Genomic DNA, 42,527 nt, shown 5'->3' on the forward strand with positions numbered 1-42,527 from the left:
AGGGGACAGTCCTGGACGCCTATGAGACGGACAGCAGCACCTATGATACAGAAGCCTATGTGCTCAGGGAGAGTGCTGCGGAGGATGAGGAGCAGATGGACACCCTGTCTGATATCCTTGCCGGTCCGATGATGCTGACAGCGGGCTTTGAGTCCGGCAGCGACATGACAAAACAGATCGAAGCACAGCTGAAAGAAAATATCCCGGCACAGATGGCAACGGACGATATGACCGTGTTTGATATCCTGAAAATGATGCCGGCAGAACAGAGAGACGCTCTGATTGAAGAGATGGAGAAACAGATGGACGATCTCCCGGACACCATACTGGAGCAGGCGGCAGTCAGCTATGTGGGGACAGCTTATGAAGCCCTGGGCATGGACATGGATGAGATCCAGATCCATTATCTCCTCGTTACCGGGGGAAAGATGGTGGCGCTTGCATTCCTCGGGATGGCGGCGAGCGTTCTGGTGGGCTTCCTGGCTTCCCGCGTCGGGGCTGCGACGGGCCGTGACCTGAGAGGAAATGTCTTCCGCAAAGTCGTAGGATTTTCCAACAATGAGTTCGACCATTTCTCAACGGCTTCCCTGATCACAAGGAGCACAAATGATATCCAGCAGATCCAGCTCATCGTTGTCATGCTGCTGCGCATCGTGCTCTATGCGCCGATCCTGGCGATCGGAGGGATCATACAGGTCTTCCAGACGAATGTATCCATGTCCTGGATCATCGGGCTGGCTGTCGTGCTGATCGGGCTGGTCATCCTTGTCCTGTTCCTGGTGGCAATGCCGAAATTCAGGATCCTCCAGACACTGGTCGACAAGGTGAACCTGGTCATGAGGGAGATCCTCACCGGGCTCCCGGTCATCCGCGCGTTCAGTACGCAGAAGCACGAGGAAGAGCGGTTTGACGATGCCAACAGGATGCTGACAAAGACGAACCTGTTCGTGAACCGCGCCATGACCTTCATGATGCCTGTCATGATGCTGATCATGAACGGAGTGTCCGTGCTGATCATGTGGAACGGCGCCCACGGCATCGACGAGGGGCAGATGCAGGTCGGGGATATGATGGCGTTCATCCAGTATACGATGCAGATCATCATGGGATTCCTGATGCTGTGCATGCTGTCGATCATGCTGCCCAGGGCTGCTGTCGCAGCGGACCGTGTGGAGGAAGTGCTCTCCAGCAGGACGGTCATCCACGACCCGGAGCAGCCGAAAGAATGCTCAGATACAAAGAGAGGGCTGCTCGTGTTTGACCACGTATCCTTTAAATATCCGGGCGCGGACGAAAACGTGCTCCATGACATTACCTTTACCGCAAAGCCTGGGGAGACGACGGCAATCATCGGAAGTACGGGAAGCGGGAAGTCTACCCTGGTCAACCTGATCCCGAGATTTTATGATGTGTCAGAGGGAAGCATTACCCTGGACGGCGTAGATATCCGCGAAGTGACCCAGCATGAGCTGAGGGAGAAGCTCGGGTATGTTCCCCAGAAGGGGCTTCTCTTCTCAGGAGATATCGCTTCCAACATCATGTTCGGAAACCCGGACGGGAGCGAGAGCGAGATGATCGAGGCGGCGGAGATCGCGCAGGCAGTGGAATTCATCGACGCGAAGCCGGATGGCTACCACAGCCATATCGCCCAGGGCGGATCCAACGTTTCCGGCGGGCAGAAACAGAGACTGTCCATCGCCAGAGCGATCGCAAAGCGCCCGGAAGTATTTATCTTTGACGACAGTTTTTCTGCCCTTGATTTTAAGACAGATGTAACTTTGAGAAAAGCGCTGAAGAAGAGGACAAAAGACAGTACAGTCCTGATCGTGGCACAGAGGATCAGCACGATCCTCAATGCGGAGCAGATCATTGTCCTGGACGACGGAAAAGTAGCAGGCATCGGAACCCATCAGGAATTACTGAAGAGCTGCGAGGTATATCAGCAGATCGCGGCATCCCAGCTATCTGGATCAGAGCTGGCGGCGGGGACGGCTGAGAAGATGCCGGGCGGAGAGGACCGCACGGAGAGTCAGGATCCTGCGCCGGGCGCTGCATATACAGGAGAGGAGGTGCCCAGTCATGCCTAGAGGTATGGGAGGTCCCCATGGAAAAAACATGGCGGGCGAAAAAGCAAAAGATTTTAAAGGAACCATAAAAAAACTGATCCGCTATATGAGCGCCTTCAAGGTGCATATGTTTTTTGTCGCAGTCTTTGCGGTCTGCGGTACGGTCTTTAATATCGTGGGTCCCAAGATACTCGGAAAAGCGACGACAGAGATCTTCAACGGGCTGGTGAGCAAAGTGTCAGGCGGCAGCGGGATGGATTTCGGGAAGATCGGAAGGATCCTTCTGATCACCCTCGGTCTGTACCTGATCAGCGCCCTCTGTACTTTCATCCAGGGCATCATCATGACCGGCGTCTCCCAGAAGACGACTTACCGGCTGAGGAAAGAAATCTCGGAGAAGGTCAACCGGATGCCCATGAACTATTTTGACACAAAGCCCGTAGGAGAAGTGCTCTCCCGCGTGACCAACGATGTGGATACCCTGGGGCAGAGCCTGAACCAGAGCGCCACCCAGATGATCACCTCAGTGACCACCCTGATCGGTGTGCTGATCATGATGCTTTCCATCAGCCCTCTGATGACGCTGGTAGCGCTCCTGATCCTTCCGGTATCCGTGATCCTGATCTCGTTTGTCATGAAGCATTCCCAGAAATATTTCCGGGGACAGCAGGCATATCTGGGAAATGTAAACGGACAGGTGGAAGAGATCTACAGCGGACACAATATCATCAAGGCATTTAATAAAGAAGATGATGTGATCCGGGAATTTAATGATACGAACGCAAAGCTCTATGACTCTGCATGGAAATCCCAGTTTTTCTCCGGGATGATGATGCCGGTCATGCAGTTCATCGGCAACCTGGGGTATGTGGGCGTGGCCATCCTGGGCGGTTTCCTCGCCATCAGGAACGCCATCGAGGTCGGAGACATCCAGTCCTTCATCCAGTATGTAAGGAACTTCACCCAGCCGATCCAGCAGGTGGCTCAGGTCACCAACATGCTCCAGCTTACAGCGGCTGCGTCTGAGAGGGTGTTCGAGTTCCTCGACGAGGAAGAGGAAGACCAGACAGTGCCGGACCCGGTATCCATCGAAGGGCTTCAGGGCAATGTGGAGTTCGACCATGTACACTTCGGGTACAGTCCGGATAAGATCATCATCAATGACTTCTCTGCGAAAGTAAAGGAAGGCCAGAAGATCGCGATCGTAGGTCCTACCGGAGCGGGCAAGACAACAATGATCAAACTGCTCATGCGCTTCTATGATGTAAACAGCGGCGCGATCAAGATCGATGGGCATGATGTCCGCAGCTTTAACCGCAGCGAGCTCCGCGAGATGTTCGGGATGGTGCTCCAGGATACCTGGCTGTTCCATGGAACGATCATGGAGAATATCCGATACGGAAAGCTGGACGCCACGGACGAAGAAGTCATCCGCGCAGCAAAGGCAGCGCATGTGCACCGTTTCGTGCAGACACTTCCGGGCGGCTATAACATGGAGCTGAACGAAGAGGCAACTAACGTCTCCCAGGGACAGAAGCAGCTCCTCACCATCGCCAGGGCGATCCTGGCGGATCCGAAGATCCTGATCCTGGACGAGGCGACCAGCTCGGTAGATACCAGGACAGAAGTCCTGATCCAGAAGGCAATGGATAACCTGATGAAGGGCAGGACCAGCTTTGTGATCGCCCACAGGCTGTCAACGATCCGCGACGCAGACCTGATCCTCGTCATGAAAGACGGAGATATCGTCGAGCAGGGGACGCATGAGGAACTGCTCGCCCGGAATGGATTTTATGCAGACCTGTACAATTCACAGTTCGAGTCAACAGACCAGACGTGTGCGTGAAATCTGGATTTGAGGGGGAGCCTTCCTTGTGAATATGACGTCCGAAAACCGTTGATGTGATGCGGGACGTTTTCGCGGCGGACGGGGATATGGCTCAGGTTCCGGTTTTCTGGGTTCATCCGATCGGAAGGTCCCCGCAGGCAAATGCAGGATTTCGAAAGTTGGATGAAAGGGGAACTTCTGTGGCGAAACAGGAATTTTTTATCGGACGGAAGGTGACGCGGACTTCCGGGAGAGGGTTAGCCGTTCGATTTGGCCCAGCAAGCTGTGCCTCTCTTGTGATAAGTTTCTGCCGGCAAGAGTGGTTTTATCTTTTGGCGGGAAAGTTCGTCTATTGTTGTATGTTTTTGCTGGCTGGGGAGCGGTTGTCTTTTGCCGGAAAAGCTCCCTTCTCGCAACATTTTTAAACGCTGCATTTGCTGGGGACGTTTCGCCAACAAGGTCGGCTCCCCACAAATACAGAATTTACCGTGTATATTTTTCCAGTGTTTCCCGCACTGCTCCTTTTCCTTTGACCATCTCTGCGAAGTACTGGCACACAAGGTCTGCGAGCCCTGCCTCGTTCAGATCTACTCCGAAGATTTCTTTATCTGTGAGCAGCGGCTGAAGGAGTTCTTTTGCTTTCGCTGCGTCTGTGCCGTCTCCGAGGCGGACAGAAGCTACATAAGGGCATACAGTTTCCAGGAGCGGATCCGGGCTTAATTCAAAATGCTCTCCATTGTCGTCTACTGCCATGAGATAGCGGACCCATCCGGCATAGACGAGGGGGATGCATTTCAGGTCGGATACATCCAGGTTGTCTGAGCGCAGATATGCTTTGACAGTCTCTCCGAATCGGATCGGCAGTTTCTGGGAGGTGTCCGTGGCGATGCGCTGCGGGGTATCCGGCATGAATGGGTTCGGGATACGTACGTTTAATACGGTATCAATGAATTCTTTCGGGTCCAGGATGCCCGGGTCTACGACCACAGGAAGCCCTTCTTTGTAGCCAATCGTCTCCACCAGTTTTTTCAGGACCGGATCTTTCATTTCTTTTGAGATCAGGTCGTATCCGAGCAGGCAGCCGAAGACAGCGAGCGCGGTGTGGAGCGGGTTCAGGCAGGTGCAGACTTTCATTTTTTCTGCCTTGTCCACGGTCTCCCGGTCTGTGAAGATGAAGCCGCCTTTCTCCAGGGCGGGCCTTCCGTTGGGGAAGCTGTCCTCGATCACAAGGTACTGGCTTTCCTCCGCGTTTACAAAAGGAGCCACATAGGTGTTTTTCGATGTGATCACAGGGTCAAGGTTTTCCAGGCCGTCTTTTTTCAGCATCTCTTCCACAGAAGGATCCGGACGCGGCGTGATCTTGTCGATCATCGTCCACGGGAATGACACTTTGGAAGGATCTTCCACATAGGCAAGGAATCCTTTTTCTGCTGTCCCGTTCTCTTCCCAGGCCTTTGCAAAAGCAGTGACCGCGGAGCGGAGTTTGTCTCCGTTGTGGGAGCAGTTGTCCATGCTGATCATGGCGATCGGAGTCCCGCCTGACGCATATCTCGTATGGAGGAGAGAGGCAACCTTTCCGATATAGCTGCACGGTTTCTCAGGACCATTTTCCATGTCTGCGGTCACATCAGCGAGGGGGAGCCCCCTGCCGTCTGTCAGGCTGTAGCCCTTCTCTGTGATCGTGAATGTAGCCATCTGGAGACCAGCATTTGCAAAGATCTCTTTGAGGCGGCTGAACTGAGCTGCGTTCTCGGAGTCGAGGATGAGAGATTCCACTACGCTCCCGACAACAGTCTTTTCGATGTTCCCGTCAGCTTTGAGGGTGACAAGGATGCTTAAGTCGTCGTGGGGATGGTTCATTTTTTCAATGATCTCGTAGTCATATCCCTCCGCTGCGATCAGCCCCCGGTCCAGGTCTCTGCTGTCCAGGAGTTCCTGGACAACATTTGCCTGAAATGCCCGGAAGATGTTCCCGGCACCGAAGTGGATCCAAAATGGATCCTTTTTTGTTTCTTCTGCAACTTTTATACGGTCGAATCCGGGGAGACGGTACCCTGCGGATTCCCATTTTTCACGGTCTTTCAGACCATTTTCATTTAACTGCATCATGTTTTCCTGCCTTTCTTATTTACTTCTGGCTTTTTTCAATGGCTTCCCAGAGTCCGTTGAGGTAAGCAGCGCCGAGCGCGCGGTCATAGAGCCCGTATCCCGGCATGGCGACCTCTCCCCAGATCATGCGTCCGTGATCCGGGCGGATCGGTCCGTCAAACCCGATGTCATACAGCGCCTTCATGATCTCGTACATATCAAAGGAGCCGTCGGATGACAGGTGGGCTGCTTCCTCAAAGTCTGTAGGTGAGTTGAATTTCAGGTTGCGCACGTGTGCGAAATGGATCCTTCCCTTCAGGGAGCGGATCATATCGGGCAGGTCGTTTTCCAGGTTTGTGCCGTAGGAACCGGAGCAGAAGGTGACTCCGTTGTGCGGGTCATCGACCATTTTCATCATCCGCAGGATGTTTTCTTTATTGATGATGATGCGCGGGAGCCCGAATACGCTCCAAGCCGGATCGTCCGGATGGATCGCCATATAAATGTCGTATTCATTGCAGACGGGCATGATCCGTTCCAGGAAATATTTCAGGTTGGCAAAGAGTTTTTCATCGTCGATATCTTTGTACATCTCGAAGAGCTCTTTCACATGTGCCATGCGCTCCGGCTCCCAGCCCGGCATCACAGTGCCGTTCATCTCGCCGGAGATAGAGTCAAACATCTTTTCCGGGTCAAGGGCATCCACTGCCTCCTGTGTGTAGGCGAGGACCGTGGAGCCGTCGGGGCGCTTCCTCGCCAGCTCAGTCCTTGTCCAGTCAAAGACCGGCATGAAATTGTAGCAGACAAGGTGGATGTCTTCTTCGCCCAGGTTTCGGAGCGTCTCGATGTAATTGTCAATATACCGGTCACGGTCAGCGGAGCCTGTTTTTATGGCGTCATGTACGTTTACGCTCTCGATCCCGGCTATATGGAGCCCTGCCGCTGCCACTTCATCCTTCATGGCACGGATGCGCTCCCTGCTCCACACCTCGCCGGGAGCTGTGTCATACAGCGTGGTGATCACGCCGGTGACGCCGGGGATCTGCCTGATCTGCTGTAAGGTAACTGTGTCAAATTTTGAACCGTACCATCTGAGTGTCATTTCCATTTTTGTGTATCTCCTTTCAGGAACTTGGATTTGTGAGATGTCCGTCTGTATGTCAGTGTGATCCGCAGGCGGAAGCTCTTTTTCTGAGATATATTTTATAAAAAAGAGGCTGCGGGAAACAATTGCACAGATTGTTGTATATATTGTAAAAATTGCTCATGACACAGTTGCGCGGGGCGAAAGAAAAGGTTATATTGTACTTTAGAAAAGGAAGGGATGACCAATGAAGAAAAACCTTCAGACAAGATTCAGTACAAGGCAATACATGCTCTCCCGTGATTTTGAGATTTACTATTATAAGGACAGCGCCCTGTCAGGGGTGGACAGCCACACCCATGACTATTATGAGTTTTATTTTTTCCTGGAAGGGGATGTGTCCATCGAGATCGCGGGCAGGGCGTTCCCGCTCCGGTACGGGGATGTCGTCCTGATACCGCCGGGTACGCCGCACAGGCCCTATATCCGCGACAGTAAGACTCCTTACCGCCGCTTTGTATTCTGGGTCACCGGAGAGTATTTGAACCAGATGATGGAGACCTCCGTGGCTTACGGATACCTGATGCAGTATGTCCGGACAAAAGGAGAATATATCTTTCACAATGACCGGGTCGGGTTTAATGAGATACAGACAAAGGTATTCCGTCTGATCGAAGAGACAAGGGGGAACCGATTTGGGAAGGACGCAAGGATCCCACTGTGTGTCAGCGACCTGATCCTGCACCTGAACCGCATCGTCTATGAGCAGAAACACGAGAAGCATCCCCAGGCAGAGCAGGCGCTCTATGAGAGCCTGACAGACTATATCGGGGAACATCTGGACGAAGAATTGTCGCTTGACAGCCTGGCCGGGGAATTCTATGTGAGCAAGTACCACATTGCTCATGTATTTAAAGATCATATCGGCATCTCCATCCACCAGTATATCATGAAAAAGCGGCTGTCCGCATGCCGCGATGCGATCCGGAACGGGACGAAGATCACAGAGGCATATCTGATGTATGGGTTTAAAGATTATTCGGGATTTTACCGGGCATTTAAAAAAGAGTATGGCATGTCGCCGAGGGAGTGGCAGGAGATCAACAGAAAACAGTTTTTGGAGATGTAGAGTGCAGGGAAGGTAAGCGTGAAAGAACAAGTAACCACATTTCGTTGTATTTTTAAAAAGTAATTGCTATAATGACTCCATGCGGGGAGCGCGGCTGGAAATCAGATCGTATAATATACAGTCAGTAGAAAGCAGGTATTCATATATGGGATTTACACATTTTGATGAAAACGGAAAGGCTGTCATGGTGGATGTGACGGACAAGGCGGACACAGTCCGCCAGGCCTGCGCTTCGGGGAAGATCACCGTGAGCCGCGAGGTGTTCAGGGCGATCTGCGAAGGCTCGGTAAGTAAAGGAGATGTGCTGGGAGTGGCTGCCACTGCCGGGATCATGGGCGCGAAGAGGACCTCTGAGCTGATCCCCATGTGCCATATCCTGCCCATCACAAAGTGCAGGGTGGGTTTTGATCTGGATGAGGAAGAATCTGCGGTCTACTGTACGTGTACCGTGAAAGTGACCGGGAAGACCGGAGTAGAGATGGAGGCCCTGACAGGGGTGAGTGTGGCCCTGCTCACGATCTATGATATGTGCAAGGCGATGGACAAGTCGATGGAGATCGGGGAGATCTATCTTGTGAAAAAGACCGGGGGCAAGAGCGGGGAAGTGCACAATGACCTGCATCCCCGCAGCGCCCGGACAGAAGGAGCGGAATAAAATGGAAGGATACAGATGGAAGGCAGCGGTGGTAACGCTGAGCGATAAAGGATATGCCGGTGAGCGGGAAGATAAGAGCGGTCCTCTGATCTGCGAAATGCTCACAGAAGCCGGGTATGATATTCAGAAAACGGTTCTGCTTCCGGATGAAAGAGAAGAAATAAAAAAATGTCTGTGTTCATTATCTGATGTCGACAAGATGGATGTCATTTTCACTACAGGCGGGACCGGATTCGCGCCGAGAGACTGTACGCCTGAGGCGACGCTGGAGGCGGCGGACCGGATCGCGCCGGGGATCGCTGAGGCGATGCGTCTCGCTTCTCTTAAGGTAACGCCAAGAGCAATGTTAAGCCGCGGCGTTTCCGTGATACGCGGGCAGACGCTGATCATCAATCTCCCGGGGAGCCCGAAGGCTGTCAGAGAAAATCTGGAAGCCGTGCTCCCGTCTCTGGACCACGGGCTGGCGATCCTGACAGGAAGAGCAGGAGAATGTGCGCGATGAGAGACCGATTCGGAAGGACAATTGATTATATGCGGGTGTCTGTGACAGACCGCTGCAATCTCCGGTGCGTGTACTGTATGCCGGCGGAGGGTGTCGCGTCTGTGCCCCATGAGCAGATCCTGACTTTTGACGAGATCGCGCGCGTATGCAGGGTCGGCGCGGAGCTGGGGATACGGAGGATAAAACTGACGGGCGGCGAGCCGCTGGTGCGCAGAGGTCTCCCGGAGCTTGTTGGTATGCTGAAGGGGATCACAGGTATTGAACAGGTGACTCTGACAACGAACGGGACACTTTTAAAAGAACAAATAAACGGATTAGTTTCGAATGGGCTTGATGCTGTCAATATCAGTATTGATACCCTGGATCCGGAGAGATACCGGGAGATCACCCGGGGAGGCAGTGTGGAAAAGGCGCTGGAAGGGCTGGATGCAGCTGCGGCAGTCCCCGGCCTTTCGGTCAAAGTAAACTGCGTTCCTTTAAAGGCAACAGGATCAAATTTAAAGGGAACAGGATCAAATGGGACAGAAGATGAAGAGTATATCCGCCTTGCGCTGTTGGCGAAAGAGGGAAAGGCGGATGTGAGGTTTATAGAGATGATGCCCATCGGACTGGGGAAGCACTTCGCGGGACGGGGCGGGGATGAGATCCTTGGTATCCTGGAAAAGGCTTACGGAAAAGCAGAACCCTGTACCGGGCGGCTCGGGAACGGACCGGCGGAATATGTGCAGTTCCCCGGGTTCGGGAAACGCATTGGCTTTATCAGCGCGGTATCCCATCAGTTCTGCGGAGGATGCAACCGCGTCCGCCTTACGTCAGAAGGATATCTGAAGCCTTGCCTTCAGTATGAGAGCGGGACGGACCTGAAAACCCTGCTCCGGGGCGGCGCCGGTGACCCGGAGATAAGGGCTGCGATGGAGAAGGCTTTTTATGAAAAACCGGCGCATCATCAGTTTGGAGTAAACGGGCAGTTTTGGGAAAACAGTCAGGGGAAAAGCTGCGCAGAAGAGACGCTGGAGACGAAAGAAATGTCCAGGATCGGAGGTTAGGACATCGATGGGAAGAGTAATGGCAGTCTGTACGAGCCCGGCAAAGGGCACACAGAAACAAAATGCAGGCGAAGGTATTTTTATCGAAGACTATGGGATTCAGGGGGATGCCCATGCAGGGAAGTGGCACCGCCAGGTCAGCCTTCTCTCCTATGAGAAGATCCAGGGATTCCGGGAGAGAGGGGCGGAAGTGGAGGACGGAGCGTTCGGCGAGAACCTGGTGGTGAAGGAGATTGATTTCCGCTCGCTGCCGGTGGGCACGCGGCTGTCCTGCGGTGATGTTGTGCTGGAGATCACCCAGATCGGCAAAGAATGCCATCACGGATGCCAGATCTTTCAGAAGATGGGAGAATGTATCATGCCGAGGGAAGGCGTCTTCGCGCGGGTGATCCGGGGCGGGACGATCCGTACAGGCGATGACATGAAGGTGGAGCAAAATGATGAAAAGCAGAGTTTTTCGTAAAGCAGGACTTCTTCTGGCGGCAGTGCCGTGCGCAGCCTTTCTGCTCACCGCGTGCTCCGGGCAGGCGGAAGAGACAGGGGCTGAGCTGGCGGAAGAGGAAGCGCGCAATGACCCTGAGGACGGAGAATATATCTTTCAGGATGTAGAGGGAAATGAATATGAGGCGCCGCTGCTCCCGGATGTGCCGAAGTGCACGTATGACCTCACGAAGATCCGGACAGACGAAGAGACCGGGCGCAAGAGCTTCCATGATGAGGAAAATGGAGTGACCGCCCGGTTCGGGATCGATGTGTCCGAGTTCCAGGGCGAGGAGATCGACTGGGAACAGGTGAAGGAAAGCGGAGTGGAGTTTGTGATCATCCGGCTCGGCTACCGGGCGTACGGGGATACGGGTGCGCTTGTCATGGACGCGATGTACGAGCAGAATATGAAAGGCGCTCTGGATGCCGGCCTGGATGTGGGGGTGTACTTTTTCTCCCAGGCAGTGAGCGGCGCTGAGGCAGTGGAAGAGGCGGAATTTGTCCTTGAGAATATAAAGCCTTATGAGATCACCGGGCCGGTCGTCTATGATACAGAGGAGATCAAATGGGACACCGCCCGGACGGACAGCAACACGTATAAAGAGTTTACCAATTTCTGTAAGGTCTTCTGCGATACCGTGGAGCAGAAAGGGTATGACGCCATGATCTATTCCAATATGAAGTGGATGGCATTTACCCTTGATATGGAAGAGCTTACGGAGTATGATTTCTGGTATGCGGATTATCATGAGATTCCCCAGTGCCCGTATGATTACAAGATCTGGCAGTACAGCGAGACAGGGGCAGTGCCGGGGATCAATGCAAATGTAGACCTGAACCTTTGGTTCGAAAAGGAAAACGCACAGGAGGAAGCGCATGAAGTGGAATAAATACCGATTAAAAACGACAACCGAAGCGGAGGATATCGTGAGCAGCATGCTCATGGATCTGGGCATACAGGGAGTGGAGATCGAGGACAAGGTCCCCCTCACCCAGTCGGACAAGGAGCAGATGTTCGTGGATATCCTGCCTGAGATCGAGGCAGATGACGGAGTGGCTTATCTGAGCTTTTATCTGGAACCTGAGGAGGACCAGGAAAAGATCCTGGCGGACGTCCGCCGGGAACTGGAAGCGATGTCCGCCTATGTGGATGTGGGAGAGTGCCTGATCGAAGAGTCCGAGACAGAGGACGTGGACTGGGTGAACAACTGGAAGCAGTATTTCCACCAGTTTTACGTAGATGATATCCTGATCATCCCGTCATGGGAGGATGTAAAGCCGGAGGATGAGGATAAGATGGTCATCCATATCGATCCGGGCACTGCGTTCGGCACCGGGATGCATGAGACGACCCAGCTCTGTATCCGCCAGATCAGGAAGTACACAACACCGGAAACAAGGATCCTAGACGTGGGATGCGGGAGCGGGATCCTGGGCATGCTGGCGCTGAAGTTCGGGGCGGCGTATTCTGTCGGGACGGACCTGGATCCGTGCGCCATCGACGCTACCCATGAGAACATGGAAGTGAACGGCATCCCGAAAGAGAAGTATGAGGTAATGATCGGGAACCTCATTGACGACAAGGCAGTGCAGGATAAAGTGGGATACGGATGCTATGATATCGTGGCGGCGAATATCCTGGCGGATGTCCTTGTGGAGCTGACGCCGGTCATTGTGGATCAGTTAAAGCCGGGCGGGATCTATATCACCAGCGGGATCATCGATGACAAAGAGCAGACGGTCGTGGACGCGGTAAAGGCGGCAGGATTGGAAGTGCTGGATGTGACATACCAGGGCGAATGGGTCTGCGTGACTGCGCGCAAGCCGGACGCCGGGAAGCAGGCGTGACAGAGGCACCCGGAAAGGAAATCCGGGCAGCGCTTTTGTGACAGAAAAAGAGAAGGAGAAGGAACAGAAGGATGCAGCAGTTCTTTGCAGAACCATCATGGATCAGAGAAAATAAAATCTACATGCAGGGCGCGGATGTGAATCATATCAAAAATGTGCTCCGCATGAAGCCCGGAGAGGACGTGCGGGTGGGCGACGGCAGGGGAAAGACCTATCTCTGCTGTATCCATTCGTATGAGGAGCAGACAGCGGTGCTCGATATCCTCAAAGAGCTGGCTTCCGATACAGAGCTTCCCTCCAGGATCGTCCTGTTCCAGGGGCTGCCCAAAGGGGACAAGATGGAGTGGATCGTGCAGAAGGCGGTGGAGCTGGGGGCGTACCGCATTGTCCCCTTTGCGGCGAAACGCTCCGTGGTGAGGCTGGATGAGAAAAAAGCGGAAAAGAAGCAGGCACGGTGGCAGCTGATCGCAAAAGGGGCGGCAGAGCAGTCCGGGCGCGGTATCATTCCTGAGGTCGGCGTGGTCTGCAGTTTTGCGGAAGCACTCAGGATGGCAGGGGAGCTGGATGTGGTACTCATCCCCTATGAGCTGGAAGAAGGGATGAAGGAGACAGCGCGCATCCTGGAAGGGATCACTCCCGGGCAGTCTGTGGGGATCTTCATCGGGCCGGAGGGCGGATTCGAGGAAGAGGAAGTAGAGCAGGCGAAAAGGGCAGGAGCCCATGCCGTCACTCTCGGGAAGCGGATCCTGCGGACAGAGACCGCAGGGCTTACCGCGCTGTCCATACTGATGTATCATCTGGAAAGCCGGGCTGCCGGAGCGCCGGAGAGCTGAACAGGCCGGCGGCACATGCGCGGAGCCTGTGCATAATTTATATAGTAAGAAAAGAGTAAAGGAAAGGGAAAATGGAAGTTTATCTGGACAATTCCGCCACGACCATGTGTTATCCGGAAGTGGGGGAACTGGTATATAAAGTCATGTGCCGGGATTACGGCAACCCGTCCTCCCTGTACAGGAAAGGCGTGGAGGCGGAACACTATATCCGGGAAGCGAAGGAGACGATCGCAAAGCTTTTGAAAGTGAATGCGAAAGAGCTCTTCTTTACCTCGGGCGGCACGGAGAGCGACAACCTGGCTCTCATCGGATGCGTCCGGGCGAACCGGCGAAGGGGGAACCATCTGATCACCTCGTCCATCGAGCATCCCGCGATCCTCAATACCATGCGCTATCTGGAGGAAGAAGAGGGATTCCGCGTGACCTATCTCCCGGTGGACGGGGAGGGGCGCATCCGTCTCGATGCTTTAAAGGAAGCGCTGTGCCCGGAGACGATCCTTGTATCTGTGATGTATGTGAACAATGAGGTCGGGACCGTGCAGCCCATCCAGGAGGCAGTGCAGATCACGAAGCGGTACAATTCTTCCATCCTGTTCCACACAGATGCGGTACAGGGATTTGGGAAATACCGCATCTATCCGAAGCGGATGGGCATTGACCTGCTCTCTGCCAGCGGGCATAAGATCCACGGGCCAAAAGGCGTGGGCTTCCTCTATGTCGACAGCCGGGTGAAGATCCATCCGATCCTGTTCGGGGGCGGGCAGCAGAAGGACCTGCGCTCCGGCACGGAGAATGTGCCCGGGATCGCGGGGCTGGGCCTTGCGTCGAAGATGATCTATCAGGACCTTGAGATGAAGACAGCCCTTATGAGAGAACTGAAAGCGCACTTTATCAGAGGACTCGGAGAGATCGGGGATACAACGGTCCACGGCGCGGCTAACGGGGACAGCTCGCCCCATATCATCAGCGTGGGGATCGCAGGTGTGCGCAGCGAAGTCCTGCTGCACACGCTGGAAGACAAAGGGATCTACGTGTCTTCCGGCTCTGCATGCTCCTCCAACCACCCGGCGGTCAGCGGCGTCCTGAAAGCCATCGGGACTCCGAGAGAATACCTGGATGCCACGCTGAGGTTCAGCATGTCGGAGTTCACCACAAAAGAAGAAATTGACTACACGCTGGAAACACTATATAATTGTATACCGATGCTTCGGAAATTTACACGGCGCTGACGCGCTGAGAAAAGCCGCAGCCGGGCGGAGCGCGGGTATCTGCGCGGGAAATGTCCCGGACCGGCCGGAAAAAGGAGAATACCATGACGTTTCATTCATTTTTGATCAAATATGGGGAGATCGGGATAAAGGGGAAAAACCGGTATATGTTCGAGGACGCTCTTGTGCGCCAGATCCGGTACGCCCTTAAGGATGTGGAAGGAGAGTTCCTTGTCCACAAATGCCACGGAAGGGTCTATGTAGACTGCGAAGGCGAGTACGACTACGAAGAGACAATAGAAAGCCTGAAAAAAGTGTTCGGTATCGTGGGGATCTGCCCGGTCGTGAGAAAGCCGGTCAAAGAGCTGGAAGAGCTGAAAAAAGACGTGGTCGTCTACATGGGGGAGATGTATCCCGAGGGCGATAAGACATTTAAAGTGGAGGCCCGGCGCGCGAACAAGCGGTATCCGGTAAACTCCATGGAGATCAACTGTGCGCTCGGCGAGGCAGTGCTGGACGCTTACCCGGAGATGAAGGTGGATGTGCATCACCCGGACGTCCGGCTGAATGTGGAGATCCGCGAGGAGGTCTACCTGTATTCCGAGATCATCCCCGGGCCGGGAGGCATGCCTGTAGGGACAAACGGCAGTGCGATGCTGCTCCTCTCCGGCGGGATCGACAGCCCGGTGGCAGGATATATGATCGCAAAGAGAGGCGTGGAGATCGAGGCGACTTATTTCCATGCGCCGCCGTACACGAGCGAGCGGGCGAAGGAGAAGGTCATCGACCTGGCAAGGCTTGTCTCCGCGTACGCGGGACCGATCAAACTCCACATCGTCAACTTTACGGATATCCAGCTTGCAATCTATGAGAAGTGCCCGCACGATGAGCTGACGATCATCATGCGCCGTTATATGATGCGGATCGCAGAGCAGTTCGCGAAAAAGGACGGCTGCCTGGGGCTGATCACAGGAGAGAGTATCGGACAGGTGGCGAGCCAGACGATGCAGAGCCTGGCAGCGACCAACGCGGTGTGCACGCTTCCTGTCTACCGTCCGCTCATCGGTTTTGACAAGAGGGAGATCGTGGAAATCTCAGAGAAGATCGACACGTACGAGACGTCGATCCAGCCGTTTGAGGACTGCTGTACGATTTTTGTGGCAAAGCATCCTGTGACAAAGCCGAATGTGGAAAGGATCGAGAAGTCAGAACTGAACCTGTCGGAGAATATCGAAGAGCTTGTGAAGACAGCGGTTGAGACAGCGGAAGTGATCACAGTAGGAAAATAGCCGCCGTACAGCCGGAATGACAGAAACAAAAAGAGCTGCCTCGGATCGAGACAGCTCTTTCATAAGTAAATGATATGTCTGATTATTTGATGATGTACGGATCAAGTGCGGCAAGAATGTCATCGATGTTCCCGTCTGCATGGATGTTGAGATCGATCGGCTTGGAAAGATCCAGGCTGAAGATTCCCATGATGGATTTGGCATCTATAACATATCTTCCGGATACTAAATCGAAGTCATTGTCATACTTTGTAATTTCGTTTACAAAAGATTTTACTTTGTCGATTGAATTTAATGAAATCTGTACTGTTTTCATTGGAATAGCCCTCCTTGAATCATAAATTATAAGGTATCAAACCTCATGTATATTCTAGGGGATGCCAGTGGAAAAGTCAAGTGACACATAGGAAAAAAGAGGTAAATTCAGAATGAAAAAAGCAGCGCTCCACAACCTGGGATGTAAAGTAAACGCATATGAGACAGAAGCAATGCAGGAAATGCTCGAACAGGCGGGCTATGAGATCGTTCCTTTTAAAGAAGGGGCGGATGTCTATGTCATCAATACCTGTACGGTGACGAATATCGCAGACCGCAAATCCCGCCAGATGCTCCACCGCGCCCGGAAAATGAACCCGGAGGCAGTGGTCGTGGCAGCAGGGTGTTATGTGCAGGCAAAGGGCGGGCAGGAGGCGGATCCCTGCATTGACATTGTGATCGGCAATAACCACAAAAAAGACCTGGTCAGGATCCTTAAGGAGTATGAAGAAAACAGAGAAAAGGACCGCGCCGGCGGGAACGGGAGAGAGCGTGCGGGCGCCCGTGCGGCCGGCGAGATCGGGGATATCAACCGGACAAAAGAATACGAATCCCTTCATCTCACCCGTACAGGCGAACACACCCGGGCTTATATCAAGGTACAGGACGGCTGCAACCAGTTCTGCACCTACTGCATCATCCCCTATGCGAGAGGCCGTGTGCGCAGCAGGGAGATGCAGGATGTGGTGCAGGAGGTGAGGACCCTGGCTGACAATGGCTATCAGGAAGTCGTGCTCACAGGCATCCATCTGAGCTCCTACGGCATTGATTTCGACGGGCAGAGGCATCTGTCTGACCTGATCCGCGCGGTCCATGAGATCGAAGGGATCCGGCGGATCCGGCTGGGATCCCTGGAACCGGGGATCGTGACAGAAGAATTCGCCGGGACGCTCGCCGCTATGCCAAAGATCTGCCCCCACTTCCACCTCTCTCTCCAGAGCGGGTGCGATGCGACCCTGAAGCGGATGAACCGGCGGTATACGAGTGAGGAGTACTATGAGAAATGCAGGATCCTCAGAAAGTATTTTGATGACCCTGCCTTTACGACAGATGTGATCGTGGGCTTCCCGGGAGAGACGGAAGAGGACTTCCAGGCGTCCTTTGACTTTGTGGACAAGGTGGATTTCTACGAGACACATATATTCAAATACTCAAAAAGAGAGGGCACTAAAGCGGCTTCCATGCCGGACCAGGTGGATGAGCAGGTCAAGGCGGAGAGGAGCGCGCGCCTGATCGCGCTGGGCGAAAAGAAGAGGAAAGCTTATGAGGAACGCTTCATCGGAAAGACCGTGGAAGTGCTCGTGGAAGAGGACGCGGTCATTGACGGAAAGAAGGTCCAGACAGGGCATACAAAGGAGTATATTAAAATTGCACTAGACGCACAGGAAAATCTCCGCAATTGTATCGTAAACGTTCAAATTGATAATGGCTCACAAATTATACATTGAATTTTAAAAGGGATTATATTAGAATTGTAAATAGGGATTCTGGGTCTTCCCAGAGGATACAGGCGGCGTCAGGCAGCGCCTGCAGAAGCCTGTGATAAAAGGAACATACAGAAAAGGAGGAGCATCAGGATGAGTGATTTAGGCAACACACAGTTCTTTCAGGTAGAGCCCGGACCGCAGATCTCGGCAAAGGATATCCTTGAGATCGTGTTCAAGGCGCTGAAAGAAAAAGGATACAATCCGGTCAATCAGATCGTTGGATATATTATGTCAGGGGATCCCACATACATCACCAGCTATAACGGGGCAAGGAGCCTTGTGATGAAGGTGGAGAGGGATGAGCTCGTAGAAGAGATGTTAAAAGCGTATATTGAGCATAATTCCTGGGAATAATCAGCTATGAGGATCATGGGACTTGATTACGGGACTAAGACGGTCGGTGTCGCTGTCAGCGACCCCCTCGGCCTTACAGCCCAGGCGATAGAGACGATCGGACGGAAAGAAGAGAACAAGCTCAGGCGGACCTGCGCGCGCATCGAGGAGCTGATCGGACAGTATGGCGTGGACAGGATCGTGCTCGGATTTCCGAAACATATGAACAATGATATCGGGGAGCGCGCTGAGAAGTCGCTGGAATTCCGGGACATGCTCCACCGCAGGACCGGGCTTGAAGTCATCATGTGGGATGAGCGCCTGACGACTGTGGAGGCGGAGCGGACCCTGATCGAGAGCGGAGTGCGGCGGGAGAACCGCAAGAAGCACATCGATCAGATCGCGGCGGTATTCATCCTTCAGGGCTATCTGGACTACCTTCACCTGAAGAAAGCGGAAGAGCGGGCGGCGGAGTAGGCGCAGGACAAGAATAAGGGGCGTTTTTTATGGGAAAAATAAGATTTGCATTCGCGGACGGGAGCGGGGAAGACGAGTTTTTTGTGCTGGAAGAAACGATGATAAACGGAAGTACATATCTGCTCGTCACGGACTCCGAGGAGGATGATGCGGAGTGTCTGATCCTGAAGGAGACAGAAGGACCTGTGCCCGGGGACAGTGTCTATGAGATAGTGGAAGACGAAACAGAACTTCTGGCAGTGTCAAAAGTGTTCGAAGAGCTGCTGGAGGATGTAAGTATAGAAATGTAACATATTGAGGGGACACGGATGGAACAGAAAAAGACAGAGGATCTGCTCAGGCGGAAACTCAGGGAGAAAGGGCTAAAGGTCACGCACCAGAGGCTCCTGATCCTCTCTGTACTGGAGCAGAACAGCGGCAGGCATATGGCGGCGGAGGATATCTATGGGCTTGTGACGGAAGAACATCCCGAGATCGGGCTGGCGACAGTGTACCGGACACTCCAGCTTCTCTGGGATATGCAGCTCGTAGACCGGATCAACCTGGATGACGGCTGTGTGCGCTATGAGATCGGCCATCTGCTGACGGACGAGACAAAACACAACCATCACCATCTCATATGCAGGAAATGCGGCAGAGTGATCCCTTTCGATGCGGATCTCCTGGATGAGCTCGAGGACCATATCGAAGAAGCTGCAGGATTCCATGTACAGGACCATGAAGTGAAGTTTTACGGCCTGTGCAGTGACTGTATGAAAAGTGAGAAGAGCGGCTGCTGATCCTGCTGTTCTTTTTGTGCCCGGAAGTAAAGAAATACATAAAAATAATATGGAGGTGTTTATTTTTTGAAGAAAGAGAAAAAAGGAAAACTGCGTATCATACCGCTGGGCGGCCTTGAGCAGATCGGTATGAACATCACTGCCTTTGAGTACGAAGACAGTATTGTTGTCGTGGACTGCGGACTTGCCTTCCCGGAGGATGATATGCTGGGGATCGATCTTGTGATCCCGGATGTCACATATTTAAGGGACAATGCTTCCAAGGTCAAGGGCTTTGTCATCACCCACGGACATGAGGACCACATTGGCGCCCTGCCGTATGTGCTCAAAGAGATCAATCTTCCGATCTATACGACAAAGCTGACGATGGGGATCATTGAGAATAAATTAAAGGAACACAATCTCCTGCGCAGTACAAAGCGCAAGGTCGTGCAGCACGGACAGTCCATCAACCTGGGGAAATTCAGGATCGAGTTTATCAAGACAAACCACAGTATCCAGGACGCTTCCGCGCTTGCGATCTATTCTCCCGCGGGGGTGGTCGTGCACACCGGGGACTTTAAGGTGGATTACACGCCGGTATTCGGGGATGCCATTGACCTTCAGAGATTTGCCGAGATCGGGAAGAGGGGCGTGCTGGCGCTCATGTCTGACAGTACGAACGCGGAGAGGCGCGGGTTCACCCAGTCTGAGAGGACAGTGGGGATCACATTTGACCACATTTTCGCGGAGCACCAGAATACTCGTCTGATCATCGCCACATTTGCATCAAACGTGGACCGTGTGCAGCAGATCATCAACTCTGCTTACAAATACAGGAGAAAAGTCGTGGTGGAAGGCAGGAGCATGGTAAATATCATCTCCATTGCCTCTGAGCTGGGGTATCTCCATCTGCCGGAGAACACGCTGATCGAGATCGACGAGATGAAGAATTATCCGCCGGAGAAGATGGTGCTCATCACCACGGGAAGCCAGGGAGAGTCCATGGCAGCCCTCTCCAGGATGGCGGCGGACGTGCACCGCAAGGTTACGATCCAGCCGAACGACACGATCATTTTCAGCTCCAACCCGATCCCGGGCAATGAGAAATCCGTTTCCCGCGTGATCAATGAGCTGTCCGCAAAAGGCGCGGAAGTCATCTTCCAGGACACCCATGTATCAGGGCATGCCTGCCAGGAAGAGCTGAAGCTGATCTACTCCCTTGTGAAACCGAAGTACGCGATCCCCGTGCATGGCGAGTACCGCCACTTAAAGGCAAACGCGGAAGTGGCGAAATCCCTGGGGATCCCGAAGGAAAACGTATTTATCATCCAGTCAGGGGATGTGCTGGAGCTGGACGATAATTCCGCTAAGATCGTGGATAAGGTGCACACAGGGGCAGTCCTCGTGGACGGTCTCGGCGTCGGCGATGTGGGAAATATCGTGCTCCGCGACAGACAGCATCTCGCGGAAGACGGCATCATTATCGTCGTATTGACGCTGGAGCGCAGGACCAACAGGCTTCTTGCGGGCCCGGATATCGTATCCCGCGGCTTTGTGTATGTGAGAGAGTCCGAACAGCTCATGGAGGACGCGCGGAGAGCAGTGTCCGATGCCCTTGACAAGTGCCTTGGCGGACGCCATACAGACTGGAACAGGATCAAGCTTGTGATCCGCGATGCAATGAATGACTATATCTGGAAAAAGACGAAGAGGAAACCAATGGTGATCCCGATCATCATGGATGTAGATGTGTAAGATATGATAGTAGATGAACGTATCGTTACATTCATCAATTCGCTTGACACAAAGAACAGTGAAATACTGGAGACAGTCGAACGGGAAGCTCTCGCAACCTCCGTGCCCATCATCAGGCGGGAGATGCAGAGCTTCCTCAAGACGCTCCTTCTGATCAAAAAACCTATGCGCATTCTGGAAGTCGGAACTGCCGTAGGTTTCTCTGCGTTATTGATGAGTGAATACGCGCCGGAAGGGTGCAGGATAACAACGATTGAAAATTATGAAAAAAGGATCCCCATTGCCCGGGAAAATTTCCGCCGGGCGGGGAAAGAGGAACAGATCGCCCTCATAGAAGGGGATGCCGCGGAAGTGATGAAGCAGCTGGAAGGTCCCTTTGATTTTATTTTCATGGACGCGGCAAAGGGGCAGTATATCCACTATCTGCCCGAGGCTCTGCGCCTGCTGCCTGAGGGCGGCGTCCTTGTGTCTGACAATGTGATGCAGGACGGGGAGGTGATCGAATCCCGGTTCGCGGTGGAGCGCCGCAACCGGACGATCCACGCCCGCATGAGGGAGTACCTGTACGAGCTGAAGCACAATGACGCTCTGGTGACATCCATCATCCCTCTTGGGGACGGAGTGGCAGTGAGCGTGAAGCAGGTTCCAGAGGCGGGACGAGGCGCCAGGCAGTCTAAGCGGTCTGAGCCGGCTGAGTGCGGAGCAGCGGCAGAGAAAAGAAAAGGACAGGAGGCAGAAAATGGGAAGACATCCTGAATTACTGATCCCGGCGAGCAGCCTGGAAGTTTTAAAAACAGCGGTCATCTTCGGAGCTGACGCTGTCTATATCGGCGGCGAGGCGTTCGGACTGCGGGCAAAGGCGAAGAATTTTTCCATGGAAGAGATGAAGGAAGGGATCGGGTTTGCACATGAGCATGGCGTGAAGGTCTATGTCACGGCAAATATACTGGCCCACAATGACGACCTGCCCGGAGTGCGCGAATACTTTGAAGAGCTGAGAGAAATCAGGCCGGACGCCCTGATCATCGCGGATCCGGGTGTATTTGACATTGCAAAAGAGGTGTGCCCGGAGATCGAGCGCCATATCAGCACCCAGGCGAACAATACCAATTACGGGACCTATAATTTCTGGTACCGTCAGGGCGCCAGCCGGGTCGTGTCCGCAAGGGAGCTGTCCATGAAGGAGATCAAAGAGCTGAGGGCGAACATCCCCGCGGACCTGGAGATCGAAACCTTTGTCCACGGCGCGATGTGCATCTCCTATTCCGGAAGATGCCTTCTGAGCAATTATTTCACCGGGCGCGACGCCAACCGTGGCGCGTGCACCCATCCCTGCCGCTGGAAATACGCGGTGGTGGAAGAGACAAGGCCGGGCGAATATATGCCTGTATACGAAAACGAGCGGGGCACCTATATCTTCAATTCCAAGGACCTGTGCATGATCGAACATATCCCGGAGCTGATCGACGCAGGGATCGACAGCCTGAAGATCGAGGGGCGCATGAAGACAGCGCTCTATGTGGCGACCGTGGCGCGCACATACCGAAAGGCGATCGATGATTACCAGAAAGACCCGGAGCTGTACCGGAAGAATATGCCCTGGTACCTGGATCAGATATCAAACTGTACTTACCGGCAGTTCACCACGGGATTTTTCTTCGGGAAGCCGGACGAGACCACACAGATCTATGACAGCAACACATACAATAAAGAGTACACCTATCTCGGCATTGCCGGAGAGATAAAAGACGGACTCTGCCGGATCGAGCAGCGCAACAAGTTCTCCGTGGGAGAGACGATCGAGATCATGAAGCCCTGCGGGGAGAATGTGGAAGTGGAAGTAAAGCGCATCCTCAATGAAGACGGGGAAGAGCAGGAGAGCGCGCCCCACTCAAAACAGGTGCTGTGGGTAGAACTGAGCAAAACGCCGGAAAAGTACGATATCCTGCGGCGCCGGGAAGGATAGATCAGTATTTGCGGGGGAGCCAGCTGATTGAGTAAATCGGACGAAAACAGTGAAGCGCAGGTGTCGAGGACGTATTCAGCGCGGGGATATGGCTGGCATCGGCTCCGCTCCATGAGGCAGGAAAAACTACGAAATCAGGGAACACGCTAAAACCAGGGATCAGAAGAGAGGAACTCGGCTTCGCCTCAGACAACCCCTCTTCTGATCCCAACGCGTGTCCCCTGATTTCTACTTTTTCCAAGCCTCATTCCGAAGTCGTCTCAACCACCCATATCCCCGCGCTGAAAGGAGTTCGAAAAAGGCGCTCCGCTGTTTTCTGGTTTGTTCAAGCCGGAAGGTCCCCCGGCAAATGCTGCGTTTAAAAACGCAGCGAGAGAGGGGAACTTCTTCGAAAAAAGATACTCCTTCCCCCGACCGGCAGAATTCTATTACAAGAGCGGCGCAGCTTGCCGGGCCAAATCGAACGGCTAACCCTCTCCCGGAAGTCCGCGGCACCTTACGTTCTGGATGAATTTCTGTTCCGCCGATGAAGCTCCCCTTTCACCCACCTTTCGAAATCCTGCATTTGCCTGCGGGGGCCTAGCGATCGGATGCGCGCAGAAAACCGACCCTTTGATGCACCTTTCGCGGCGGACGGGGATATGGCGACGGTGACTTGGAGTAATCTGATGGAAAGACTTAAAAGAATGGGATGCGGCGTTAATTTCAAAGCGGATGCCTGAGCCGCAGGCGAATCTTCCGCTTTGGAATTGTCCTTAGCCGTATCCCATTCTTTTTATGTCTTTCCCAGATTACGGAACCGGAACCTGAGCCATATCCCCGTCCGCCGCGAAAACGTCCTGCATCATATCAGCGGTTTTCGGACGTTTAGCCAACAATTCGGCTCCCCCACAAATACAGATTGACCTCTTAAAAGAAGAACTCTGCCTTTTTATCGGAGCTGCACACTTTTGTGAGCTTTTTCCCCAGGATCCCGAGCTTGATCGAGTTTACCGCGCGGGCTTTCTGGCGGCAGGTGCGCACGCATTTCATGCAGCCGATACACTTTTTGTGGTCGGTCTTTTTCGGGTCGTCAGCCGGGATGGCAGCGGCGGGACAGACTTTGGCACACGCGCCGCACAGGGTGCAGAGGCTTGGGTCTGCTTTGGGAAAGAGGGCTGTCTTTCCGTATTTGCGGTAAGGTGTATTGCCGGGCACATGCAGGTCAAAGCCTTCGAAGGACTCTTCTTTTCTCATCCTGCGGTTCACTTCGAACCCGAATTCTGCCGCCTGTTTCAGGTCGGCTTTGTTCGGACGCCTTGCGCCGATCGATGGCACGATCGAGTGCTCGGTCGGGAAAGCTGCCGCTGCGATCGCTTGAAAGCCTCTTCCTTCCAGCTCTGTTTTCAGCTCCAGGAGCGCGTCTTCGTATTCCCTGCACCCGTATGTGGCGATCAGGACTGCCGGGGTGCCATTTCCTGAAATATTCTGCAGATATTCCATAAAAAGGGCAGGCACGCGTCCGTAGTAGACGGGGATGCCGAATACGGCGAGGTCATTTGCGCCGAATTTCAGGGCGGGCTTTTTTGCTTTGTATACGGAAAGGTCAAAGGATACGGATTTTGCGTCAATACTGCGCGCTGTCTCCATCATGATCTTTCGTGTTGAGCCTGTAGGGCTGAAATAGACAAGCTTCAGTTCGTTGATCTTCATAGATATACTCTCCTTTGTAAGTGATGGATTCATGATAACACATTCTGAAAAGAAATGCACGGATCATGAAAAAGGGATTGTATTATTTGTATTATAGAGTATAATACAAAATGAAGCGGCATAGTTGGTTTTTGTGCAGGAGGATGGATATGATAATCAGGATCGATGTTTCAGGGGATATTCCCATCTATATGCAGCTGCGCAATGAGATCGTCAAAGGGATCGGAAGGGGAGAATTCGCTGACGGGGAGGCGCTTCCCACGGTCCGCCAGCTGGCGGCCGACCTGGGGGTCAATTCTATGACAGTGAGCAAAGCTTATCAGTGCCTGAGGTCAGAGGGGTATATCGAGACTGACAGAAGGCGGGGAGCTGTGGTGCGCCTGCCGGAACGGGACAGCGCGTGTGCGGATCCGGCGTTCTGCGAAAGGCTGGAGAGCGGGCTGGAGCTCCTGAGCGCGGAGGCTAAGATAAAGGGATTTCGAAAAGAAGAATTTATCCGGATGTGCAGCGCAGCATTCGAGGGCGGCCGCGGACTGACGGCGGATGCAGGCTGACGGAGAAGATGGTTCCCTTGGAGGGGGATCTGGAATGAGCGGACAAAGAAGATAACCTGGGAGGAATGGCTTATGATGATGTTCTGGATCTTTTTTATCGTGGATCTTTTTACTATCGGTATTTTTTATGCGGTATACGGTGGAAAGAGGGAGTATTCGGAAGGAATGCTCATGGGAGTGCATATGCCCCGGAGCGCGGCGGAGAGCAGTGAGGTTTCCGGGATCATGAGGCAGTACAGGAAGCGCACAGTGAGGTTCTATCTGTGGAATGGGATCATCAGTGCGGTGATCTGCCTGCTGAATTTCTGGTATATGTCTGTATTTATTGTCGTATGGATACTCTGGCTCATCGAAATATGTGCCGGAGCGATGATCCTGCTTTTTGCGACCCATCGGAAACTGTACGACCTGAAAGTGGAGCGGGACTGGGTCGGGAGCGGGGGAAGCCGCATCATGGCGGCTGACACAAAGATGAGCGCCGGGGCGGGAAAGATGGGCCTGTCCCCCTGGTGGCATGTCCTGTTTGCGGCGATGATCCTGATGCCGTGTCTTATCCCTGATATCAGGACGTTTATCCGGACCTCCGCCGAGGGAGAGATCCTTCTGATGACCTCTCTGGCAGTCTGCCTTGTGTTTGCCGCCCTGCACGCTGTGCTCCGGCGCACAAGGAACAAGGTTTACAGTGAAGACTCCGGACGGAATACCGAGATCAACCGGATGCAGAAAAACGCGTGGTCATGGTCGCTGGCAGGGTGCGGAGCCTTCAATGCCCTGGGATATCTCTATCTGGCAGGCTGTGTGGAAAACGGGAACTGGATCGGCTCATGGGCGTATACGGTCTACTTTATGATCGAGAGTGTTCCGGCGCTCCTCCTGATAGGCGGGATGGTGTACATCCGCTCAAAAAGGGCGAAGCTGCTGGCGGCGGATCCGTCTCCTCTGTATATCGATGATGACGTGTACTGGAAAAACGGCTGGTACAGCAACCCAAATGATAAACGCCTGCTCGTCCAGGACTGGATATGTCCGTGGAATTATACCTCCAATATGGCAAGGCCCGCGGCAAAAGTTTTTCTGGTGCTGACAGTGGTGCTTGTGGCGGGGATCCTTGTCGTGACAGGCACCATGCTCGCCAGATTTGAACTTACGCCCATCGGACTGGAGCTGACGCAGGACGGCGTGGAGATCACATCCGGGTACTCGGACCTGACAGTGGGGTATGAGGATATCCGGGATGTGGGCCTGCGGGAGAAACTGCCGGATGATGATTATAAAAAGGTGAATGGCGGAGATACAGATCAGATGCTGGTAGGGAGATTTAAAGGAAAGGAGACCGGAAACTGCCGGCTGTATCTTTATACGGAATATTCTCCCATACTTGAGATCACGACTGCTGACGGACCGGTCTATGTGAACAGCAGGACAGACGGGGAAGCGGAAAAATGGTATGAAGAGATCCGGGAGATGATTGGAAAAAAGAATCAGTTGTAAAAAACAGACAACCGGAGTATAATACTTGTAGAGTAAATAAGAAAGTCAACCTGGGATGTGCGACAACCCTGTAATTTTGAACCTACATTTGTTTAAACGGGATTCCTATATTTCTGTAATATGTCAGGCCTCCATATGCAGTGGACGACAGAAAAGCAGATGCGGTTGCCCACCTGGCTGCGGCTAGGACTCAAAATACAGGACCGGCATTTTGGGTTACTGCAAAAGATAAAGGCGGTCGTCCTGTACGGCCGCTTTTTTACAATGGCAGAGAGCCACATAAAGCTGCGGAAGTTTTCCGATACGGATACCGTCAGAGCTTCAGAGGGGGTTAGTATGGAAAAGAAGAAACAGGTCAAAGAGCAGGTCATAAAGATTTTAGAGACAGTCAATTCCCACCATACAGGTGCCTATGCGGCTCAGGCTGCCTATTTTTTTGTGCTGTCACTGATCCCTATTTTTCTTCTTTTGATCACAATGGTCCAATATACGGATGTGACTATGTATGACGTGCTCAATGCGATCCTCCCGGTGTTCCCGGACTCAGTCTCCTGGCTGATCAGGAGTATTGTGATCCAGGTTTACAATATATCGGACGGGTTCATTCCGCTTACCGTGATCGTGGCACTCTGGTCTGCAGGAAAAGGCGTACTTTCGGTCACATCAGGGCTGAATTGTATCTACTCAAATACCGAGACAAGGAATTACTTTTACCTGAGGATCAGGGCATCGATCTACACAGTCCTGTTCCTGCTGGCGATCATACTCTCGCTGATCATCTCTGTCTTTGGAAACAGTATCAGCGTGATGGTATATGAGTACATCCCGTTCCTCAGCAAAGTGGTGGATTTTATCATGCGGATCCGCACTTTTGTCACGCTTGTGGTGCTGACGATCTTCTGGGACCTGGTGTACAAATTCCTGCCGAACAGAGGGCACGGAGCGAAGACGACTATGCGCAGGCAGCTGCCGGGAGCGGTGTTTACAGCGTGCGGATGGCTGCTGATCTCGTTTTTCTTCTCTGTGTATCTGGATATTTTTACCGGATTTTCCAATATGTACGGGGGCATGACGACTTTGATCCTGATCCTGCTGTGGCTGTATGTGTGTATGTATATCATCCTGCTGGGAGGGGAGATCAACGCGATCCTGGAAGGATATGGGTACATCGGGAAACGCAGGGTTGACAAACTGAAAACATATGATAAAATGAAAAAGTAATTTTTGAGAAAAGCTATGATCGTGTAAAGTAGAGACCCATTTTCTATCAGAGAGAGAAAATCACCGGCTGCAAGTTTTCTTTAGTTCAGATGGCGATCGAATTTCCCACGTTAGCTGCGCTTTTGAACGGTCCGCAGGGCGGATCAGTAGACTGCGCCGTAGATCGTACGTTACACATACCGAGTGCCCGCGCGTTTTTTGCGTGGGAAACAGGGTGGTACCGCGGGTGATACAGCCTCGTCCCTATTTTCAGGGACGGGGCTTTTTCTATGTCGGGAAAGCTGCGCAGGCAGCCGTGCCGAGGAGCGCAAGTGCCCGGCGGCGGAAGTGCTCAGCAGTGGAAATACCCGGCGGCGGAAGTGCTTAGCAGCGGAAATGCCCGCAGCGCCTGTTCGGTCCGGAAGCGTGCAGAGAGTGTGCAGAGTAGCAGATGTGTATGTACAGACAGATGGGAGTTATACGGGAAAGGAGTAAAAGGTAAGATGAAAGAAAAACTGGAACAGATCAAGGCGGAGGCAGTCGCCCGGATACAGGCGGCAGACGCTCCGGAGAAGCTCAATGACGTCCGCGTCAGATACCTTGGGAAAAAGGGTGAGCTGACGGCAGTGTTAAAAGGGATGAAGGATGTGGCTCCGGAAGACAGGCCGAAAGTAGGCCAGATGGTCAATGACACGAGGGCTGCTATCGAGGCGCTCCTGGAAGAGTCAAAGACAAAGATGGAACGGGCGATCCGGGAGCAGAAGATGAAGGAGGAAGTCATTGACGTGACTCTCCCGTCAAAGAAGAATATCATGGGGCACAGGCACCCGAACACCATCGCTCTTGAAGAGGTGGAGCGGATCTTCGTGGGCATGGGCTACGAGGTGGTTGAAGGGCCGGAAGTGGAATACGATGAGTACAACTTCGAGAAGCTGAACATCCCGGCGGACCACCCGGCAAAGGATGAGCAGGATACATTCTATATTAACAAAGATATCGTGCTGCGCACCCAGACTTCTCCGGTGCAGGCCCGTGTGATGGAGCAGGGCAAACTGCCGATCCGTATGATCGCTCCGGGGCGTGTGTTCCGTTCGGACGAAGTGGATGCCACACACTCCCCGTCCTTCCACCAGATCGAGGGGCTCGTCATTGACAAGAATATTTCCTTCGCTGACCTGAAGGGGACACTGGAGGTATTCGCAAAAGAGCTGTTCGGGCCAGAGACAAAGACCAAGTTCCGCCCCCATCATTTCCCGTTCACAGAGCCAAGCGCAGAGGTGGACGTAAGCTGCTTCAAGTGCGGCGGCAAGGGATGCCGGTTCTGCAAAGGTTCCGGCTGGATCGAGATCCTGGGCTGCGGCATGGTCCACCCGCATGTGCTGGAGATGTGCGGCATCGATCCCGAGGAATACGGCGGATTCGCATTCGGCGTGGGGCTGGAGCGTATCGCACTGCTGAAATATGAGATCGATGATATGAGACTCCTGTATGAGAATGATATACGGTTCCTGAAACAGTTTTAAGCGGAAGACTCGGGAAACGATTTTGGAAATAGAAGGAAGGATAGGTTAGAGAGATGAATACTTCATTATCATGGATAAAGGCATATGTTCCGGACCTTGATGTGACTGCGCAGGAATATACAGACGCGATGACACTGTCCGGTACAAAGGTTGAGGGATATGAGAGGCTGGATGCGGATCTGGACAAGATCGTGATCGGACAGATCGACAAGATCGAGAAGCATCCGGATGCGGACAAGCTGATCATCTGCCAGGTGAATATCGGGACAGAGACGATCCAGATCGTGACCGGCGCCCCGAATGTGAAAGAGGGGGACAAAGTCCCGGTCGTTCTGGACGGAGGACGCGTGGCCGGCGGACATGAGCCGGGCCAGAAGGTCGAAGGCGGCATTAAGATCAAAAAGGGCAAACTCCGCGGAGTGGAGAGCGCAGGCATGATGTGCTCCATCGAAGAGCTGGGCTCCAGCCGTGAGATGTACCCGGAAGCGCCGGAGTACGGCATCTATATTTTCCCGGAAGACGCGGTCGTGGGAGAGAGCGCGGTAAAGGCTCTGGGCCTGGACGATGCGATCTTTGAGTATGAGATCACATCCAACCGCGTGGACTGCTTCAGCGTGGTCGGCATTGCCAGAGAGGCGGCGGCTACATTCCGCAAGGAGTTCCATCCGCCGGTGGCGACCCCGACAGGGAACGATGAGGATGTCAATGACTACATTAAGGTGTCAGTGGAAAATACAGACCTCTGCCCGCGCTACTGTGCGAGAGTGGTGAAAAATATCAAGATCGGTCCATCCCCGAAATGGATGCAGAGAAGGCTTGCGTCCGTGGGCATCCGCCCGATCAACAACCTGGTGGATATCACAAACTATGTGATGGAAGAGTACGGACAGCCGATGCATGCCTATGACCTGGATACCATTGCCGGCAGGCAGATCGTTGTAAAGACGGCGAAGAACGGAGACAGATTCACTACACTCGACGGCCAGGAGAGGACCATGGATGAGGATGTGCTGATGATCTGCGACGGCGAGAAAGAGATCGGCATCGCGGGGATCATGGGCGGAGAGAACTCCATGATCACAGATGACGTAAAGACCATGCTGTTCGAGGCGGCATGTTTTGACGGAGTGAACATCCGCAAGTCCAGCAAGAGGATCGGCCTGAGGACAGACGCCTCCGCAAAGTTTGAGAAAGGGCTTGACCCGAACAATGCGCAGGCAGCCATCGACCGCGCGTGCCAGCTCGTGGAAGAGATGGGCGCCGGAGAAGTGGTCGGCGGCATGGTGGATGTGTACGGGAAGAAGAAAGAGCCTGTCAGGGTGCCGTTCGACGCGGATAAGGTCAATGAGCTGCTGGGCACGGATATCTCTGAGGAGGAAATGCTCGGATACTTTAAGATGCTTGACCTGGAGTATGACGCAGAGACAAAGGAAGTGATCGCGCCGACTTTCCGCCACGATCTGTTCCGTCTGGCGGACCTTGCGGAAGAGGTGGCGAGATTCTACGGATATGACAATATCCCGACCACGCTTCCCGCAGGAGAATCCACTACAGGAAAGCTCTCCTTCAAACTCAGGATCGAGCAGGTGGCGAGAGATATCGCGGAGTTCTGTGGGTTCAGCCAGGGAATGACTTACTCCTTCGAGAGCCCGAAAGTATTTGACAAGCTGCTCATCCCGGCAGAATCCCCGCTTCGCAGCGTGGTGGAGATCATGAACCCGCTGGGAGAGGATTACAGCATCATGAGGACCACATCCTTAAACGGGATGCTCACATCCCTTGCTACGAATTATAACCGGAGAAACAAAGATGTGCGCCTGTATGAGCTGGGGAATATCTATCTTCCGAAAGCGCTGCCGCTGACAGAACTGCCGGAGGAGAGGATGCAGTTTACACTCGGAATGTACGGCGACGGAGATTTCTTCACCATGAAAGGCGTGGTGGAAGAATTCTTCGAGAAGATCGGTATGAAAGACAGGGAGAAATATGACCCCAATGCAGGCAAGCCGTATCTCCATCCGGGACGCCAGGCAAATATCATCTACGACGGAAAAGTTGTCGGATATCTGGGCGAAGTTCACCCGGAAGTTGCTGACACTTACGGCATCGGAGAGCGCGCTTACATCGCGGTGATCGATATGCCGGAAATCCTGCCGTATGCGACATTTGACAGGAAATATACAGGCATCGCGAAATACCCGTCTGTTACAAGAGATATCAGCATGGTTGTTCCAAAAGATATCCTTGTGGGACAGATCGAGGAAGTGATCGAGCGGAAAGGCGGCGCCCATCTGGAAAGCTTCCGCCTGTTCGACCTGTACGAGGGAGCTCAGATCAAAGAAGGATATAAGTCCGTGGCTTACTCCATCGTATTCCGCGCGAAAGACAGAACGCTGGAAGAGGCGGATGTGGCTTCAGCGATGAAGAAGATCCTTGGCGGCCTGGAAGAGCTGGGGATTGAGCTGAGACAGTAAAATGTGAAAAATGTGTGAACGGGGTCAGACCCCTTTTCAAAGGGGTCTGACCCCGTTTGGCAGAATTGTCAGACAGAAAGGGTAATTTGTGTGAAAACAAGTGATTTTTATTATGATCTGCCGGAAGAACTGATCGCCCAGGATCCTCTTGAGGACCGTTCTTCTTCCAGGCTTCTTGTCCTGGACAAAAAGACGGGGGAGACGGAGCACCATGTATTCCGGGAGATCGTGGACTATCTGGATCCCGGGGACTGTCTTGTCATCAATGACACGAAGGTGATCCCGGCGCGCCTGATCGGGGCGAAGGAGGAGACCGGTGCTAAGATCGAAGTGCTTCTCTTAAAGCGGGGCGCGGACGATGTGTGGGAGACTCTGGTGAAACCGGGGCGCAAGGCAAAGCCGGGAACAAGGATCAGCTTTGGGGACGGACTCCTCACGGGCGAGGTCGTGGATATCGTGGATGAGGGGAACCGTCTGATCCGTTTTGAGTATGAGGGGATCTTCGAGGAGATCCTTGACCGGCTCGGGCAGATGCCTCTCCCGCCTTATATCACACACCAGTTGAAAGACAAGGACAGGTACAACACAGTGTACGCGGAGCATCCGGGATCCGCGGCGGCCCCCACGGCGGGGCTTCACTTTACGCCGGAGCTTCTGGAGAAGATCAAAAATAAAGGCGTGGATATCGCCCATGTGACGCTCCATGTAGGGCTGGGCACATTCCGCCCGGTCAAGGTGGATGATGTGGAGAACCATCACATGCATTCGGAGTTTTATATGATCGATGAGACAGCGGCAGAGAAGATCAACCGCGCGAAAGAGAATGGGAAGCGCGTGATCTGCGTGGGCACGACGAGCTGCCGGACCATCGAATCCGCAGCTGACAAAAACGGAAGGCTTAAGGCGTGCAGCGGGTGGACGGATATCTTTATCTATCCGGGGTATCAGTTTAAGATCCTGGACGCCCTGATCACGAATTTCCACCTGCCGGAGTCTACCCTGGTCATGCTCGTGTCCGCGCTGGCAGGCAGGGAGCATGTGCTTGCGGCGTATGAGGAAGCAGTAAAAGAGAGATACCGGTTCTTCAGCTTCGGGGACGCGATGTTTATCAGATAGCTTATCCGAGACGTGCTCATCCGTCCGGTATGACGCACTTTTCTGCAGGAGTCAGGATCACCTGTGAGGGTGTCATATTCTTCTGTGCCCGTGCATATGCTTTCTGCACGGGGGTGACTTTTTTGATCTATGTGGTAAAGAATGGCGATACACTGGAAGGGATCTCGCGGCAGACGGGTATCCCCGTGTGGAAGATCGTATATGATAACCAGCTTTCCGACAGAAATGTCCTTGTGCCGGGGCAGGCGCTCCTTCTCCTTGGGCAGGGAGAGACGGGAGAAGTTTCCGGGGGCCGGGCTGCGGGCGGGTATGCGTACCCGTTTATAGAGCCTGAGATCCTCGGGCAGGCGTTCCCGCCGCTGAGGGAGCTGCTTGTATTTTCTTACGGCTTTACTTTTGAAGGAAATCTCATCCCGCCGCCGCAGGATGACCTGTGGATGGTGGAGACAGCCTGGAATAACGGAGCCGAGCCTTTCATGGTCCTGACTCCGTTTTCCGGCGGCGCGTTTAACAACCAGCTCGTAAAAGTGCTGGTGGGACATGAAGAGATCCAGGAAAACCTGATCAGGCAGATGCTGGCGGCAGTGCAGGACAGGGGATATGCGGGAGTGGACATTGATTTTGAATATGTCCTTCCCCAGGACCGGGCCGGATACGCGGGATTTGTGGGGAAAGTCCGGCGCGCGATGAATGAGCACGGATACCGTGTCTCTGTGGCTGTGGCGCCGAAGGTATCGGATTCCCAGAGGGGACTCCTCGTCGAGGGGATCGATTATGCCGCCCTGGGAGAAAATGCGGATACCGTGTTCCTGATGACCTATGAATGGGGGTACACCTATGGCCCGCCCATGGCTGTCGCGCCGCTGGACAAAGTCCGGCAGGTCGTGGAATACGCGGTGGCCAGGATCCCGCCGGAAAAACTGGTCCTGGGCATCCCCAACTACGGGTATGACTGGGCGCTTCCCTATGAGAGAGGGATCACCCGGGCGAGAACGGTCGGAAATGTGGAGGCAGTGGAGATTGCGGCGCAGTATGGTGCTGTCATCGAATATGCCCCCATCGCGCAGAGCCCCTGGTATACTTACCGGCAGAATGGCATGGAGCATGTAGTATGGTTTGAGGATGTGAGGAGTATTGAGGCAAAATGGGGGCTGGTAAAAGAGTTTCGCCTTTCCGGGGCATGGTACTGGAACCTGATGCGCCCGTTCCGGGCTAACTGGCTGCTGCTTTCGTAAATTTGCCCGCACAGGAGCACTTTTATAAAATCATAAGACTTTATTTACAGAGCGGAAACATTTCCGTGATATACTGAATGATCAGCGGGATAACTGCCGGGGGACGGAGAGAGCATCAGCTCCGGGATCCGGTATCCGGCCGGAAGACGAAAGACAGCGGGGCGTTAAGATGAATTCGTACAGTGGGAACAAAAGAAAAAAGCAGAGGCAGAGGCCGGCGCAGACGAAAAAGAAAAGCAGGCGGAAGAACAGGAGTAAGAGCCCTCAGCGGAGAAAAATGTACGCGGCAGCAGGCATCATGCTCCTTGTGATCCTGACCGCAGCGGCTGGCATATATTCCTGTGTATCGCGAAATGGCCGCTATGTGGATGTGGATGCCTCTGAGCCTGATCTGGACGTACAGCTTTTGGATGTGAATCCGTATTCCAGGCCGGGGATCCAGAGCGACGGCATTAACGGGATCGTTATCCACTACACGGCGAATCCGGGAAGTACAGCCCAGGAGAACAGAGATTATTTTAACGGGCTTCAGTATTCGCAGGAGACGGAGGCGAGCAGCAATTTTATCGTAGGACTGGAAGGCGAGATCATCCAGTGCGTCCCGACATGGGAGGTGGCGTATGCTTCTAATGAGAGAAACTCGGATACTGTGTCTATCGAGGTGTGCCACCCGGATGAAACCGGGAAATTTACGGATGAGACTTACCGGTCTCTTGTACAGCTGACAGCATGGCTCTGTGTGAAATTTGACCTGACCACGGATGACGTGATCCGCCATTATGATGTTACAGGGAAGATCTGTCCGAAATATTTTGTGGAGCATGAGGACGCGTGGGAGGCTTTTAAAGAAAACGTAGGGGATGCGGTCGGAAAATCGCGCAGAGAACAGGGATAATCTGCCGTTCTCCTTGCTATCAGGATGGAAAATTGTTATAATGTGACCGCTAAGCCCGTATCTGCGCGGAAATCAGATACCTGTGCTGAGAGGGAAACCGGTTTTGGAGGAGAGAAATGAACGATTTGGAAATGTACCGCGAGCAGCTCGCGCTGTGTGATGATAAGATCATTGACGCGCTCGTGGAGAGGAACGCCATCATCGAGAAGATCATGGCATATAAAGAAAAGTACGGGATGCCGATCCTGCAGCCTGCGCAGGAGGCGAAGCAGCAGAGGCGGCTGGATGAAAAACTGAAGGATAATAAGTATCAGGAAGAGATCCAGGATGTGTTTAAGCGGATCTTAAGGAACAGCAAACGGATCCAGGCGAGGAAGCTTTTTTCTTATAATATCGTGCTGATCGGTTTTATGGGATCCGGGAAGTCCACGGTGTCAGATTATCTGAGCACCATGTTTGACATGCGTCTGGTAGAGATGGACCAGGAGATCTCCGAGAGAGAGGAGATGAGTATCCCGGATATTTTTGCTACATACGGAGAAGAATATTTCAGGAATCTTGAGACAAGCCTGTTAAAAGAGCTCCAGACCGGGAACAACTGTATCATTTCCTGCGGGGGCGGGGTGGCCCTCAGGGAAGAAAATGTCAGGGAAATGAAGAAAAACGGAAGGGTGGTCCTGCTGACTGCGAGCCCGGAGACGATCTATGAGAGAGTCAAAGACAGCAACGACAGGCCGCTCCTCAATGGAAACAATAATGTGGAATATATTGCGGAACTGATGGAAAAACGCAGGGAGAAATATGAGGCTGCCGCGGACATCGTTATACAGACAGACGGGAAGACGGTCTTACAGATCTCCGAGGAACTGCTTACAAAACTTGCGGAGTTGGATAAGAAATAATGTTTGAAAAATTTTTTCCGGATGAGTATGTGGCTTCCACATATGTCATCCCATTTGAAAAACTGTATGAAGAAGGTTACAGAGGGGTCATATTTGACATTGACAATACACTGGTGCCCCATGGAGCGCCCGCGGATGACAGGGCGGTGAAACTGTTTCAAAGGCTTTCGGATATTGGCTTTGCATCCTGTCTTATCTCGAATAACCAGGAGGCAAGAGTGAAAATGTTTAATAAAGATATCGGGACACATTATATCTATAATGCCCACAAGCCTTCCACGAAAAATTATATCCGTGCGATGGAGATCATGGGTACGGACAGGACAAATACTCTTTTTGTAGGGGACCAGCTCTTTACTGACGTATGGGGGGCAAAAAGGGCGGGGATACACAATATCCTCGTAAAGCCCATCCATCCGAAAGAGGAGATCCAGATCGTCCTGAAAAGGCGCCTGGAGAAGATTGTCCTCTATTTCTATAAAAAAAGATTGAAAAATAGCAGAAATTAGTATAAAATCTTAAGATAGAGCGTCTGCTCAGATGCACGATTGAAGGAGGAAGACAAATGGTCGCAGCAGGAGATTTTAAGAACGGCATTACCGTAGAGATTGACGGAAATATTTATCAGATTTTGGAATTCCAGCATGTAAAACCGGGAAAAGGTGCAGCTTTCGTAAGGACTAAATTAAAAAACATCATCAGTGGCGGTGTGGTTGAGAAGACATTCCGCCCGACTGAGAAATTTGAGAACGCGCATATCGACAGGAAAGAGATGCAGTATCTCTATCAGGACGGCGATCTTTACAATTTCATGGACGTAGAGACATACGACCAGATCGCATTAAATTCAGATGTGGTAGGAGATGCGCTGAAATTTGTGAAAGAGAACGAGACAGTGAAGATCTGCTCCCACAAGGGAAATGTATTCTCTGTTGAGCCGCCGCTGTTCGTTGAACTGGCGATCACGGAGACAGAGCCGGGATTCAAGGGAGATACAGCTCAGGGAGCTACAAAGCCGGCAACTGTCGAGACAGGGGCAACGGTTATGGTGCCGCTGTTCTGCGAGACAGGCGATGTGCTGAAGATCGATACGCGTACAGGAGAGTACCTGTCCAGAGTATAATGATCTGATGCGGGCAAAAAAGCCTGAAAAAAGTATACAAAAATTTGCAATAAAAGGATGTGCTGTTTTGTGCGGTACATCCTTTTTTCAGTATGCAAGTAAAAATGAGAGGAAAAACTGTAAGAAATTGCAGAGGGATATTTCGTGAATTCTGCCTCATTGTTTTTTGCCGTAAGCTCGTCTATAATCAGACTCACATAATATAGTTCAGATCAAATTGTTAGTATCCAGATCAATGCATCTAATCAAAAGGTATATTTCATACCGAATCTCTCATTTAATCTGTGATGGTTCCCGTTAAGGAAGGAGAAGAATGGATTACAGGGAATTTACAGGAGCAGTAGAGGATCAGATGAACCGCAGGCTGAAAGGAGGTGTGCAGGCGAGCCTTTATACGGCAGTAAAAAATAATGGAAAAGAACGTACCGGAGTTTTGATCGAGTCTCCGGGGATCAATATTTCTCCTACGATCTACCTGGAAGAATATTTTGAAGATTACCAGAAGGGAAAATGTCTCGGGATGATCGTGGATGAGATCCTGGGCTTTTACGACAGCATAAAAAGGGAAGGTCCATGGGACTGTGAAATGCTGAAAAACTATGATGGAGTGAAAGACAGGATCGTCTTCAAACTGGTAAATACACTGAAAAACCGGAAGTTTCTGAGTACGGTCCCCCACCGCTCTTATCTCGATCTTTCAGTCGTGTTTTATGTGCTGCTCGAGGTGACGGCGGATGGCACGGCGGCTATGACAGTTTCTGAAAGCCATATGGAACAGTGGAAGGTCACCACGGATATCCTCTGGTCAGACGCGCTGAGAAATGTGAAGAGGCTTCTCCCGGCAGAATTTGTCACAATGAACCATGCGCTGAAGGAAATGCTGAGGGGAAGGGAAGAAAGCGAGGTCAGCGGGAATGACAGTGAAAATGACAGCGGAAACCTGCTTCTCGGGAAAGGCACGGAAAGGGACGGTATGTATATCCTTTCGAACAGCCTCCGGAGTTACGGGGCGGCATGCATTGCCTATCCGCATATCCTGGAGATGATCGGGGAGATCCTGCGGCGGGATTATTATGTCCTCCCGAGCAGTGTCCATGAAGTGATCATCGTCCCCTGGTCTCCCGGGCTGGATATCCGGGAACTGGACGAGATGGTCAGGGAGATCAATGTGACTCAGGTCGCTGAAGAGGAAGTGCTGAGCAGCCATGCCTACCTGTACCGGAGAAGTACGGGCACGCTATGCGGCGGAAATGCACGGCAGAATGGGAGGGCGGCAGGATGAAAAAGATGAGAAAATGGAAACTGTCTGCTGCGGCCATCCTGTTTCTTATATCTTCCATGTGCATGCAGTGGGGAAACCGGACAGAGACTGCCGCGGCAGGAGAGACTGTGGCTCTTACTGTGGGGCGGGAGATCTATTACGGGACATACAGTACCAATTATTTCGACGCAGACGGAAAAACAGCATACTGTCTGGAACCCCTGAAAGACACGCCGGATCCCGGACAGTATGCCGTGGTACCGCTGGATGGCGGAGCGGTGAGAAAGGGACTTTACTATGTGTATGGCGGTCCGGGCTATGCAGTTTATCAGGAAAGATTCGGCAGTATCGGGATAGGGGGCAGGTACAGCGAGGATGACCAGTATTGTATGAGCCATTGTATCCTGTCATATCTTTACTCGGGAAATGAGACTGCATTTACCGGGCTGGACAGCAGCGCGGTAGCAGAACTCAGGACAGCGGCGGAACGCATTGCGGGGCTGCCGGACCCGCCGGAGGCATTTTACGCATTTCTCTTTAATACAGGCGGCAGCGGGCAGGTCATGGGCGGCAGCGGCAGCGACCGGACTGGCGGGATAGAGATCCGTAAGAGATCGGATCATCCGGAGTGGACAGAAGGAAATCCTTCCTATTCTCTGGGAGGAGCAGTGTTCGGGATATACCGGCCGGGAGAGGAACTGCCTTCCTGGGAGGTGACGACCGATGAAAACGGATATGCCAGTCTGTCAGATATCCCCATCGGTTCCTATGAGATCGCGGAGATCAAAAGCCCGCCCGGCTTTTCAGGGGAAGGCGGCAGAAGAGAGATCCACGTGGATGAGAACTCTGTATATACTTATGAGTGTGTTAACACAGCCGCATATTATCCGGCAGGCATCCTTCTGAAAAAGACAGATGCAGAAACAGGAGAAAATACTCCGCAGGGCGCCGGCTCTCTGGAGGGGGCTGAGTTTGAAGTGAAATACTATCACGGGTATTACGATTCCGATCCGGGGGAGATGTCTCTGCTCCCGGAACGGACCTGGATCTTCCGGACGAATGCGGACGGGGAGCTTTGCTTTACTGAAGAGAGCAAAACAGGAGGAGACGGATTTTATATAAACGGCGCGGGAGAAAATGTGCTTCCCCTGGGCACTGTTACGATCCGGGAAGTGAAAGCGCCGGAAGGATATCTGCTCAATGAAAATATATATGTGGAAAAGATCCGGCAGGAAGGAAGCGGTCCGGCAGACACGGTATACCATGCGCCGGAAGCGCCGGAACAGATCATCCGGGGAGATCTTCAGCTTGTAAAATTCCGCGAGGACGAAGATGAAAACCAGGATCAGAAAACTTCTCTTGAAGGGATCGTTTTTACTGTTGCATCAAAGACGACAGGGGAAGAGATACAGATCATAACGGACGAGAACGGATATGCATCTACAAAGGGTGAAGGCGGAAAAGGCGGGCTTGTGTATGATACTTATGTGGTGAGAGAAGAGAATCCGCCTGACGGACTCCTTCCGGTCGGTGATTTTGAGATCACAGTCACTGAAGAAGGGAAGACGCTTTATTATATACTGGAAGATAAGAGGATCTTTTCCCCGGTCCGTCTTGTAAAGAAAGATGCGGACAGCGGAGAGACTGTACCGATCGCGGGGGCGGAGTTTCAGCTTCTGGATGAAAACAGGGAGCCGGTTGTCATGACCGTGCATTATCCACAGGAAACTGCGCACAGTTCTTTTAAAACAGATGAGACAGGCAGTTTTGTCCTGCCGGAAAGACTGAGCGCGGGGATCTATTATTTCCGCGAACTGAATGCCCCTGCGGGATATCTGCTCAATAAGGAACCTGTAAAGTTTGAGGTCAGGGAAGACCATGAATGGGGAGATCCGTTTGTGGTTGAATTCTCAGACAGGCCGGCCATGGGAAAGATCCATATAAAAAAGACAGATGAGGATACGGGAAAAGCTGTTTCCGGGGCAAAATTTGAGATCACCGCAAAGGAAGATATACTGACTCCTGCGGGAAGCGTGAGGATCCCTGCGGGAAGTACGGTGGGTACCATAGTTACAGACGAGAATGGTGAGGGGCAGTCGGACAGTCTCTATCTGGGCAGGTATGAGATCCGGGAGACAGAGCAGCCTCAGGGGTATGTGCTCCCCGAAAAGATATATGAGGTGGGATTAGAGTATAACGGACAGGAGACAGAACTTGTGAGTGCAGAGGCGGAGATCACAAATAAGCCGACAAAGATAACCCTGAAAAAGAAGGAGGAAGGCACGGAGACCGGCCTGAAAGGAGTAAAATTCGCTGTCTGGCCCAAAGAGACGCCGGAGAAGGAAAAGCTCTATATCACGGATGAGGAAGGCCGGATCGAGATAAAATATCTGGCTCCGGGGACATATTGTGTCCAGGAGAGAGAAAGTATTCCCGGATATCTCAGGGATGATGCGGTCTGGGAATTTACGGTTGACAGTACGGGAAGGATCGAAGGGCAGGAGTGTATGGAGTATGAGGTCGAGAATAAGAAGACAAAGATCAGAGATACCGAGGCGTTCTGGAAGGAGACCGGAGAAAAGGAAATCTATGGCGGAGAGGAGCATGTGATCGTAGATACGGTCATCTTTCAGGATCTCGAACCAGGGCAGGTGTATACGCTGAAAGGAGCTCTGGCAGACCCTGAGACAGGCGAGATACTGACAGAGAACGGACAGCCCATTGCTGCTGTGAACACATTTACAGCAGAAAAACCGTCACAGGAAATACAGATGGAATTCCCTGTGGATACTGTGCGGACCGAGGAGAGGAAGATCGTAGTGTTTGAATCCCTCTATATCGGGGATATACTGATCGCTACCCACGCGGATCCCGGTGACAAAGGGCAGACGGTCACAATCCTGAAAAAACCGGAGGCGTCCGCCGCTACGGGAGACAGTACAGTGGGGAGTCTGCAGACAGCTGCTCTGCTCGCAGCCATACTGCTTCCGCCGGTATATACTGCAGTGTATTTCATGAGAAAAAAGAAGATGTAAAAAGCTTTACTTTTGGCTTGATTTATGCTAGGATAATTAAGGCTGTTCAAGAAAGGAACATACTTTCTTGAACAGACCGGAATGCGTCTGTAGCTCAGTGGATAGAGCAATGCCCTCCGGAGGCATGTGCGACGGTTCGACTCCGTTCAGACGCTGCTTATTATTCCTGAGGAGTGCTGTAAACTTTGTTTATGGTTCTTTTCAGGAATTTTATTTTTGAAAAATAGCATATAAGAACAACTATCTGAATTGTAAAATTAAATATACAGACGATAACTGCTGTAAGGGGGTTCCCGGGTGTTTCTGACAAGCTCATCACTGATTTTATCGGTTGCATTATCGTCATAGAGCTTTTGGATAATTCTCAGGAAACTTAAGTGTATATTGCAGATTGTATAAAATACAGATATAATAGCGTCGATATGGATCGGCGCTATTTTCTGCGCCTGTCCGTGCGCATCTTTAAACCATGCTGCAAATCAGCCTGTCAGTGGGAAGAAAATGAGCAAAAACAGAGGAGCCCGCTATGAGGAGGAATATGAAACAGGCGCGGCGCATATGCAGAACAAATAACATGCGGAACCAATAGAACAGCATGGAGAACAAACAGCATGCGGAACAAACAGCATGCAGGACAAATAGAGGAAAAGAGAGGGAAAAAGTGATGAACCGAGTATTCCAGACCTCAGAGATCTAGACCATGTGCCAGGACTTAAAGACCATCCTGGAACAGTGCAAAGAGCACGTCTCCGCCATGAAGAGCTGCGCGGACAAGGTGGAGAGCGCCCTGAACAGCGTGCCCCGGGACGTACAGTACGGGGATGCCTTCACCGCGCTGTACAGCCTGCGGCAGTCCCTGAAGACCGACCGGAT

General features: G+C 52.7%; 38 protein-coding genes, 1 tRNA gene, 1 other RNA gene and 1 other annotated feature (1 of these 41 running past the window's edge). Of the genes, 36 read left to right on the top strand and 4 right to left on the bottom strand.

Translation table 11 applies throughout. The features are described from left to right. On the top strand, window positions 1-2,087 hold the 3' portion of the coding sequence (locus B5G27_RS14630; protein ID WP_087179588.1) for an ABC transporter ATP-binding protein. Its footprint begins 220 nt before the window's first position; 2,087 of the gene's 2,307 nt are visible here — the last part of the coding sequence; its start codon lies beyond the left edge, outside the window; it ends in the stop codon at window positions 2,085-2,087. After that, a complete protein-coding gene (locus B5G27_RS14635) occupies window positions 2,080-3,912 on the top strand; it encodes an ABC transporter ATP-binding protein (protein WP_087179589.1) in 1,833 nt (610 codons plus the stop codon). Before B5G27_RS14630 ends, B5G27_RS14635 begins: the two co-directional genes overlap by 8 nt. Before the next feature lie 465 nt (window positions 3,913-4,377). Here the strand turns inward: B5G27_RS14635 and B5G27_RS14645 are convergent, their stop codons facing one another. Continuing rightward, on the bottom strand, window positions 4,378-6,000 hold the full coding sequence (locus B5G27_RS14645; RefSeq protein WP_087179591.1) for a mannitol dehydrogenase family protein: 1,623 nt from the start codon (window positions 5,998-6,000) through the stop codon (window positions 4,378-4,380). Window positions 6,001-6,022: 22 nt separating this feature from the next. After that, a complete protein-coding gene (uxuA, locus tag B5G27_RS14650; RefSeq protein ID WP_087179592.1) occupies window positions 6,023-7,090 on the bottom strand; it encodes a mannonate dehydratase in 1,068 nt (355 codons plus the stop codon). 223 nt (window positions 7,091-7,313) lie between these two features. On the opposite strand from uxuA, the gene B5G27_RS14655 reads away from it, so the two are divergent. The 10 genes from B5G27_RS14655 (at window position 7,314) to thiI (ending at window position 16,059) form a co-directional block, all read left to right on the top strand. Further along, on the top strand, window positions 7,314-8,195 hold the full coding sequence (locus B5G27_RS14655) for a helix-turn-helix domain-containing protein (protein ID WP_087179593.1): 882 nt from the start codon (window positions 7,314-7,316) through the stop codon (window positions 8,193-8,195). Between the two features lie 145 nt (window positions 8,196-8,340). After that, window positions 8,341-8,850, top strand: coding sequence for a cyclic pyranopterin monophosphate synthase MoaC (moaC, locus tag B5G27_RS14660; protein WP_087179594.1), 510 nt, complete (start codon window positions 8,341-8,343; stop codon window positions 8,848-8,850). 1 nt (window position 8,851) lies between these two features. Then, on the top strand, window positions 8,852-9,352 hold the full coding sequence (locus tag B5G27_RS14665; protein WP_087179595.1) for a MogA/MoaB family molybdenum cofactor biosynthesis protein: 501 nt from the start codon (window positions 8,852-8,854) through the stop codon (window positions 9,350-9,352). Further along, window positions 9,349-10,398, top strand: a complete 1,050-nt coding sequence (moaA, locus tag B5G27_RS14670; protein ID WP_087179596.1) for a GTP 3',8-cyclase MoaA — start codon at window positions 9,349-9,351, stop codon at window positions 10,396-10,398. The genes B5G27_RS14665 and moaA overlap by 4 nt, the downstream gene beginning before the upstream one ends. A 7-nt stretch (window positions 10,399-10,405) precedes the next feature. Further along, window positions 10,406-10,861: an MOSC domain-containing protein gene (locus B5G27_RS14675; RefSeq protein ID WP_087179597.1), complete on the top strand. Its 456-nt coding sequence runs from the start codon at window positions 10,406-10,408 to the stop codon at window positions 10,859-10,861. After that, window positions 10,836-11,771: a glycoside hydrolase family 25 protein gene (locus B5G27_RS14680; RefSeq protein WP_087179598.1), complete on the top strand. Its 936-nt coding sequence runs from the start codon at window positions 10,836-10,838 to the stop codon at window positions 11,769-11,771. Before B5G27_RS14675 ends, B5G27_RS14680 begins: the two co-directional genes overlap by 26 nt. Continuing rightward, entirely contained in the window at window positions 11,758-12,729 is a 972-nt protein-coding gene (prmA, locus tag B5G27_RS14685; protein ID WP_087179599.1) for a 50S ribosomal protein L11 methyltransferase, read from the top strand. Before B5G27_RS14680 ends, prmA begins: the two co-directional genes overlap by 14 nt. A gap of 71 nt (window positions 12,730-12,800) precedes the next feature. After that, window positions 12,801-13,562 carry a 16S rRNA (uracil(1498)-N(3))-methyltransferase gene (locus B5G27_RS14690; protein WP_087179600.1) on the top strand — a complete coding sequence of 254 codons (762 nt, stop codon included), beginning with the start codon at window positions 12,801-12,803 and terminating at the stop codon, window positions 13,560-13,562. Window positions 13,563-13,633: 71 nt separating this feature from the next. Beyond that, the gene (locus B5G27_RS14695) at window positions 13,634-14,791 is read left to right on the top strand and encodes a cysteine desulfurase family protein (protein WP_087179601.1); all 1,158 of its coding nucleotides are present in this window, start codon (window positions 13,634-13,636) and stop codon (window positions 14,789-14,791) included. A gap of 83 nt (window positions 14,792-14,874) precedes the next feature. Continuing rightward, window positions 14,875-16,059, top strand: coding sequence for a tRNA uracil 4-sulfurtransferase ThiI (gene thiI, locus B5G27_RS14700; protein ID WP_087179602.1), 1,185 nt, complete (start codon window positions 14,875-14,877; stop codon window positions 16,057-16,059). A gap of 82 nt (window positions 16,060-16,141) precedes the next feature. Here thiI and B5G27_RS14705 read toward each other — a convergent pair whose 3' ends face one another. After that, the gene (locus tag B5G27_RS14705; protein ID WP_087179603.1) at window positions 16,142-16,375 is read right to left on the bottom strand and encodes an HPr family phosphocarrier protein; all 234 of its coding nucleotides are present in this window, start codon (window positions 16,373-16,375) and stop codon (window positions 16,142-16,144) included. Window positions 16,376-16,487: 112 nt separating this feature from the next. Here B5G27_RS14705 and mtaB point away from each other — a divergent pair, with 112 nt between their 5' ends. The 9 genes from mtaB to B5G27_RS16680 all read left to right on the top strand — a co-directional run bounded on the left by mtaB (window position 16,488) and on the right by B5G27_RS16680 (window position 23,875). Next, a complete protein-coding gene (gene mtaB / locus B5G27_RS14710) occupies window positions 16,488-17,822 on the top strand; it encodes a tRNA (N(6)-L-threonylcarbamoyladenosine(37)-C(2))-methylthiotransferase MtaB (RefSeq protein ID WP_087179604.1) in 1,335 nt (444 codons plus the stop codon). Between the two features lie 129 nt (window positions 17,823-17,951). Then, entirely contained in the window at window positions 17,952-18,215 is a 264-nt protein-coding gene (locus tag B5G27_RS14715; RefSeq protein ID WP_087179605.1) for an IreB family regulatory phosphoprotein, read from the top strand. A 6-nt stretch (window positions 18,216-18,221) separates the two neighbouring features. Beyond that, on the top strand, window positions 18,222-18,671 hold the full coding sequence (gene ruvX / locus B5G27_RS14720) for a Holliday junction resolvase RuvX (RefSeq protein WP_087179606.1): 450 nt from the start codon (window positions 18,222-18,224) through the stop codon (window positions 18,669-18,671). Between the two features lie 29 nt (window positions 18,672-18,700). Continuing rightward, window positions 18,701-18,961 (top strand): DUF1292 domain-containing protein, encoded by a 261-nt coding sequence (locus B5G27_RS14725; RefSeq protein WP_087179607.1) that lies wholly within the window; start codon window positions 18,701-18,703, stop codon window positions 18,959-18,961. 18 nt (window positions 18,962-18,979) lie between these two features. Next, on the top strand, window positions 18,980-19,450 hold the full coding sequence (locus B5G27_RS14730) for a Fur family transcriptional regulator (RefSeq protein ID WP_087179608.1): 471 nt from the start codon (window positions 18,980-18,982) through the stop codon (window positions 19,448-19,450). Between the two features lie 66 nt (window positions 19,451-19,516). After that, window positions 19,517-21,187, top strand: a complete 1,671-nt coding sequence (locus tag B5G27_RS14735; RefSeq protein ID WP_087179609.1) for a ribonuclease J — start codon at window positions 19,517-19,519, stop codon at window positions 21,185-21,187. Between the two features lie 3 nt (window positions 21,188-21,190). Beyond that, window positions 21,191-21,943, top strand: coding sequence for an O-methyltransferase (locus B5G27_RS14740; RefSeq protein WP_087179610.1), 753 nt, complete (start codon window positions 21,191-21,193; stop codon window positions 21,941-21,943). Further along, the gene (locus B5G27_RS14745; protein WP_087179611.1) at window positions 21,927-23,153 is read left to right on the top strand and encodes a peptidase U32 family protein; all 1,227 of its coding nucleotides are present in this window, start codon (window positions 21,927-21,929) and stop codon (window positions 23,151-23,153) included. The genes B5G27_RS14740 and B5G27_RS14745 overlap by 17 nt, the downstream gene beginning before the upstream one ends. A gap of 590 nt (window positions 23,154-23,743) precedes the next feature. Beyond that, window positions 23,744-23,875: a hypothetical protein gene (locus B5G27_RS16680; protein ID WP_275533055.1), complete on the top strand. Its 132-nt coding sequence runs from the start codon at window positions 23,744-23,746 to the stop codon at window positions 23,873-23,875. 187 nt (window positions 23,876-24,062) lie between these two features. Here the strand turns inward: B5G27_RS16680 and B5G27_RS14750 are convergent, their stop codons facing one another. After that, window positions 24,063-24,845 (bottom strand): EFR1 family ferrodoxin, encoded by a 783-nt coding sequence (locus B5G27_RS14750; protein ID WP_087179612.1) that lies wholly within the window; start codon window positions 24,843-24,845, stop codon window positions 24,063-24,065. Window positions 24,846-24,994: 149 nt separating this feature from the next. Between B5G27_RS14750 and B5G27_RS14755 the strand changes: the two genes are divergently transcribed. The 15 genes from B5G27_RS14755 (at window position 24,995) to B5G27_RS14825 (ending at window position 41,809) form a co-directional block, all read left to right on the top strand. Then, on the top strand, window positions 24,995-25,399 hold the full coding sequence (locus B5G27_RS14755; protein WP_087179613.1) for a GntR family transcriptional regulator: 405 nt from the start codon (window positions 24,995-24,997) through the stop codon (window positions 25,397-25,399). A gap of 72 nt (window positions 25,400-25,471) precedes the next feature. Next, window positions 25,472-26,890, top strand: a complete 1,419-nt coding sequence (locus B5G27_RS14760) for a hypothetical protein (RefSeq protein ID WP_087179614.1) — start codon at window positions 25,472-25,474, stop codon at window positions 26,888-26,890. 44 nt (window positions 26,891-26,934) lie between these two features. Then, a non-coding RNA gene (gene ssrS, locus B5G27_RS14765) (6S RNA) lies at window positions 26,935-27,112 on the top strand. A 114-nt stretch (window positions 27,113-27,226) separates the two neighbouring features. Next, on the top strand, window positions 27,227-28,111 hold the full coding sequence (locus B5G27_RS14770) for a YihY/virulence factor BrkB family protein (protein ID WP_087179629.1): 885 nt from the start codon (window positions 27,227-27,229) through the stop codon (window positions 28,109-28,111). Window positions 28,112-28,117: 6 nt separating this feature from the next. Further along, window positions 28,118-28,359 (top strand) — a binding site (T-box leader). Between the two features lie 234 nt (window positions 28,360-28,593). Continuing rightward, a complete protein-coding gene (pheS, locus tag B5G27_RS14775) occupies window positions 28,594-29,613 on the top strand; it encodes a phenylalanine--tRNA ligase subunit alpha (RefSeq protein WP_087179630.1) in 1,020 nt (339 codons plus the stop codon). A gap of 53 nt (window positions 29,614-29,666) precedes the next feature. Beyond that, window positions 29,667-32,087 carry a phenylalanine--tRNA ligase subunit beta gene (gene pheT / locus B5G27_RS14780; RefSeq protein ID WP_087179615.1) on the top strand — a complete coding sequence of 807 codons (2,421 nt, stop codon included), beginning with the start codon at window positions 29,667-29,669 and terminating at the stop codon, window positions 32,085-32,087. Between the two features lie 90 nt (window positions 32,088-32,177). Beyond that, complete coding sequence (queA, locus tag B5G27_RS14785) at window positions 32,178-33,203, top strand: tRNA preQ1(34) S-adenosylmethionine ribosyltransferase-isomerase QueA (RefSeq protein WP_087179616.1); 1,026 nt, start codon at window positions 32,178-32,180, stop codon at window positions 33,201-33,203. Window positions 33,204-33,325: 122 nt separating this feature from the next. Beyond that, complete coding sequence (locus B5G27_RS14790) at window positions 33,326-34,438, top strand: glycosyl hydrolase family 18 protein (protein WP_087179617.1); 1,113 nt, start codon at window positions 33,326-33,328, stop codon at window positions 34,436-34,438. A gap of 169 nt (window positions 34,439-34,607) precedes the next feature. Continuing rightward, window positions 34,608-35,333, top strand: coding sequence for a peptidoglycan recognition protein family protein (locus tag B5G27_RS14795; protein WP_087179618.1), 726 nt, complete (start codon window positions 34,608-34,610; stop codon window positions 35,331-35,333). A 116-nt stretch (window positions 35,334-35,449) separates the two neighbouring features. Continuing rightward, on the top strand, window positions 35,450-36,235 hold the full coding sequence (locus B5G27_RS14800) for a shikimate kinase (RefSeq protein WP_087179619.1): 786 nt from the start codon (window positions 35,450-35,452) through the stop codon (window positions 36,233-36,235). Further along, on the top strand, window positions 36,235-36,744 hold the full coding sequence (locus B5G27_RS14805; protein ID WP_087179620.1) for a YqeG family HAD IIIA-type phosphatase: 510 nt from the start codon (window positions 36,235-36,237) through the stop codon (window positions 36,742-36,744). The genes B5G27_RS14800 and B5G27_RS14805 overlap by 1 nt, the downstream gene beginning before the upstream one ends. Before the next feature lie 56 nt (window positions 36,745-36,800). Further along, complete coding sequence (gene efp, locus B5G27_RS14810; RefSeq protein ID WP_087179621.1) at window positions 36,801-37,358, top strand: elongation factor P; 558 nt, start codon at window positions 36,801-36,803, stop codon at window positions 37,356-37,358. 313 nt (window positions 37,359-37,671) lie between these two features. After that, on the top strand, window positions 37,672-38,640 hold the full coding sequence (locus B5G27_RS14815; protein WP_087179622.1) for a DUF5688 family protein: 969 nt from the start codon (window positions 37,672-37,674) through the stop codon (window positions 38,638-38,640). Next, on the top strand, window positions 38,637-41,654 hold the full coding sequence (locus B5G27_RS14820) for a SpaA isopeptide-forming pilin-related protein (RefSeq protein ID WP_087179623.1): 3,018 nt from the start codon (window positions 38,637-38,639) through the stop codon (window positions 41,652-41,654). The genes B5G27_RS14815 and B5G27_RS14820 overlap by 4 nt, the downstream gene beginning before the upstream one ends. An 83-nt stretch (window positions 41,655-41,737) precedes the next feature. Continuing rightward, window positions 41,738-41,809, top strand: a tRNA-Arg gene (locus tag B5G27_RS14825). Window positions 41,810-42,527 lie beyond the last annotated feature (718 nt).

The organism is Lachnoclostridium sp. An76, from assembly GCF_002161355.1.
Taxonomy (GTDB): Bacteria; Bacillota; Clostridia; order Lachnospirales; family Lachnospiraceae; genus Mediterraneibacter; species Mediterraneibacter caccavium.

Bases quoted from the DNA above. Each gene is read 5' to 3' on its own strand.
- B5G27_RS14635 (WP_087179589.1), top strand. From the start codon at position 2,080: ATGCCTAGAGGTATGGGAGGTCCCCATGGAAAAAACATGGCGGGCGAA.
- B5G27_RS14645 (WP_087179591.1), bottom strand. From the start codon at position 6,000: ATGCAGTTAAATGAAAATGGTCTGAAAGACCGTGAAAAATGGGAATCC.
- uxuA (WP_087179592.1), bottom strand. From the start codon at position 7,090: ATGGAAATGACACTCAGATGGTACGGTTCAAAATTTGACACAGTTACC.
- B5G27_RS14655 (WP_087179593.1), top strand. From the start codon at position 7,314: ATGAAGAAAAACCTTCAGACAAGATTCAGTACAAGGCAATACATGCTC.
- moaC (WP_087179594.1), top strand. From the start codon at position 8,341: ATGGGATTTACACATTTTGATGAAAACGGAAAGGCTGTCATGGTGGAT.
- B5G27_RS14665 (WP_087179595.1), top strand. From the start codon at position 8,852: ATGGAAGGATACAGATGGAAGGCAGCGGTGGTAACGCTGAGCGATAAA.
- moaA (WP_087179596.1), top strand. From the start codon at position 9,349: ATGAGAGACCGATTCGGAAGGACAATTGATTATATGCGGGTGTCTGTG.
- B5G27_RS14675 (WP_087179597.1), top strand. From the start codon at position 10,406: ATGGGAAGAGTAATGGCAGTCTGTACGAGCCCGGCAAAGGGCACACAG.
- B5G27_RS14680 (WP_087179598.1), top strand. From the start codon at position 10,836: ATGATGAAAAGCAGAGTTTTTCGTAAAGCAGGACTTCTTCTGGCGGCA.
- prmA (WP_087179599.1), top strand. From the start codon at position 11,758: ATGAAGTGGAATAAATACCGATTAAAAACGACAACCGAAGCGGAGGAT.
- B5G27_RS14690 (WP_087179600.1), top strand. From the start codon at position 12,801: ATGCAGCAGTTCTTTGCAGAACCATCATGGATCAGAGAAAATAAAATC.
- B5G27_RS14695 (WP_087179601.1), top strand. From the start codon at position 13,634: ATGGAAGTTTATCTGGACAATTCCGCCACGACCATGTGTTATCCGGAA.
- thiI (WP_087179602.1), top strand. From the start codon at position 14,875: ATGACGTTTCATTCATTTTTGATCAAATATGGGGAGATCGGGATAAAG.
- B5G27_RS14705 (WP_087179603.1), bottom strand. From the start codon at position 16,375: ATGAAAACAGTACAGATTTCATTAAATTCAATCGACAAAGTAAAATCT.
- mtaB (WP_087179604.1), top strand. From the start codon at position 16,488: ATGAAAAAAGCAGCGCTCCACAACCTGGGATGTAAAGTAAACGCATAT.
- B5G27_RS14715 (WP_087179605.1), top strand. From the start codon at position 17,952: ATGAGTGATTTAGGCAACACACAGTTCTTTCAGGTAGAGCCCGGACCG.
- ruvX (WP_087179606.1), top strand. From the start codon at position 18,222: ATGAGGATCATGGGACTTGATTACGGGACTAAGACGGTCGGTGTCGCT.
- B5G27_RS14725 (WP_087179607.1), top strand. From the start codon at position 18,701: ATGGGAAAAATAAGATTTGCATTCGCGGACGGGAGCGGGGAAGACGAG.
- B5G27_RS14730 (WP_087179608.1), top strand. From the start codon at position 18,980: ATGGAACAGAAAAAGACAGAGGATCTGCTCAGGCGGAAACTCAGGGAG.
- B5G27_RS14740 (WP_087179610.1), top strand. From the start codon at position 21,191: ATGATAGTAGATGAACGTATCGTTACATTCATCAATTCGCTTGACACA.
- B5G27_RS14745 (WP_087179611.1), top strand. From the start codon at position 21,927: ATGGGAAGACATCCTGAATTACTGATCCCGGCGAGCAGCCTGGAAGTT.
- B5G27_RS16680 (WP_275533055.1), top strand. From the start codon at position 23,744: ATGCGCGCAGAAAACCGACCCTTTGATGCACCTTTCGCGGCGGACGGG.
- B5G27_RS14750 (WP_087179612.1), bottom strand. From the start codon at position 24,845: ATGAAGATCAACGAACTGAAGCTTGTCTATTTCAGCCCTACAGGCTCA.
- B5G27_RS14755 (WP_087179613.1), top strand. From the start codon at position 24,995: ATGATAATCAGGATCGATGTTTCAGGGGATATTCCCATCTATATGCAG.
- B5G27_RS14760 (WP_087179614.1), top strand. From the start codon at position 25,472: ATGATGATGTTCTGGATCTTTTTTATCGTGGATCTTTTTACTATCGGT.
- B5G27_RS14770 (WP_087179629.1), top strand. From the start codon at position 27,227: ATGGAAAAGAAGAAACAGGTCAAAGAGCAGGTCATAAAGATTTTAGAG.
- pheS (WP_087179630.1), top strand. From the start codon at position 28,594: ATGAAAGAAAAACTGGAACAGATCAAGGCGGAGGCAGTCGCCCGGATA.
- pheT (WP_087179615.1), top strand. From the start codon at position 29,667: ATGAATACTTCATTATCATGGATAAAGGCATATGTTCCGGACCTTGAT.
- B5G27_RS14795 (WP_087179618.1), top strand. From the start codon at position 34,608: ATGAATTCGTACAGTGGGAACAAAAGAAAAAAGCAGAGGCAGAGGCCG.
- B5G27_RS14800 (WP_087179619.1), top strand. From the start codon at position 35,450: ATGAACGATTTGGAAATGTACCGCGAGCAGCTCGCGCTGTGTGATGAT.
- B5G27_RS14805 (WP_087179620.1), top strand. From the start codon at position 36,235: ATGTTTGAAAAATTTTTTCCGGATGAGTATGTGGCTTCCACATATGTC.
- efp (WP_087179621.1), top strand. From the start codon at position 36,801: ATGGTCGCAGCAGGAGATTTTAAGAACGGCATTACCGTAGAGATTGAC.
- B5G27_RS14815 (WP_087179622.1), top strand. From the start codon at position 37,672: ATGGATTACAGGGAATTTACAGGAGCAGTAGAGGATCAGATGAACCGC.
- B5G27_RS14820 (WP_087179623.1), top strand. From the start codon at position 38,637: ATGAAAAAGATGAGAAAATGGAAACTGTCTGCTGCGGCCATCCTGTTT.